The 44,947-nt window shown below is 39.6% G+C and carries 47 protein-coding genes, 1 pseudogene and 1 riboswitch; of the genes and pseudogenes, 18 read left to right on the top strand and 30 right to left on the bottom strand.

Features of this window, described 5'->3' with window-relative positions; all coding sequences use genetic code 11:
- Positions 1–435 precede the first annotated feature (435 nt).
- The 13 genes from HRT96_RS20510 to HRT96_RS20450 all read left to right on the top strand — a co-directional run bounded on the left by HRT96_RS20510 (position 436) and on the right by HRT96_RS20450 (position 17,429).
- Entirely contained in the window at positions 436–1,392 is a 957-nt protein-coding gene (locus HRT96_RS20510) for a lipid A deacylase LpxR family protein (RefSeq protein ID WP_293160311.1), read from the top strand.
- Positions 1,393–1,522: 130 nt separating this feature from the next.
- A complete protein-coding gene (locus HRT96_RS20505) occupies positions 1,523–2,566 on the top strand; it encodes a Preprotein translocase subunit SecY (RefSeq protein WP_293160309.1) in 1,044 nt (347 codons plus the stop codon).
- 241 nt (positions 2,567–2,807) lie between these two features.
- Positions 2,808–3,512 (top strand): proteobacterial dedicated sortase system response regulator, encoded by a 705-nt coding sequence (pdsR, locus tag HRT96_RS20500; RefSeq protein ID WP_293160307.1) that lies wholly within the window; start codon positions 2,808–2,810, stop codon positions 3,510–3,512.
- Positions 3,509–5,572, top strand: coding sequence for an ATP-binding protein (locus HRT96_RS20495; protein ID WP_293160305.1), 2,064 nt, complete (start codon positions 3,509–3,511; stop codon positions 5,570–5,572). The genes pdsR and HRT96_RS20495 overlap by 4 nt, the downstream gene beginning before the upstream one ends.
- 18 nt (positions 5,573–5,590) lie before the next feature.
- A complete protein-coding gene (locus HRT96_RS20490; RefSeq protein ID WP_293160303.1) occupies positions 5,591–6,256 on the top strand; it encodes a DUF2982 domain-containing protein in 666 nt (221 codons plus the stop codon).
- Between the two features lie 105 nt (positions 6,257–6,361).
- A complete protein-coding gene (locus HRT96_RS20485; protein WP_293160301.1) occupies positions 6,362–8,383 on the top strand; it encodes a hypothetical protein in 2,022 nt (673 codons plus the stop codon).
- 165 nt (positions 8,384–8,548) lie between these two features.
- Complete coding sequence (locus HRT96_RS20480) at positions 8,549–9,031, top strand: hypothetical protein (protein ID WP_293160299.1); 483 nt, start codon at positions 8,549–8,551, stop codon at positions 9,029–9,031.
- A gap of 4 nt (positions 9,032–9,035) precedes the next feature.
- Entirely contained in the window at positions 9,036–9,872 is an 837-nt protein-coding gene (locus HRT96_RS20475; RefSeq protein WP_293160297.1) for an FTR1 family protein, read from the top strand.
- Between the two features lie 145 nt (positions 9,873–10,017).
- A complete protein-coding gene (locus tag HRT96_RS20470; RefSeq protein ID WP_293160295.1) occupies positions 10,018–11,460 on the top strand; it encodes an FAD-dependent oxidoreductase in 1,443 nt (480 codons plus the stop codon).
- Positions 11,450–12,106 carry a hypothetical protein gene (locus tag HRT96_RS20465; protein ID WP_293160292.1) on the top strand — a complete coding sequence of 219 codons (657 nt, stop codon included), beginning with the start codon at positions 11,450–11,452 and terminating at the stop codon, positions 12,104–12,106. The genes HRT96_RS20470 and HRT96_RS20465 overlap by 11 nt, the downstream gene beginning before the upstream one ends.
- Positions 12,090–13,613: a hypothetical protein gene (locus HRT96_RS20460; RefSeq protein WP_293160290.1), complete on the top strand. Its 1,524-nt coding sequence runs from the start codon at positions 12,090–12,092 to the stop codon at positions 13,611–13,613. Before HRT96_RS20465 ends, HRT96_RS20460 begins: the two co-directional genes overlap by 17 nt.
- 3 nt (positions 13,614–13,616) lie before the next feature.
- The gene (locus tag HRT96_RS20455) at positions 13,617–16,553 is read left to right on the top strand and encodes a multiheme c-type cytochrome (RefSeq protein ID WP_293160288.1); all 2,937 of its coding nucleotides are present in this window, start codon (positions 13,617–13,619) and stop codon (positions 16,551–16,553) included.
- Between the two features lie 237 nt (positions 16,554–16,790).
- The gene (locus HRT96_RS20450; protein WP_293160286.1) at positions 16,791–17,429 is read left to right on the top strand and encodes an EAL domain-containing protein; all 639 of its coding nucleotides are present in this window, start codon (positions 16,791–16,793) and stop codon (positions 17,427–17,429) included.
- A 55-nt stretch (positions 17,430–17,484) separates the two neighbouring features.
- On the opposite strand, the gene HRT96_RS20445 is transcribed toward HRT96_RS20450, so the two are convergent.
- Both HRT96_RS20445 and HRT96_RS20440 read right to left on the bottom strand, forming a co-directional pair.
- Positions 17,485–18,066 carry a thymidine kinase gene (locus tag HRT96_RS20445; protein ID WP_293160284.1) on the bottom strand — a complete coding sequence of 194 codons (582 nt, stop codon included), beginning with the start codon at positions 18,064–18,066 and terminating at the stop codon, positions 17,485–17,487.
- A gap of 96 nt (positions 18,067–18,162) precedes the next feature.
- Positions 18,163–19,758 (bottom strand): Na+/H+ antiporter NhaC family protein, encoded by a 1,596-nt coding sequence (locus HRT96_RS20440; protein WP_293160282.1) that lies wholly within the window; start codon positions 19,756–19,758, stop codon positions 18,163–18,165.
- A 109-nt stretch (positions 19,759–19,867) separates the two neighbouring features.
- Positions 19,868–20,053: riboswitch (Lysine riboswitch) on the bottom strand.
- A gap of 400 nt (positions 20,054–20,453) precedes the next feature.
- Between HRT96_RS20440 and HRT96_RS20435 the strand changes: the two genes are divergently transcribed.
- A complete protein-coding gene (locus HRT96_RS20435) occupies positions 20,454–20,861 on the top strand; it encodes an H-NS family nucleoid-associated regulatory protein (protein WP_293160280.1) in 408 nt (135 codons plus the stop codon).
- Between the two features lie 9 nt (positions 20,862–20,870).
- Positions 20,871–21,302, top strand: a complete 432-nt coding sequence (locus HRT96_RS20430) for an HIT domain-containing protein (protein WP_293160278.1) — start codon at positions 20,871–20,873, stop codon at positions 21,300–21,302.
- A 75-nt stretch (positions 21,303–21,377) separates the two neighbouring features.
- On the opposite strand, the gene HRT96_RS20425 is transcribed toward HRT96_RS20430, so the two are convergent.
- Both HRT96_RS20425 and HRT96_RS20420 read right to left on the bottom strand, forming a co-directional pair.
- Positions 21,378–21,620 (bottom strand): DUF3820 family protein, encoded by a 243-nt coding sequence (locus HRT96_RS20425; RefSeq protein WP_293160276.1) that lies wholly within the window; start codon positions 21,618–21,620, stop codon positions 21,378–21,380.
- Positions 21,621–21,753: 133 nt separating this feature from the next.
- Positions 21,754–22,380 (bottom strand): tRNA-uridine aminocarboxypropyltransferase, encoded by a 627-nt coding sequence (locus HRT96_RS20420; RefSeq protein WP_293160274.1) that lies wholly within the window; start codon positions 22,378–22,380, stop codon positions 21,754–21,756.
- 118 nt (positions 22,381–22,498) lie between these two features.
- Here HRT96_RS20420 and rrtA point away from each other — a divergent pair, with 118 nt between their 5' ends.
- Entirely contained in the window at positions 22,499–22,990 is a 492-nt protein-coding gene (gene rrtA / locus HRT96_RS20415; protein ID WP_293160272.1) for a rhombosortase, read from the top strand.
- 37 nt (positions 22,991–23,027) lie between these two features.
- Here the strand turns inward: rrtA and pyrF are convergent, their stop codons facing one another.
- The 12 genes from pyrF to HRT96_RS20355 all read right to left on the bottom strand — a co-directional run bounded on the left by pyrF (position 23,028) and on the right by HRT96_RS20355 (position 34,951).
- Positions 23,028–23,729 (bottom strand): orotidine-5'-phosphate decarboxylase, encoded by a 702-nt coding sequence (gene pyrF, locus HRT96_RS20410; RefSeq protein WP_006034596.1) that lies wholly within the window; start codon positions 23,727–23,729, stop codon positions 23,028–23,030.
- A gap of 79 nt (positions 23,730–23,808) precedes the next feature.
- Positions 23,809–24,978 carry a lipopolysaccharide assembly protein LapB gene (gene lapB, locus HRT96_RS20405; RefSeq protein WP_293160270.1) on the bottom strand — a complete coding sequence of 390 codons (1,170 nt, stop codon included), beginning with the start codon at positions 24,976–24,978 and terminating at the stop codon, positions 23,809–23,811.
- An 8-nt stretch (positions 24,979–24,986) separates the two neighbouring features.
- Positions 24,987–25,274, bottom strand: coding sequence for a LapA family protein (locus tag HRT96_RS20400; protein ID WP_293160268.1), 288 nt, complete (start codon positions 25,272–25,274; stop codon positions 24,987–24,989).
- Between the two features lie 219 nt (positions 25,275–25,493).
- Entirely contained in the window at positions 25,494–25,778 is a 285-nt protein-coding gene (gene ihfB / locus HRT96_RS20395) for an integration host factor subunit beta (RefSeq protein ID WP_006034591.1), read from the bottom strand.
- 67 nt (positions 25,779–25,845) lie between these two features.
- Positions 25,846–27,513 (bottom strand): 30S ribosomal protein S1, encoded by a 1,668-nt coding sequence (gene rpsA, locus HRT96_RS20390; protein ID WP_293130095.1) that lies wholly within the window; start codon positions 27,511–27,513, stop codon positions 25,846–25,848.
- 122 nt (positions 27,514–27,635) lie between these two features.
- On the bottom strand, positions 27,636–28,310 hold the full coding sequence (gene cmk, locus HRT96_RS20385) for a (d)CMP kinase (protein ID WP_293160266.1): 675 nt from the start codon (positions 28,308–28,310) through the stop codon (positions 27,636–27,638).
- Between the two features lie 198 nt (positions 28,311–28,508).
- Positions 28,509–29,792: a 3-phosphoshikimate 1-carboxyvinyltransferase gene (gene aroA, locus HRT96_RS20380; protein WP_293160264.1), complete on the bottom strand. Its 1,284-nt coding sequence runs from the start codon at positions 29,790–29,792 to the stop codon at positions 28,509–28,511.
- Positions 29,793–29,847: 55 nt separating this feature from the next.
- A complete protein-coding gene (hisC, locus tag HRT96_RS20375; protein WP_293160262.1) occupies positions 29,848–30,960 on the bottom strand; it encodes a histidinol-phosphate transaminase in 1,113 nt (370 codons plus the stop codon).
- 139 nt (positions 30,961–31,099) lie between these two features.
- Complete coding sequence (gene serC, locus HRT96_RS20370; RefSeq protein ID WP_293160260.1) at positions 31,100–32,191, bottom strand: 3-phosphoserine/phosphohydroxythreonine transaminase; 1,092 nt, start codon at positions 32,189–32,191, stop codon at positions 31,100–31,102.
- A gap of 94 nt (positions 32,192–32,285) precedes the next feature.
- Entirely contained in the window at positions 32,286–32,564 is a 279-nt protein-coding gene (locus HRT96_RS20365; protein WP_293160258.1) for a hypothetical protein, read from the bottom strand.
- 76 nt (positions 32,565–32,640) lie between these two features.
- Positions 32,641–34,047 carry an NAD(P)H-hydrate dehydratase gene (locus HRT96_RS20360; protein WP_293160256.1) on the bottom strand — a complete coding sequence of 469 codons (1,407 nt, stop codon included), beginning with the start codon at positions 34,045–34,047 and terminating at the stop codon, positions 32,641–32,643.
- Positions 34,048–34,093: 46 nt separating this feature from the next.
- Positions 34,094–34,951: a DMT family transporter gene (locus tag HRT96_RS20355; RefSeq protein ID WP_293160254.1), complete on the bottom strand. Its 858-nt coding sequence runs from the start codon at positions 34,949–34,951 to the stop codon at positions 34,094–34,096.
- A gap of 212 nt (positions 34,952–35,163) precedes the next feature.
- Here HRT96_RS20355 and HRT96_RS20350 point away from each other — a divergent pair, with 212 nt between their 5' ends.
- The gene (locus tag HRT96_RS20350; protein ID WP_293160252.1) at positions 35,164–35,655 is read left to right on the top strand and encodes a peptidylprolyl isomerase; all 492 of its coding nucleotides are present in this window, start codon (positions 35,164–35,166) and stop codon (positions 35,653–35,655) included.
- Between the two features lie 75 nt (positions 35,656–35,730).
- Here the strand turns inward: HRT96_RS20350 and HRT96_RS20345 are convergent, their stop codons facing one another.
- The 9 genes from HRT96_RS20345 to HRT96_RS20305 form a co-directional block, all read right to left on the bottom strand.
- Entirely contained in the window at positions 35,731–36,129 is a 399-nt protein-coding gene (locus HRT96_RS20345) for a GFA family protein (RefSeq protein WP_293146609.1), read from the bottom strand.
- A 15-nt stretch (positions 36,130–36,144) separates the two neighbouring features.
- On the bottom strand, positions 36,145–36,945 hold the full coding sequence (locus HRT96_RS20340; protein WP_293160250.1) for a PhzF family phenazine biosynthesis protein: 801 nt from the start codon (positions 36,943–36,945) through the stop codon (positions 36,145–36,147).
- 14 nt (positions 36,946–36,959) lie between these two features.
- Entirely contained in the window at positions 36,960–37,238 is a 279-nt protein-coding gene (locus tag HRT96_RS20335; protein ID WP_293160249.1) for an HAD hydrolase-like protein, read from the bottom strand.
- Between the two features lie 45 nt (positions 37,239–37,283).
- Complete coding sequence (locus tag HRT96_RS20330) at positions 37,284–37,928, bottom strand: class I SAM-dependent methyltransferase (RefSeq protein WP_293160247.1); 645 nt, start codon at positions 37,926–37,928, stop codon at positions 37,284–37,286.
- Between the two features lie 32 nt (positions 37,929–37,960).
- Positions 37,961–38,557: a bifunctional 2-polyprenyl-6-hydroxyphenol methylase/3-demethylubiquinol 3-O-methyltransferase UbiG gene (locus HRT96_RS20325; protein ID WP_293160245.1), complete on the bottom strand. Its 597-nt coding sequence runs from the start codon at positions 38,555–38,557 to the stop codon at positions 37,961–37,963.
- 145 nt (positions 38,558–38,702) lie between these two features.
- Entirely contained in the window at positions 38,703–39,329 is a 627-nt protein-coding gene (locus HRT96_RS20320) for a LysE family translocator (protein WP_293160242.1), read from the bottom strand.
- A gap of 92 nt (positions 39,330–39,421) precedes the next feature.
- The gene (locus tag HRT96_RS20315; protein WP_293160240.1) at positions 39,422–39,901 is read right to left on the bottom strand and encodes an OsmC family protein; all 480 of its coding nucleotides are present in this window, start codon (positions 39,899–39,901) and stop codon (positions 39,422–39,424) included.
- 31 nt (positions 39,902–39,932) lie between these two features.
- Positions 39,933–40,667, bottom strand: coding sequence for a PhzF family phenazine biosynthesis protein (locus HRT96_RS20310; RefSeq protein ID WP_293160238.1), 735 nt, complete (start codon positions 40,665–40,667; stop codon positions 39,933–39,935).
- Between the two features lie 235 nt (positions 40,668–40,902).
- Complete coding sequence (locus tag HRT96_RS20305) at positions 40,903–41,502, bottom strand: short chain dehydrogenase (protein ID WP_293160236.1); 600 nt, start codon at positions 41,500–41,502, stop codon at positions 40,903–40,905.
- A gap of 99 nt (positions 41,503–41,601) precedes the next feature.
- Here HRT96_RS20305 and HRT96_RS20300 point away from each other — a divergent pair, with 99 nt between their 5' ends.
- Positions 41,602–42,486: a LysR family transcriptional regulator gene (locus tag HRT96_RS20300; protein WP_293160234.1), complete on the top strand. Its 885-nt coding sequence runs from the start codon at positions 41,602–41,604 to the stop codon at positions 42,484–42,486.
- 68 nt (positions 42,487–42,554) lie between these two features.
- Here the strand turns inward: HRT96_RS20300 and HRT96_RS20295 are convergent, their stop codons facing one another.
- From HRT96_RS20295 to HRT96_RS22015, 5 genes and pseudogenes are all read right to left on the bottom strand, one after another.
- A complete protein-coding gene (locus HRT96_RS20295; RefSeq protein ID WP_293160232.1) occupies positions 42,555–43,058 on the bottom strand; it encodes an NAD(P)H-dependent oxidoreductase in 504 nt (167 codons plus the stop codon).
- Between the two features lie 19 nt (positions 43,059–43,077).
- Positions 43,078–43,419 (bottom strand): SH3 domain-containing protein, encoded by a 342-nt coding sequence (locus HRT96_RS20290; protein WP_293160230.1) that lies wholly within the window; start codon positions 43,417–43,419, stop codon positions 43,078–43,080.
- Between the two features lie 50 nt (positions 43,420–43,469).
- Positions 43,470–43,958 (bottom strand): DUF6624 domain-containing protein, encoded by a 489-nt coding sequence (locus HRT96_RS20285; RefSeq protein ID WP_293160228.1) that lies wholly within the window; start codon positions 43,956–43,958, stop codon positions 43,470–43,472.
- 13 nt (positions 43,959–43,971) lie between these two features.
- Positions 43,972–44,454 carry a GNAT family N-acetyltransferase gene (locus HRT96_RS20280; protein WP_293160226.1) on the bottom strand — a complete coding sequence of 161 codons (483 nt, stop codon included), beginning with the start codon at positions 44,452–44,454 and terminating at the stop codon, positions 43,972–43,974.
- 43 nt (positions 44,455–44,497) lie between these two features.
- Positions 44,498–44,830: pseudogene (locus HRT96_RS22015) on the bottom strand (nucleotidyltransferase family protein); the annotation flags it as partial.
- Positions 44,831–44,947: the final 117 nt, after the last annotated feature.

Genomic DNA, 44,947 nt, shown 5'->3' with positions numbered 1-44,947 from the left:
CTTTACCTTTATTTCAGCGTTGACACTGGTCAAAACGCTTGACGTTATATAGCCTAAGGTAATTAACCCGCAGCATGTTATTAATGATTTCAATTTCATTCCCCATCAAAGAAACCAGTAACTAGGGCGAAGTAATAAACAACGATCCTTGTTGTCTCATTTATATCTACACCCAAGCTATATCAGCTTGAAATAACTTGGGTATACATTTCTCATTAGTATGTCTTTGTATGCTTATACGAAGCAATTATTTTATAAAAAACCATGCCTAGCAAGTATCGATATCTAACACTCCATAACTAATAAGTATGAGAGTAAGCCTAAACCAAGCATTAAATAACGACACCAGGCATAATCTTGGTATAATTAGTGCTTAAGATTATTTATTAATATATTTGACAGGTAACGACGTAAAAATGACACAAAGGAATACCCATGCGTTTTAAATTATGCAGCATTATATTGCTCGCTTTAACCCCAATGAGCAGTTTTGCAAACGGTTGGCTATTTGGCATGCATAATGACGTTATCTCAGATGAGGATGGTAACTATACCAATGCAGTTTTCATTAACTACACTGCAGAAGCACCAGCTTTAAATAATCAATTTTGGCAAGCATTAACGGCCTTTGATCCTAACGCACTTAAATATGCAGTGAATTATCAATTCGGTCAGCAAATGTGGACACCCAGTGATATATCAGCCATTACGCCCCAAACTGATGAGCGCCCATACGCTGGTCTGTTGTTTGGTGAAGCAAGTGTATTAGGTTACAGCGCCGTGAGTTCTTATCGTCTGTCATTGTTAGTGGGCGGTGTCGGTGAACAATCAAGAGCAGGTGACACCCAAAAATTCATTCATGATGCGATTGATGCCACCACACCACAAGGTTGGGACTATCAAATTGAAGATGAGATTGTTTACCAAGTCACAACAGAGGCAGATCAACTTGTCGGCCGACCTCTTATGCTCATTGGTGAATCGGATCTGTCAATTTATCAACGCTTAGCTGTCGGTAACTTTCAAAGTGAAGTGGCCTTTGGTTCGACGGTACGTTGGGGCGCTAATTTAGGGGTTAATTATAATAATCTCAGCTTACACCCACACCGATTGCAAGGCATGTTACTGGCGCCAAATAGCTCAGGTATCATGCTTTATGCGACAGCAGAAATTCGTTATCGTTTTAATGATATAACCATTGAAGGTAAGACCCCCGTTGAAGTGCCCGACATCACCTTAAAAAACATACAAGCGACGGCTGCCGCTGGCTTACTTGCTTACTATCAAAATGTAGGCATCAAGTTTAGCGTCGTTGCAATGAGTCCGGACTATGAAGAAGACCCACACAAAGAATATATAGTAGGCAGTCTGGGATTATTCTGGCAGTTTTAATAGATCCCCATCACAAAATGGTTGAAATATGCCCGTTTGTTAAAATAGCCAAAAGTAGTTATCCGTTACTAATTAGCCGTGTTAGTATGCCCGCAAATTAGTCACCTTTCTGCTTTAAGATACATTTAACATGCATGATTCTTCATTAACATATACTCGCCGCCCTAAAGGCACCCTTGCAATGTGCAGCTTGTATGCCTTTACTGGCGCAGCGATTACCGCATCAGTAATATTCTCACTGCTACTCTTTTTATCTATTCACGATAAATTACTTATGCAAATTTTGTTCGGAAGTTTAGCCGTCATTTTTGAACTGGGTAAATTCTTTGCTTGGTACGAATTTGGTGAGCGCATTGCACGTAAAGCATTCCATGCCGCAGTTGTAGCGCTAGGTTTCTACTGTATCCTTGCTATTATTTCGATAGGCGGCAGTATCGGTGGTATTAACAGTGCTACCAATGTAGCACAACAGTATGTTGATCAACGCGATAACAAGGTAAATGCCATTACTCTGCAAATATCAGCGCTCGACGATGAAATTGCGCTTAATAACAAAGCCGCAGATAAATACCTCGAATTAAAAATGATTTCACTTGGTGTGACTCGGATCCAAAAAGAAAATCAAATTCTCCGAGAAAAACAAACACAACTTAGAATTGAGCGTGATAGCGTTCCGGTCTCTGAAAAAGGTTCGGTTATCAGTTTGATCGCAAGCCTGGCGAAAATCCTTAATACCACAACAGAAAATGCACAATCATGGTTAGTGATCTTCTTATCGGTATTACTTGATATTTTTGCTGCTTTCTTTGTTGGTTTAATCGGTGAAGAACTGCGTTTCCGTCATTCAATTAGCCGTAAAAAAGAACAAGAAAAAGCGGATAAAGCTGAACATTTACGTCTTTTAGCAACACAGAGCTATATTGAAATTGAAGCGCCGGCTCAATTAGAAGATCAATCCTTATTAATTGAAAAGCAAATGTCAGCAAGGTCTTCAGCTATTTTACAAGCAACACAAGAACAAGACTTGAAATGCTCTAAAAAATACATCGCTGAAATACTAAAGTTGAGCATGGACGAAGTCGATCAGGCTTTCGAAGAATTTCTATACTTCGGTATTGTTGAGAGAAAACGTAATAATCATTTACGTTGGATAAGACAAGCAAACGTAGCTTAACGCCTCGACTTTGTTCGATAAAACCAACCCAGTGATGATAACAGCTGCTGTGTTGGTTTTATTTTTAGTCAAACATATACTTCAATATCAACACTTCCCGTCATACTACCCTGTTATTAAAAAGCTTAAGCGATATGAATCTCGACAGGCTTGCTAAAAGCTGTATTAATATTTTTATCCTTGATAACATAGCACGGCATAGAAGCGCACCTCCTTATTATCGATTTATGAGTTAGTCCGAATGATAAAACAACAATTACATATTGCCCTCGTTGAAGATGAAATCAATATCGCAGAAAATTATCGTGATGCCTTACAACGAATCGGCTACCGGGTTTCACTCTTTCATAATCGCCAGGACGCACTAGCGGCCTTTACCCTTGCATTGCCTGATATGGCTATTATTGATGTCGGTTTGCAGGGTGAATACGAAGGAGGCTTTGATCTATGCCGTACATTACGCCAACTTTCAGAAACCCTACCGATTATATTTTTAACCGCGCGCAACAGTGAACTAGACGAGATTTCAGCGTTACGTCTTGGCGCTGATGATTACTTAACAAAAGACGTCAGTATTCATCAAGTTTTAGCGCGTGTTGCGGCGCTTTTCCGCCGGGTCCGAGCGTTAAAAAAACCGCCGTCAGTAGACGAACAAGTCATTACTCATGGTTCATTGCGGATCAATATCGAGCGTATTGAGACTTACTGGCTAGATCAGCCCGTCATGCTCACGTTAACTGAGTTTTGGATTGTACATACCCTTGCTAAGTACCCTGGTCAGGTTAAAAGTCGAGACCAACTCATGGATGCCGCACATGTGGTACTCGATAACAATACCATCACCACACACATCAAACGCATACGTAAAAAATTCAGTTACATAGATGCCGATTTCAACGCTATTAAAACAGCTTACGGGATGGGTTATCGCTGGGTTATTGAGTGAAAATTCGCTTCAGCTTAAAGACACAACTCCTACTTGTTGCCAGTCTAATGTTATTACTGCCTTGGGCTGGTTGTCAGAGTGTCAGTATTTTAGAAACCAGTTTACGCCAAAGCCACAGCCAGTTACTTGATGTGCAAATGACCGCTGCAACACAACAGCTTAAACACACATTAAACCAGTCACCACATTCCATTTTTCATACTCACCAAGGTAACTATTACGCCCCGCTCACTGACAGTAAAATGTTATTGGACGGATTTGACGGTGAAGAAAGTGATTGGAAAAATATCACCACACCTTGGTTTCAACTTAACAACTATGATCACGTGGCCAATTTATCGGCAGAAGCAAAGCCAGCCACAACAGTCAAATTTAGGTTAGCTGCAAATAATAGATTACTCTATATCTTTATACAGACATCAGCGCTGACACCGCATTATTATAATCCAATGCAACCACAGCGAGCTGCAGATCAGCTTAATATCCGCAGTATCAATAATACTGGTCTGGTTTCACATTGGCAGATTAACCCCCAAGGCTCTGGTCGTGTAGAAATACGCAACACGAGTCAAACAATGACAACGCGTAGAGATGCTGGTACCTGGTTATGGCGCGATGGCCACTACAATATAGAAATTGCAATCCCAATTGACTTAGCAAGCAATGCGATTGGCTTTGATCTCATACTTAATGACAGCCAAATAAATCAACATTTTAAATCTAAGCCGACGACGACTTACGAACGCAGTCTAGTGCGTGAAGAATTGGATTTAAACCACCAACTCGCTAATTATTTACAACCCGGACTAAGTTTGTATTTGCTCAATAGTCAATATTGGCTGGTTGGGCAACAAAATGCAGATCAGCTGATGAATGACTCAGATGATAATAGTAATAGTGACCAAACAGGTCCATCCTGGCTCACCAATGCAATCTACAACAGATTATTTACCTCCAACTCATTACCTTATTGGCGAGAACCTACCAGCCTAGGCCGCTGGATATCTCCACCGCAATTAGAACAAACAACTTGGTACCAAGACTCGCCGATTAATAAACAACTGCATAGTAAAGTCATTATCGCTAATGGCCAACAATTCTATTTGGTTGCTGTACAAGATTCACGACAAAGTTTACTGTCTGCCAGCAAAGCGTTAAACCAATTATTAATATTACTGTTTACTATCATCGCCGTGATTGTGACCGGCTTATTTGCATTTGCATCGTCTTTGTCTTGGCGTATTGTTCGAATGAAGAAGAACTACCGCGCAGCAATCGATAGCGACGGTAAGATAATGGCGGTGCCAGCCGCCAGCAGACTGCCTGATGAATTGGGTGATTTATCCCGAGTGATGCAACAACTGACGATTAATCAAGGTAAGTACACTGACTATCTGGCTACTTTGGCTGATAAACTTTCTCACGAATTGAAAACACCAGTTGCCGTGATTCGTACATCGCTCGAAAACCTTGAATTATCGGACTTAGACCCGGAAGCAACAAAATACCTCACACGGGCAATGCAAGGTACAAATCGCCTAAGCCAAACATTAAACGCACTCAGTGAAGCCAATAAATTAGAACAAAGCTTTGAATATGCACAGTGGCAAGTGGTCCCGTTTGACGATATGTTAGAAGAGGTAACCGAAGCTTACCGACAAATTTACAGCCATCATCAATTTCAATTTGAATACGACCATAATGATGATTACACGATAAATTTAGCCCCAGAACTTATCGTCCAATTACTCGATAAGCTCATCAGTAATGCCGTTGATTATGCGCCAGTAGGTCAACCGATTCGTTTTAAGCTAAATAAGATCAACACGCAACTACAACTCTCGGTCGAAAACCAAGGACCGCACTTTAGCAGTGATAATATCCCCCAGCTGTTTGACTCTATGGTCTCCAATCGCCAACAATCAGATACTCCACATCTTGGCTTAGGTTTACATATCGTCAAGTTAATCAGTGATTTCCATCATGGAAACATAAAAGCAAGAAACTTGCCGGGTGATAAAGGGGTTATATTTGAACTATTATTACCAATAGACAAGTAATCTCAGAGGAGGTGTGCAATGTTGATACGGCCTATCGCAAAACGTAATGGCGTAACGGTGACTATTGTTGCTGCCCTGTTCATTTTCAGCAGTATCATATCGTTGTTAACAACATCTGCAGACTCAGACAATTCCCTTTATTTTCCTCTGTCAGCAGGGGCGCTTATGATCGGTATATGCTTGTTAATTGTTGGGATCGTGAAAATTAATGACGTATATTACCGTTTCTCACTGACCAAAGAAGGACTGCATTATTTCACCTCACGAGATGGTTTTACTATCCTCTGGCAAGATATACAACGCATCGATATACCAAAGATAAATGACGGATTAGCGTTAAAAGAATTACCTTACATCGGTATCCGCCTCAAACAGCGAGAGCACCTTATCAATAGCGCTTCGTTACCCACTTTATCTCATATGTTATTAGAGCAAAGAGCCCTTATCATGCTCACTGATCCAAGTTCGAGCCTGTACGGAAATGCCGATAATATGCTTTATCCAGACGTAAAAGTAACCCACAATTATCACGGACTACAGGCCATGTTTATTAACCGAATGCAGTATCTCCACAATACGCTTGGTTATGATATTTACTTCCCAAACGATGATCTCGATCGTGCACCAGCAGAATTTGTTCAACTATTACGCGAGTTTAAATCAAATTGTGCTAGATCATTATAAATAGTAATAATTATCAATTAGAGTTGCATTTAGCATAATTATATGGATAATACGAACTATTCTCATTAAGACATAGTCTATTATAAAAAATAAAAAGGATTTGTTGTGAAAAAATCTGCTCTCTGCTTTGCCATCTCTTCAGCATTACTTACTGCTTCGTTTGCATCACATGCTGTAAACGTAAAAGTGCTTGATAAAACACTTTCTCCTGCTGCAAACTTTCTTGCATATACAGAATTTGAATTATCAGGTGAACCTCTTGCTGAAGCTCTTGGTTTAGACCTTGATGTTTTAGATCCTAACCAAGTTGATCAACCGACTGCATTCGATTACGCAGCAGGTATTGAAAGCTACGAGTATTCTGAAGAAGCTATGTACGCGTTAAACTACCAATCAACTATGGGTCCTCACCTAGTTAATGGTCCAGTTAACCAAGCACGTGGTGGTTCTCTTGCTGACTTAGGTAAACGCTTCATCTCACTTGCAGGCGCAGTTGGCTTCCCAAGTGAAGAAATCCCATTAAACATGTACCCTATTTCTGTACCATACGTTTCAGGTAGCCCTGAATTTGCAGGTAAAGTAGATACAACGAAAGTTAATGGCGAAGAGTTAGAAGTATTATCTGCAACAGGTAAAGCAGCGGTACACAACACAGTAATTCCAGCTTACTTCCGTGACTACAAAACGTTAGCATGGGACAACGCAAGTTTTGATAAAGCCTTAAATCCAGGCGCAATCGGTAGCATCTTCCTTAAAGAAGTAATGTGGTCACAAGATTTCCTAGGTGGCATGCACGTTACAACGACAGATGAAGAAGTTGAAGCAACATCAAGCACAATGGATCAAGACGGTAAACACAGTCTTGGTGTATCTGCTGCCGATGGTTTCAATGGCATGATCTTAACTGAAATGTCAATAGACAAACTACTTATCCTGCAACAGCAACTGGGCTTTGACGGTAAGAACCTAGGTGTTAAATTCGGTCCTGACTACGATGCATCTAAAAACCCAATCTGGTTTGCACACAAAGTAGCAGTTAAAGAAACACAAAAGAACAACGTAAATAACATCGGTAAATTAACAGTTACAGATGGTTCATCATCACTACGTGATACGTGGATGTTATTATGGCCTGTAAGTGAATTCTATGCATTTACTGACCAACGCACAGCGAATACTGCACAAAATCCAGCGTTTAAAGCTGTATTTGATGGCAAACCATTTGCTGCCGCACCAAAACAAAATATCGATGGTAAAACAAACAACAATGTAGCTGCTGACGATGCATTCTCTCTTGCAAGCAACATTGCTAACCTATCGTTCCAAAATTTAGCAAATCTACACTTCAATAAGAAAGCTGGTACGTTTGTAACGAAATACGACGGCAAGCAAAATGCGCAAGTTGAAACGTTTGACGCGGCATACAGCATCGTAGCACTATCTATTTACCAACGTTCACAAGATGCACTACCTGTTGGTTATGCAGCAGCAGACGGTGGTGATGTTGACTTAGCAACACCTCAAGGTAAACAAGCTCTTGGTTTAATCAAAGCGCAAGCAGATTACATCGTTAATACACTAGTCGCTAAAAACGGTCTAGTATACGATGGCGCTACAGTTGGTAAATCAGTAGATAAAAACCAATCTCTTGATGCACAATTCGCTGCAATCCGTGGTTTAGTTTCTGCTTATCTTGCGACACAAGATGATACTTACAAGCAAGCAGCACGTTCTATCTTCCTCGCGGTAGAGAAAAACATGTTTGATGCAGAGCTAGGTACATGGGCACAAACACCAGGTAAAGCAACAATTCACACACCGTTAACGGCTGCAGCAATCTCTGGTGGTTTACGTGAAACTATGCTTCACCTTTCAAATGAAGAAGGCGAACATGTTCCTGCACTAGAACTACAACACTTAACAGAGCGTTACACTGCTTGGTTCAAGAAAGTAGTTAATGGTGGTCAACAATTATCAGAATGGGTTGGTGATTCAGGTGAAAACTTACTGAAAAACAATTCAACTACCGATTCAGATAATGATGGCGTACAACAAGTAACAGCTGCTGGCGGTAAATACGGTACAGCACAAACGATGGCAGCAAAAGTGTCGGTTAGTGCAAACTAGTCTCACTCTTTTGGCAATGAAAAGCCATCTCGTAGCACACTTGTTAATTAACGTGTATTGATTAATGAAAGTGTTGCGAAACTAAAATAAAAGTTGCAAAAAGGGATGAGGATTAACTCAGCCCTTTTTGCGTTTTCATTACGTCGATATGAATAAGGTTTTATCATGTCAGCTCAAATAGCAACCCCAACCGGTGATAACATCTGGTCACGTTTACAGTCTCATTTTAAACGTTTCGCTTTCCATCATAAGAAAGCCGAAGCGATATTATATTTGATGTTCCTGTCAGGACTTTTACTGTGGCCATTTATCACTATTCCATGGCAAGTGGAACGTACCGTACTACTCATGCATATGCTTGCAGGTATCAGTATCTTCCCTGTTTTTGTTGGTAGTTTCTGGCTGTCTCACCGAAATCTTATTCAAAATAGTAAAAAGAAATTCTTACGCCAAACCGGTACCATTATCGAATATTTGCTCATTGTTTGTACTCTTACCGGCGTCTACCTTACTTTTTGGGGTAACACGGGTAATAACTTCAGTATACTCATGCAAGATATCCACTTTTACAGCTCATGGCTGCTTGCCCCGCTTGTTCTTCGTCACGCTTGGCGCTGGACTGTAATCAAATTCTTTAGGAAGTCTTAATATTATGTTTGCCAGTTTTTTAATCACTTTTCGTGAAGGACTTGAAGCCTTCCTACTCGTTGGCATTATACTTTCTTATTTAGCAAAGCTTGGCCAATCAAAACACAACAAACTTATCTATCTGGGTGTTGCACTTGGTTTAATTGCCTCATTAATTGTCGCTTTCATTTTCCAGTTCGTGGTCGATCAGTTCGACTCGCATGAATACCGTAATTTATTAATGGCGGGTATTTTAGGCTTTGCGACCTTGGTACTCACCTACATGGCCATTTGGATGCAACGCCAAGCCAAAACCCAAGTCTCTAACATGCAACAGAACATTCGCGAAATATTAACGACAGGCAATGTCTTTGGTTTAATCTTTTTGGCTTTCCTTGCGGTCATGCGCGAAGGCTTTGAAACCGTGCTATTTTTCTCCGCGTTGATGTATTCAGGCCAAGGCGATTTCTCACTACAAGATGGGTTAATCGGTGCAGGCGCAGGTTTAATCGCATCGCTGATATTAGTTATCGTACTGATGCGTGGTACCCGTAAAGTACCACTACAAGCATTCTTTAAATGGACCAGCTTGCTGATTATCATTATTGCCGCAGGCCTATTGTCTTCGGCAAGTAACATGCTACAAAGCGCAGACGTGTTACCGGTATTCCAGACTGCCGTGTTTGATATTAGTCATGTCCTTGATGATCAAGGCGTATTCGGTACTTTCTTACGTGCTTTATTTGGTTATAATTCATCACCAAATTTATTACCGCTTGTTATTTGGTTCGTTTATTTAGCGATATTCACCGTGTTTTGGCACCGAGGATACCAAGTGCCAACTAAAACAGCCGCAACTTAGTATTAAAGCAAACGCTAAATAATATATACATAGTCGGTGGTATAAACAAAGACAGCTGTTGCAAGCATGAATGCCTGCGCAAGCCCACGATAAGTTTATTCTACCGACTTAAGAACACTAAAAAAATTAAAAAATTGAGTTGATAATGTCGAAACAAATTGTAATTTTAGGCGCTGGTCCTGCTGGGCTAATGGCCGCATGGGAATTTAATCAAGCTGGTTACCAAGTCACTATCCTAGAACGTGAAGAGTTTGTTGGTGGCATGTGCGCAACGCAAACCTTCCAAGGTGAAAAAGGTGAATACCGTTTTGATTATGGCGGCCATCGCTTTATTACTAAAAATCCGAAACTATTACAGTTTATCGATGACTTAATGACTGACGATCTGCTGTATGCAGAGCGTACTAGTGTGATCCGTTTTAAAGGGCGTACCTACAACTACCCGCTTGCGATTGGTAACTTATTACGTAATGCGCCGATAAGTTTATTAGCCGGAGCGGCCATTGATCTGGTTTTCAAATTACCCTTCCAAAAACGCCCAAGTGAACAAAGCACCAGTAACTTTGCCGAATGGATTGAAACCCGTTTTGGCACCACACTATACAAAAACTTCTTTGAAGGTTACACCGGTAAACTATGGGGTATCGACCCGCGTCAATTATCAGCCGACTGGGCATCACAACGTATTAGCTTATTAGATTTAAAAGATGTTGCTCGACGTTTAATCCCAACACGTGGCGCAACACCGCGTACTTACGCTAAAAAATACCGCTATCCAAAACTCGGCTTTGGCCAAATGTACACAAAACTTGCAGAAAGACTGCAAGAACAAGGTGTAACGATTGTTCGAGGCGCTAATATCACCGCTCTGAATCAAGGTAAGAATTGTATTGATGCCGTCACATATGAACTTAACGGTGAGACAAACTCAATTAGCTGTGATCACGTTGTCGGTACTATTCCTTTACCAGTGGTTTGTACTTTAACAGGATTTGATTCTGGCCTAACTTATCGCTCGCTACGCTTTTTCAACATGCCGATGGCCACAGAAAACGTGTCACAAAATACCTGGCAGTATCTGTCTGACCCAGAGTTAATTGGTACGCGTTTGCAAGAACCGCGTCGCCGTTCACCATTTATGGCACCCAAAGGACAAACATCAGTGATGATCGAAATCCCGTGTAACAAAGGTGATGACGTTTGGCACATGGACAACAACAAACTATTAAAACGCGTAAAACAAGATCTTAATCATCTCGGAGTGCCAGATGTAAGTACCGGTGAATTCTTTACCACTTACACCGAATACGCTTATCCAATGATGGACGTGAGTTATAACGCTAAACGTGAACGTGCAATCACTCATCTTAACCAATTTGGCAACTTGGTTATGACTGGTCGCCAAGGTACTTTCCGTTACATCTTCACCGATACCGCGATGGAAATGGGCCTGATGGCAGCAGAAGGTATCATTAAGGGTGAAGATAATCGTCGCCAGATCTTTGACCACCGTAACGAAAAAACCGTGATTGAAGTGCAAAGCATTATGGATGATAAGAAAACGCCAGAGGTAACAAATGTCGCTTAAACCTATTATACAATTGACCCAAATAGACACTAAAAAAGCAGCGAAGAAAACGGCTATTAACAGAAACTTAGCATCACTGTTATTCAGTTTTTTCGTATTATTATTTAGTGCGCAAAGCTTTGCTTATTCTTATGCCGCAGCAGGTAAAGAACCATTAATTGAAGGTCGAGAAGCCTTGTTAAAAGCATTATCGGCAAGTGATTATAGTGCAGTGCAAACTGCCTATGATTCGATGCAGAAAGAATTCGTGTATTTTAACGAGCACCATGGGCTCGCTGTCGATAAACAAATGCAAACCGCGATCACGAATAAAGATCAACAAGGTGTGGCCAGAGCACTAACCACCACGATAAAAGCAGAAGTCATGCGTCGTCTTGAAGGTGCAGAGCAAAACATCAATGAATATCAAGTAGCTAAAGTGCTGGTCGTCAAAAGTAAGTTATTCATTGATTTACTTGCTGCTGATTTAACTGCCGACAATCGCCAAAAAGCCGATATAGCCATTCGCGGCGCCCTTGCATCAATCGGTAACCCGGGGGTATTTGGTGTGGGTCAAAAACCTGCAGATTTAACGCGCTACATTGAATACCGCACTAACTTACAAGTTGCATTACAATTTACATTGCCTGATGCACCAACCAAATAATAAACCTTGGCGCGCTGGTTTAATAATTAGTATTGGCTTAATAGCCTGCATTGCAGGCTATTTTGGTTTACTCAATTATTATAGTTTTGATATTAGCAGTGATGATGCGCTTTATTTTCAGCGTGCCTTGAGCCATTTTTCAGTATTAGAATTTAGCCCTCACTTTCCTGGTTACCCTGGTTTTGTTTGGTTAGAACGACTTATCCACGTAATAAATTCACATCCCAACAGCAATGTAATACTCAGTTTCCTTTCGGCAATTACGCTTACAATAAGTGTTTTTATGTATTGCTACCAACGTATGAAAATAAAGTCATTTGCATTATTCGCAGTACTGCTGTTTTTACTGCAAGGCAACATTGCCGAATTGGCCTTAAACGGTTTATCAGACGCTTCCGCACTGTGGTTCTTTAGCTTATATTTATTATTAACCCGTTTTCATCTACCGCTTGGCTCAGGCCCTTTATTAAAGACTAAATTACACCGTGTATTACAGTCTCTTTTACCAAGACAAACATTCTCCGCGATTATTAGCGGGTTATTATTAGCGGCATGTTTAGCAACTCGACCTTCTTATTTACCCTTAGTCGCCTGTGCAATGTTGTTAGAACTATTTTATCACCGTCAACGTAGACAAGGTTATCAACGCCTTGGCTGGCAGATATTCAGCATTACCCTGGTAGGGGTCATATGTGCGTTCTACGTGTTCATGCAAGACGGCTGGGCCTATATTGAAGAAGGACAGCGATTCACCCAAGGTCACTTTACGATTTGGGGTAATACCACCAGTACCACAGATTCGCGATTGAGCCAGTGGTTGACTACATTAACCAATACCTATTCCACGCTCGGGGTTATATTATTAACCTCGATATTAGCCATTGGTTTATATCTACCAAGAACCCGTGGATTAAGTATTTTGGTGTGCTGTTGGTTTGCCTGGATCATCCGAGGCCAGAATCCAGAAAATATTCGTCACTTAGCCGTTTTCAGTTTATTGTTACCGATTATCTGCGCGCAACTCATTGAACACGTTTACCAAACTCAGCGTATGCGCCCTGCTCTATACATATTGAGTTGTATCTTACTCGTGACACTGGGTTATCACAGTATCAAACAATTCACCCAACAAAGAAATGCCCCTGTATTACAAGCGACTCAGTTCTTTAAAACAATGGACAAGCAGCAAATGATTATCAGTAATTATAACATTGATAATTTACGGAATAACCTGCCACAACATGTGATTTTAGACCGACATTATCAAAGCAGCAGTAATTACCAAGCGCAGCAACAAGGATATTGGCGACTGAGTAGTAATAGGTTAAATAACGAAAGCATAGTTAAGCAATTTAAAGGCCGATTTCTTGGCGAGCGAAGTTTATACTTATATTACTTTGATCCTAATCATTTAAACATAACCGCAAATATTGCACTATCACGTCAAACCGATATAATGATAACCATTCTTAATCGTAATGCCTATTTCCCTACCAAGATGCTGTAATCTATGAACATACATTTTCTGCCTAAATTAATATGCGCCTTGTTATTGTTAGCAAGCAACTCACTTTACGCCAGTACTGATTTTTCGAATACAAAAAGTAACAGTTTACTACTATCAACAGATGGAACTCAGTTTATTAGTGCCAATATGGATGCAGGCAGCGTCAGTATTATTAACGTTGAAACTGGTGAACTCTTAAAAGAGCAAGCATTGGGTAAAGACTTACGCCGTCTTGCATTAGACCCGATTAACAATCAGTTATTAGTCAGTGATTATCTTGCAGATCAACTTTACCTCATTGATGCTAAAAGCCTTAAACTAATTAAAACAATCAAAACAGGCTATCGCCCTTTTGGTATCGTTTATGATGAGCATAACAAACAATACTACGTCACATTGTTTGAAGCTAAACAGCTAATAACCGTTTCAACAGATGGTGAAATAACCGCAACAACACAAACAGCAGATACACCACGTGGTCTTGCATTAGCTGACGATGGTCGTTTGTTTGTGACCCATAGCATGACTGGCCAAGTATCCATTTATGATACCCGACAGCCAAAATTGAAATTAAACAAAATCATCCAACTTGTTGATACGCCAGTACATTCATCTCGTGCAACACCGCAAGGTAAACCACGGGTATTAGATAATATTGCGATTTCTCCCGATGGCACACAAGCTTGGCTACCCCATGTATTGTGGTCGTTTACACAAGACTTCCAGTTTCAATCAACCGTCTTCCCAACTATTTCGCTACTTGACCTCACCCCAGGTAAAGAAAAAGAAATGGTTGATAAACGTAAACAGTTATTTAAACAAATCAACATCATTGAGAACAACAATACCACGCGTATTGTGTCTAACCCGCATGACGTGACATTCCGTGAAGACGGTAAAAAAGTATTTATAACCCTATCAGGATCAGAAGATCTGCTCGTGTTTGATTTATCTCGTCAAGGTAAAATAGGTAAAAAATCAAAACGCCATCGCCGTACCAAATTACAAGGCGGCGTAAAAGCGACGCAAATTTACCGTCATATACCCGGTACGAATCCCCGTAGCATGATTGAGAAAGACGGTACACTCTATGTCCAAAATGCCATGTCTCACGACTTAGTGAGTTTTGATGTGAGTGGTCAAGGCCCTTTTGCTAAAGTTAAATTGGCTAACGCGCAATTCGCCAAATTAATTAGTCACGATCCAATCGCGCCTGAACTGCGTTTAGGTAAAACGCTCTTCAATCTTGCAAACAGCAATAAGTTTGAAAACTCAGCCATGGCTGGTGATTTCTGGATGAGCTGTAATTCTTGTCATGTTGACGGGTTTAACTTCACCAACAAATACTTGTTAGCTGACGGTACTAAAGACGTTAAAGTCAATGCAATGACAGGTCATATAGGCTTAGCAACCATGATCGCTGGCGATCCTATCGAAGCCTATATCGATATGATCCAAAAAACGCAAGGTGGTATGGGAACAGACCCTAAGAAACCAGAACTACCAACAGTTGATCCTAAAGCACCGTCTGCAGAGATCGTACGCTTAATGTCAGCATTAAATATGTACGTAACCACGAAAGAAAATTTACCCTATCTATCAACCTGGTTACGCTTTGATGACGAACGTAAGTTCACTCATAAATCAGAATGGTTAAATTCAGCCAGTTGTGAATCGTGCCATAGTACGCTCTATAAACAGTGGGCAGACTCTAACCATGGAATGCACATGGATAGCCCTTATTATCGCTTCCAAGAAAACTTAGCCGCAGAATCAGAAGGTGAACCATTTAGAAACTTATGCCGAGGCTGTCATGCCCCACAAACGATTCTAAATAACAATACCGCGCCATTGACTCATCTTAATAGCATGTATGAAAAAGAAGGGCAGAGCCTACGTGATGCACTAAGAGAAGGTCTCCCCGTTGATGAAACTGGCACCAGCTGTGTGTTCTGTCATCGAATCACCAAAGCGGAAGATGCAGGCGGTAATACCGACCTCACCGTAAACTTAAAAGACCGCGCTGAATACTTGTTTGAATTTTCGAGTAACCCCGCATTAAAATTCATTGCTGAAGCTCAAATAAATGCATCACCGCAACAGCACAAAGACAGCTATTCAAACCCTGAACTGTACAAAAGCTCTTTGTATTGCGCGACCTGTCATAATGAATTCACCCCTGGGCAAGGTGCCAATGTGAATAACAACTATGGCGAATGGCAAGCCTCTAAATTTAATTCACCAGACAACCCAGAGCAGAACAAAACCTGTATAGATTGTCACATGCGCTTAGACATGACAGATTTTGATAAAAAAGTACCGGGTCAAGCAACCGATAATGGGCCAATTAAACCAAACTTGATTGCACATAACTTTATTGGTGGTAACTACTACTTCTCTGATATGCGTTCGAAAGAACACGGTAAACTCAGTCGTGATATCTTACGTAACGCCCTACTACTCGACGTGGAAACCAGCGAAGATGGCCGCAGTATTGATGTCAAAGTCACCAACCATAATACCGGCCACAAAATGCCAGGTGGCGCACGTCGTCAAGTATGGATTGATCTTGTGGTAACGGATAGCAAAGGCGAAAAGCGTTTAGTGAGTGGTCAGTTAAACGATGGTTACTTACCAAAAGACAGCCGTGTGTTTGCTAAGAAATCCGGTTACATGCATGGTGAACCAGTTGGTCTTAAATTCTGGCGCGTAGAGAAGATTCTATCAGATACCCGTATATCTCCTGATGAAACTCGTGTTGAATCATTCGAACTACCAGCAGGGATAAGTTACCCAATCACTGTAGTCGCTAAAATAAACTACCGTTCATTCTCTAAGCCACTGACAAGTAAGGTTCAAGCAGCCTTCCCTGAGCAAAACATTCCTTTTGCTGATGTGATTGAGATAAATAAAATGACTAAAGTTTTCCAACAACAATAGACAATACACCTTCGTTCAGCCGTAATAGATGCTAAGTCTATTGCGGCATAAATCGATTCACCTATCATCTAATAAAAATACGATACGTTTCGTTCATAAAATGATAGTACTGAACAGCACAGTACCAATCAATTTCTCACGCATAGTAATGAACCGTTACCTATATTGACTAAATAGTTCGCCATTTTGATAATTACGCATAAGCTTATAGGTACCTTTGTTAATAAAGTACTTTTTATGCACTCATATATCGCTAAACAACCAATCCTAAATAGCACCCGTAACATCGTCGCCTATGAGCTGTTATATCGTGATAGTTTAGAGAATACCTTCCCAATCATAAATGCCGAAATCGCAACAGAACGGTTGGTTCACGAGCACTTATTGAGTTCTAATATTAATAAACTCGTTGATAACAAGCCCTACTTTATCAATTTTACAGAGCAAAGTATTCTCGATGGCTTGCCTCATAAACTCATCAATAAACCAATTGTGATTGAAGTACTCGAGGACGTACCGCCAACGGTGGCTATATTTAAAGCGTTAAAGCAATTAAAAAATATGGGATTTACCATTGCATTGGATGATTTTATTTATTCAGAAGATTGGCTACCGTTTTTTGACATTGTTGATATTATCAAATTCGATATTACCCTGACTTCATTTAAAGAAATTAAAACATTAAAACCATTATTAGCGAAACATGAGATAAGTATATTAATAGAAAAGATAGAAACTGAGAGCCAATTTGAACAAGCTAAGAATCTGCAAAGCACATATTTTCAAGGTTATTTATTCTCTGAACCAGAGATAGTATTAAATGAAATTAATACTATCCAAAGTATACAACCAACACAGATAATAAGCGCTACATAATACGCTCATCATCGAGGACGGTTAGCCATGCTAGAATAATAACGACAGAATAGAACTAAGCGCTTGCGTTGCCATTCATGAAATGCTTACGGCACAAGGATACGTAGAGCTCATTGCCACCAATCTCAACTTGCTCGCCTTCTCTTAATACCACCCCAGTTTCACTCACTCGTGCATTCATGTGCGCTTTATTACCACACCAGCAAATGGTTTTAAGTTCTTCAACTTTATCAGCCAGACACATCAAATGGTACGAGCCTTCAAACATCTCTAATTTAAAATCTGTTTTTAAGCCATAAACAATCACAGGGATGTGAAGTTGGTCAACAACATTGGCTAATTGATAAACCTGTTCTCGCGTTAGAAATTGACCTTCATCAATGATAAATACATCGATTTTTTTATTTTCTAATCGGATAGAAACAGTGGTAAATAAATTGGTATCTTTCTCAAACACTTCAACTTCTAGTTTTAAGCCAACACGCGCACCAATAACACCCTTGCCATAACGACTATCACACTCAGGTGTCATCGCTAATGGGTACATACCACGTTCAATATAATTAAAGTGAGCTTGGATTAATTGTGTTGATTTACCCGAATTCATAGCTGCAAATTTGAAATGCAAAGATGCCATTTTATACCCTCAAAAAAAAACGCCTGTATCAACAGGCGTATATAATTACTAATCATTAACACTGTTCATTATAAACAGCGTGTTTTTAATGTTTTATTAAACTTTACGACTTATTCGAGACATAATAGCAACCACCACTGTAAATGCAATTGCTGAAGCGATAAAGCCCGATAGTACAGAACTTGTTACACCTAGCACTAAATAACCAATCGCACTGACTAACGCAATCGATAATGCATATGGAAGTTGTGTCATTACGTGGTCCATATGGTGACAGTTAGCACCCGTTGACGATAAAATCGTAGTATCAGAGATAGGTGAACAATGATCGCCAAATACAGAACCGGCAAGCACAGATGCTAACATAGGTAACATCAACGATATTTCAGTACCCGCAGCCATATCGCCCGCGATTGGTAACATGATACCGAATGTGCCCCAACTTGTACCCGTTGCAAATGCCATAAAGCCAGCTAATGCAAACATGATAATTGGTAATAGACTCATTGGGATTGAATCACCCACTAATGCAGCCAGATATTTACCGGTTTCCATAGAGCCAATAGTCGAACCAATTGCCCACGCGAAGAATAAGATATAAACCGCTGGTAGCATTGATTTAGCACCGTGGAAACTTGCTTGTGCTAATAATGAAATAGACACACCAGAAATAAGGCTTAGCACGAGTGCCACAGCAAGGCCTGATAATGCACCAAACACTAAAGAACTACCTACATCTGTATTTTCAAATGCACCTAAAATATCAAATGCTTTACCATCCGCGACTAGTGCCGATGCACCAGAGTTGATCATAAAGAAGATAGTCGCAAAAATAAGCACTAAAATAGGCAGGATTAGGCCTGAAATATGACCACCTTCCGCTTCTTTTAACTCTACCGTTGAACCTGCTGGATTGCCTTTTTTAGCATCAAACAACTCACCATTTCTTGCCGCTTCTTCTTCTTTTGCCATTACGCCAAAATCAAGGTTGAAGCAAGCAACCGCAAATACCATTGCGATAGCAAAAATAGCGTAGAAATTCATTGGTATCATTTGTACGAATGCCGCCAGAGGGCTGATATCCGTAATAGCGTGAGAGGCTAAAATACCACCGATAACAGCAATGATATAAGCACCCCAACTTGATATCGGCATTAATACGCACATAGGTGCTGCGGTAGAATCAAGCAGATAAGCTAATTTAGCACGAGAAACTTTATAACGGTCTGTCAGCGGACGACTTACACTACCCACAGCAAGGCTATTAAAGTAATCATCAACAAAAATGAAAACACCTAAAAATGCTGTTAATAATATGCTACCACGACGTGTAGTGATTCTTTGTTTCGCCCAATCAGCAAACGCACTGGTTGCGCCACTTACCATCATAATACTCGTTAACATACCCAGTATGAGTAAGAATACGATGATTGATAGATTCCAAGTATTGAACGAACCTATTTCCCAGAACGAGCCCTTGCTCGCATCACCCGACTCCCAGACTAAGCTTAATGCCAAATCTGCAAGATGTTTAGCTGCATTAACAATATTAAAGTCTGTTAAAAATAGTGCGCCAAGTAAAATACCACAACCAAGTGATAACAATACTTTACGTGTAAAAATGGCTAATGTCAGTGCAACTAGAGGTACGACTAGCGATAACGCTGAGTCTGAATAATTAATGAGTTCCATGATCCCTTTGACCTAATAATTTTTACAGGGAACGACTAAACAAGACAGATGAGATGTGCAATAAGGATATTTACAATAGGATAGATGTAAAGATACCCATATACTCTTCTATTTCAGTAGCGCCCCATAGTTAATTTAAAATTGACTATGACAGTGATGTCTCTATTCGAACACATCCCCAGAATGAATACTTTTAGCTTAGAAATTCATTCTTCGGCGCAATTCCCTTTTGTGTCGTTATTATCGGAGCTACCTAAATAACACTACTGATGAGTTGCGCACCTCTACTTAGGAGGAAGCAAGATAATAGCAGATAATTTCACCACTTCAAGCAGTAATCAGCGTTAAAGTTCACAATGCGACCAACACATGACACAAAAACCTATTTCTATGCCCACTTGTTTTTTCAGCCTAAAGTATATCGTCGTCAAATAATAGACCATTAAATAGATTAAAAACAATCTCCACCCTAATTCCGTATTATAGTTTAAAGTTACATTGATACATGCATTGTTTACATAATTAATCCATACACGTTAATTTTATAAATAAATGTAAATACGTTTCTAATATTTATTTGGCTATAGTATATTAATTGTATTAAAGTATATTTTTATATTAGAATAAATAAGTTGTATTAGAGTATTAATCTTATTTAATGTTTACTCATCCCTGTCTACTTTTAGGTATTAATTATGAACGATTTTATTAAAATATTTTTAAATGCACGTAGCCTGCGCGCTGCGACAAAAGAATTAAGCGTTGAACAATTAGAAGAAGTTTTAATTAAATTCACTACAATTGTAGATGATAGAAAAGAAGCTGACGCCGTTGAATTAGAAAAACAGCAAGCAAAACAAGCTAAAATGAACGAAATCTTATTACAACTTAAAGAGAATGGCATTAGCCCTGAAGAATTAATGGGCTTAACTGATTCAACCGCTGAAAAAGCAAAAAATAAAACTAAACGAGGCCCTCGCCCTGCAAAATACGCATATGACTTCAATGGCGAATCTAAAACATGGACAGGCCAAGGCCGCATGCCTTTACCACTCCAAGAAGTAATGAATGAAAAAGGCTCGATTGAAGAATTCTTAATATAAAGGGATCTTGTGACGAAATTTATATTACATCCACAGCTTGCTGCGGATACCAGTTTTGTTGGTGAATTTCCATTATGTCAGGTCCTGCTGGCTAATGATGGTAATTTCCCATGGTTAATTTTAGTGCCTAAAATTAATAATATCAGCGAATTCCATGAATTAACAGATGAACAACAAGTTCAGTTTTTATCTGAATCTAACGCTGTCAGCAAACTATTAAAAGACGGATTAAGCGCCGATAAGATCAATATTGCAGCGTTAGGTAATATGGTGCCACAGTTACATATCCATCATGTTGCACGCTTTAAAAACGATGCTTGCTGGCCGAAACCGATTTGGGGTCAAATACCAGCAATCAGTAGAACAGCGCAACAGACCCTACAATTAGTCACCATGATTTCAAGTAAGCTTCAAGCTGGCTTTATCACTCATAAAGGTTAATACCGTTATGATTCATCGCTAGACATTATCAGCGTCAAGTATCTATTCCAATCTGATGCTTGACGTCATTGCGATTTATTTCCCTTCATTATTCAAATATACCGATGGTCGTTTCAATAATGGCACGAGCATTGTTTCCAGTCCATTCAGCTTTACTTCATACATAAGTGCAAGTTGTTGCCCTAGTTTAGAATCTGGAAAGCCATTACTGTGAAACCAAACTAAATAAGGTTCAGGCAACTCAAGTAATAAACGTCCTCGGTATTTACCAAATGGCATCATGGTATTAATTGCTTCAATCAATGCTTGTTGTGACATATTAAATCCAATATTAATTAATAACTTAGTAAAAATTTATATACCTTTCGATAAGGTAAGCTAACCATTATATAATTAAACTATGTAGCTTATTACGACTATATATTTATTCTATCATGAGATGATTACGTCGCTATTTGTAATTTTTATTAAACAAACCGGCTGGCATTTTCGCTATTTGAAAATTAATCATATATTCAAATGCAGTCAGCAAAGGCTGATATTTATCTTTATCTTTATCTAAGGTTGAAAGCAATAAAAAACCCGCTTCAACAGTCGATAAACCGCCTTCAATAGACGTTTGTCTTATTGTATATTGACTTTCTTGTTCTGCATTTAATCGAACAGCTGGCAGTTTTTGTAAATTTATTGATGATTGATACATTTTAAACGCTTTACGCCACGTACCATCAAGTAAAATAAATGTACGTTTAATATTCGTGTCTCGATTACTACTTTCATTACCAGCTAAATACTCAACAGCAATACTTTCTTCGCTCGGATAAAGCAAAAAACATTGTCTTGTTCGATCATTCAATATGTCGTTTAACTGGGTATTATCAGTGAAATCTTCACCAATTATAATTTGACATTGTGGTAATGAAAGGTTGAGAATACGAGCAGTACCAATCGCATTTTTAACTTCGCCTGGGTGTTGTAATATTATTAATTCAATATCAGAATCGATCTCTATTATGTGCTGACATATACACGCGGCTAATGCTTTATCACATACAGTACACTTTTTTCTTTTGCTCACAACAAACCTAAATATTATGGATTAATAAGATATGCTAATTCAACATCGGTGGTTAAATTGGTTTTTTCTCGGGTTATTATGCCTAATTATATATGCGATTTCAGCCGAGAATATAACCGTGTTAGATTATAACAGGGAATCGATTATTAATGGTGAATACTGGCGCTTGATCAGTGGTAATTTTAACCATACTAATATCTATCACCTGCTCTTAAACTTAGGGGCTTTAGCTGTTATAGGCGGATTACATTACCGCTATTATAATAGTGCGGCTTACACAAGCTTGATTTTACTGTTATCAATCGGCGTCGGTGTAGGCATACTGTGGTTATCCCCAAGTACGCATTTATACGTCGGCCTATCCGGTATTTTACATGGCATTATAATTGTTGGTGCAGTCATTGACGTGACAAAAAAATATTATTCAGGCTATGTTTTGATGATTGGTACTGTGATCAAAGTAATCAATGAACAACTTTTCAATAGCCCAGTAGAAATAAGTCAATTAATTGAAGCTAAAGTGCTCACAGAGGCGCACCTATATGGCCTGGTGACGGGATTAATCATTGCCCCACTGTATGTTTATCTAAACAAAAAAAAGAGCGCCTAAGCGCCCTTATCGATACCAACTAACATCGAAGCAGTGGTTAACTTGCTAAGCTGTCGTTGATTTCAGTTAATACTTGCATTGGTGACTCAGCTTGCGTGATTGGACGACCAATCACTAAATAGTCTGCACCCGCAGCTACCGCTTCAACAGGCGTCATTATACGGCGTTGATCACCCGCAGCACTACCTGCTGGACGAATGCCCGGAGTAATTAACTGGAATGACTTACCTAATGCTTCTTTAAGCATTGCTGCTTCTTGTGAAGAACAAACAACACCGTCTAAACCACTTTTTTGTGTTAACGTCGCTAAACGAATAACTTGTTCAGCTGGAGTAATATTAACGCCCATTTGTGCTAAATCTTCTTGCTCCATACTGGTTAGCACAGTCACTGCGATCAAGATTGGTGCTTTATCACCATAAGGTACTAATGCCGCTTTCGCAGCTTCCATCATACGCTGGCCACCGCACGCATGTACATTCACCATCCATACACCAAGCTCTGCAGCTGCGGCAACTGCTTTCGCCACCGTGTTAGGAATATCATGGAACTTAAGATCTAAGAACACATCAAAGTCACGCGCAACTAATTTACGCACAAATTCAGGCCCAAATAATGTGAACATTTCCTTGCCGACTTTCAGACGACATTGGCTAGGATTAATCTTATCAACAAAATTCAATGCACTTGCTTCATCAGCATAATCAAGTGCGACAACTACTTTACTATCTTGCAACATATCTCTTCCTAGGTCCCGTTACTCATTATCATATTCTTGTTATTACGTATAGCGATTAGGTTTGGCTTTTTAAGGAAAGTTACTCGCCATCTAATCCACGAATTGGTTTAACACTTCCCCAGCGCTTACACGATGGACAATGCCAGTAAATACTTTTAGTACTAAACCCACATTTACGACACCGGTAAATGGGTTTTAATTTAAGCTGCTCACCGACTAGATTCCGTAACATGGTTAAACTTTCTTTTGCTTTACCTTCTTCAGCAGCCTGTTCTTGATATTTCATCAGATGGTAAAAACCTTTCATCGTCGGGGTTCGAACAATTTGATTTAAAATCAATTTTTCTGCTGGCTCTAATCCAACACTGTTTACGGTAAAATCAGCTAATGCAATAGCGACACTGATACCCGCTTTATTATTTTGGGCATCGTTAAGAAAGTGGATAAAACCATCTTCATTATTAATTTCAACGTAGCATTCTTTTAATTTTTGGAGTATTTCGGTGACAAAATCAACATCTTGAATCAACACATGCTCAAGCCAAACAATCGCTTTTTTATGTTCACCTTGCTCAATATGCAAATCGGCAAGCATGATGCTCGCTCTCACGCAGTGTTTGTCATATTGTAGGGCCTTCTTAAGACTCGTTAAACGCTTCTTAGGATCATCAAGCATTGTTGATGTCGTCGCTAACGAACAATAAAAATGTGCAATTTTACGTTCAATTTTTGAATCACCCATTTTCTTCAGTTTATTGCCGATCGCTATCGCTTGTTCCCATTCTTTGGTTTGTTCATAAATAATGATGAGTTGCAATAACGCGACTTCACGATGATCAGGTTCATCAATCAATTTCAAAAATAATTCTTCTGCGCGATCCACTAAGCCCGCAGCAAGATAATCTCGCGCTAGTTGTAATAAAGCAAGATTACGCTGTTCATGAGTCAATGAAGGTCGAGCAATGAGATTCTGATGGATCTTAATTGCACGTTGTACTTCGCCACGTTGACGAAACAGATTGCCAAGCGCTAAATGCGTATCAATCGTTTCACTATCAACATCAAGTAAATCGATAAATAAATCAACCGCTTTATCAGGTTGGTCTGATAATAAAAAGTTAAGCCCGGTTACATACTCTCTAGAGATCGTATGCTGCTTATCTTGTTGCAAATAGCGACCATTTCTTCTACCCATATACCAGCCATATGCAGCGGCAACAGGAAGTAAAAGAAATAAAAGTTCGAACATACGGTAAATTAACCTTTAATTTCAGCAGCACGTAATCGCTCAAGTTCTGCAACTTGACGCTTTGATTTACGTTTAAATTTCGAAATAGATAATCTTAATTTCATCATGAATAAGCTCATGCATACACCAGCAACCACGACACCTGACACAAATGCACCAATAAGCAGAGACGATAACTTAAATGAATCTAAGGCAATGAGATAATTAAAATCCACTAACTGATCGTTACTCGCAGCAAATGCAGCTGCCAGCGCCAGTGTGCAAGCGATAATAATAAAAAAGATAAATGATTTCATCGACGTCCTCTGTGAGATAAATTGGTAATACAAGGGATTATCGCCAATAAATGGGTCAAGTGCTAGTAATATATGGTGTAATCCAAAACTACTATTCCCTGCTAGTATATAAACAACACAAAAACTATATTGAAGTAACTTGGGTATGGGTATCATGACGCAAAAAAAAGTAAAAAAAAACGACATACCTAAGTATGTCGTTTTTACAAGTATCAACGGCTATAAAGAAGCGTTAACACGATCTCGAAGTTCCTTACCAGGTTTGAAATGAGGAACATATTTCCCCTCTAATTCAACCTTTTCACCTGACTTAGGATTACGCCCAATTCTAGGTTCACGGTAATGCAGAGAAAAACTTCCAAAACCTCGAATTTCAATTCGATCACCAGTAGCTAAAGTATCTACCATCTGATCAAGTATAGCTTTCACAGATAATTCAACATCTTTAGTCGCCAGCTGCGAATTTGCAGTGCAAAGACGTTCGATTAGTTCTGATTTTGTCATATAATCTCCATTAAGAATATTGTCGACATCGTACTAATGAGGGATGAATAAACATCCCTCAGGCTAATTATTTGCCTTTAGCAGCTTTAAATGCTTCTTCCATAGCAGAAAGACCAGACTCTTGCGGTTGGCTGTTTACACTAGCCATTGCTTCTTTCTCGTCAGCTTCATCTTTAGCTTTGATTGAAAGACTAATTACGCGGTTTTTACGATCAACACCAACATATTTAGCTTCAAGTTTTTCGCCTACAGATAATACTAAGCTTGCATCTTCGATACGGTCGCGAGAGATATCGCCAACACGGATGTAACCTTCAACACCTTTAGCAAGTTCAATTGTCGCGCCTTTAGCGTCAACAGAAGAAACTGTACCATTAACAATAGCATTCTTCTTGTTATTAGCTAGGTATTCGTTGAACGGGTCTTCATCAATTTGCTTGATACCTAAAGAAATACGTTCACGCTCTGGGTCTACTTGTAGAACTACAGCTGTGATTTCGTCGCCTTTTTTGTATTCGCGAACTGCTTCTTCACCAGTAGCATCCCAAGAGATGTCAGATAGGTGAACTAGACCGTCGATGCCGCCGTCAAGACCGATAAAGATACCGAAATCTGTGATAGATTTGATCTTACCAGTAACTTGCTCGCCTTTCATGCGTGAAGTTGAGAAGTTTTCCCAAGGATTAGCGATACATTGCTTAAGACCTAGAGAGATACGACGACGTTCTTCGTCGATATCAAGAACCATAACTTCAACAGAGTCGCCAACATTAACCACTTTAGAAGGGTGAATGTTTTTGTTAGTCCAATCCATTTCAGAAACGTGAACTAGACCTTCAACGCCTTCTTCGATTTCAACGAAACAACCGTAGTCAGTTAGGTTCGTAACTTTACCTGTAAGCTTAGTGCTTTCAGGGTAACGTTTCGCGATAGCTACCCATGGATCTTCGCCAAGCTGTTTAAGGCCTAGTGATACACGTGTACGTTCACGATCGAATTTAAGAACTTTAACGCTGATTTCGTCACCAACATTAACGATTTCACTTGGGTGCTTAACGCGTTTCCAAGCCATATCAGTAATGTGTAGAAGACCATCAACACCACCAAGATCAACGAATGCGCCATAGTCCGTAAGGTTCTTAACGATACCTTTAACTTCTTGACCTTCTTGAAGGTTAGCAAGAAGTTCTTCACGTTCTGCACTGTTTTCAGTTTCGATAACTGCGCGACGAGAAACAACTACGTTGTTACGTTTTTGGTCAAGTTTGATTACTTTGAACTCTAACTCTTTGCCTTCAAGGTGAGTAGTGTCACGTACAGGACGAACGTCTACTAAAGAACCTGGTAAGAATGCGCGAATTGTGTTCACTTCAACCGTGAAACCACCTTTAACTTTACCGTTGATAACACCGATAACAGTTTCTTGATCTTCGTATGCTTTTTCAAGCTGAATCCAAGACTCATGACGTTTAGCTTTTTCACGAGAAAGTTGAGTTTCACCGAAACCGTCTTCAATTGATTCTAGTGCTACATCAACTTCTTGACCAACTTCAACTTCAAGTTCGCCAGCAGCGTTCTTGAATTCTTCAGCAGGAATAGAAGATTCTGATTTAAGACCAGCGTCAACTAAAACGTAACCGTTTTCGATTGCAACAACAGTTGCTTTGATGATGCTACCAGGAGCAGCAAGTTCTTGTAGTGACTCTTCAAAGAGTAAAGCGAAAGATTCATTCATAATGAGTTATATGTACTTATAAAACGTTCACATAAGCAATCCGGCTAATGTGGGTTGTTAATCAAAAGTCATCATCATCCTTGATGCTTGACCGCTAAGTAGTCGATAGAATACCGACTACCCTAAATTTTACCTTCTGCAAAAGCTAACACACTAGCAACTACGTCCTCAATCGACATAGATGTCGAATCGATAACAAGTGCATCATCTGCTGGCTTTAATGGTGCGACCAAGCGGTTGCGATCTTGATGATCACGTTTCTCGATCTCTCCCAGAAGGGCTGACATGCTAACATCGAAGCCTTTGTCTTGCAACTGATTAAAGCGGCGAATGGCTCTTTCTTCAGCAGATGCATCTAAAAATATTTTTACGTTGGCATCAGTGAATACAACAGTACCCATATCACGGCCGTCTGCAATTAAACCAGGTGCAACACGGAAATCTCGTTGACGTTGTAACAATGCCTCACGTACCGCAGGATAAACGGCTGTTCGAGAGGCTGCAAAGCCCGCTTCTTCTGTCCGAATTTCACGTGATACGTTCTCGCCTTCAAGGATCACTTGTAAGCCGTTATCAGTGGGCTCAAAACGTACATCCAAGTTTGCAGCAAGTATAGTTAAAGCCGGCTCGTTATCTAACTCAACATTATGGTGCAGCGCAGCTAATGCTAATACACGATAAATGGCGCCACTATCAAGTATATGCCAACCTAGCTTGGCCGCAAGTAATTGGCATAATGTGCCTTTACCTGAACCACTAGGTCCGTCAACCGTAATCATCGGTGCTATTGCTGTCATAAATTCTCCAAACTCAATATCTAACATACAACTTTAAATGGTGCTGTATGGATCTGGTCGCGATTATAACGGATCTTCATAAAGATGGTATGGAATAATAACCGTAAATAAAAAAAAGCGAGGTATCACCTTATCAGTAATACCTCGCTATTTAAGATTGATGCTATCGTCACGGCATCAAATATAATGTATTTTGACTTATGCTTGAACTAAACTGGTAAAGCGTTCGAAATAATCGGGGAAGGTTTTTGAGGTACAGCCAGGATCATTAATCGTTACCGGTGTATCACTTAATGCAACTAATGAGAAACACATTGCCATACGGTGATCATTATAAGTATCAATGGTAGCGTGAACTAACTGTGCAGGTGGAGTGATTTTAATGTAATCATTACCCTCTTCTACTTCAGCGCCGACTTTACGTAATTCAGTCGCCATCGCAGCTAAACGGTCAGTTTCTTTCACGCGCCAGTTGTATACATTACGAATAACCGTTGTACCTTTTGCAAACAATGCAGTTGTCGCGATTGTCATCGCCGCATCCGGAATATGGTTCATATCCATATCAACGGCAGTTAATTCCCCCACTTCAGCTTCGATATAACTATCGGCCCAAGTGATTTTACCGCCCATTGCTGCAATCACATCTGCAAACTGGATATCACCTTGGATTGATTTTTTACCAATACCCGTGACCCGGATCTTACCACCTTTAATTGCCGCAGCAGCAAGGAAATAAGACGCCGAAGACGCATCACCTTCAACTAAAAAGTCACCGGCAGCTTGATAGGTTTGCTTACCTTTAATGGTAAAGGTCTGATAATTATCATGCGTTACCGTCACACCAAACTGTTGCATAATGTGAAGCGTGATCTCAATATACGGTTTAGATACAAGCTCACCAACGATCTCAATCGTCGTATCATTGTCAGCCAAAGGTGCCGCCATTAAGAATGCAGTCAAGAACTGGCTAGATACACTACCATCAATCTTAATATTACCGCCTTTCAAGCCAGTACCTTTAATTAGCACTGGTGGGTAATCTTCATTTTTCAAGTAAGTAACATCCGCCCCCGCTTGGCGTAAGCTATCAACCAAGCTACCAATTGGACGCTCTTCCATACGCGGTTCGCCAGTCAATTCAAACTCACCTTCGCTCAGACATAATGCCGCACATAAAGGACGCATTGCCGTACCAGCATTACCTAAAAATAATTCCAGTTTTTCATTTACAGAAAATGCACGACCTAAACCAGTGACGGTACAAATGGTTTTACATGCAGACAGATCATACTGCACACCTAATTTTGTCAGTGCGTTTAACATATGACGAATATCATCACTGTCTAATAAATTCGTTAAACGTGTCGTGCCTTTAGCAAGTGCAGCAAGTAATAATGCACGATTTGAAACACTTTTAGAGCCAGGTAAGTTAATAGTGCCTGATACTTTACCAATTGGTTGTAATGTTAATTTTTCCATAAATTTATTCACTTAATTTTTAATTAATACAACGAATAGTCGCTAGCGTTACTTGCTATGCGTCTAACTCAGCCAGCACTGTCAGTAGCGCCTGCATAAACGTTTCATTTTCCAGCTCAGTTCCTATGCTCACACGTAGGTGTTTTGTTAAACCATAACCAGCAACAGGACGTACAATCACGCCTTTGTGCAATAAAGCTTGATACACAACGGCCGGATCTTGAGCTAGTTCCATGGTAATGAAATTACCTTTAGATGGAATATAACCTATACCTTGTTCACTGAAAAATGTTTCTAATACAGCGCGTTGCTCATTATTTAACGCCACACTCGCCGTTAAAAAATCATGATCAGACAATGCCGCTTGCGCAGCCGCTAATGCAAAACTATTACAATTAAAGGGTTGGCGAACGCGGTTTAAAATATCTGCAATATCAGGATGTGACATGCTATAACCAACACGTAAACCGGCAAGGCCATAGGCTTTAGAGAACGTACGGGTAATAATTAAGTTTGAAAACTCAGTTAACCACGTAATAGACGGCGCTTGTAACTCTTTGTCTACGTATTCAAAATACGCTTCATCTAATACCACAATCACATCTTCTGGCACTTTAGTTAAAAAGTCATACAAGGCTTCTGCGGTTAAAAACGTACCTGTCGGATTATTTGGATTGGCAATAAAGATAAGACGTGTACGTTCGGTAATTGCCGCCAGCATTGCAGGTAAATCATGTCCCCAGTCTTTGGCTGGTACAGCTATCCCCGTTGCACCAATCGCTTGTGTCACTAATGGATAAACCACAAACGCGTGCTGTGCAAAAATCACTTCATGCTCTGGCGTAACAAAGCTGCGAGCGATGAGTTCCAGTACGTCATTTGAACCATTACCTAAGGTAAATTGTGCTGGTGCAAGGTCGTATTTATCTGCTAGCGCTTGCTTTAGATAGAAGCCATTCGCATCTGGATAACGGGTGATACCCGCTAGTTCTTTCTCTAATGCTGCTTTAACTAATTCACCAACACCCAATGGATTCTCATTCGATGCCAATTTAACAATATCTGTTAGCCCTAGTTCACGCTCTAATTCATCAGTCGGTTTTCCCGCTTGATAAGGGTGTAAACCTTGTACCCCTGTATTTGCTAAAGCAAAAAAATCACAACTCATAATAAATCCTTGTAGACGGCACTCTTATTTAGCTGGCACGCTTGTCATCGACATTAATCATGCTCAACACATGTTTCCATTGCCTTTAAATACGTATTAATTGTTCTCTTGCTAAGAACGCTTTTTTATCTATTCGCGATTAACGCTGTTGACGTTCAAATTTTTCCATAAAGCCAATAAGTACTTTCACACCTTCGATTGGCATCGCGTTATAAATACTTGCGCGCATACCACCGACAATACGGTGGCCTTTTAATGCCATTAAATTCGCATCTTGAGATTGTTGTAAGAACGCCGCATCCAGATCACTTAATGCTAATGTAAACGGCACATTCATTTTTGAGCGGTTAACCGTCGCTACGTTATTACTGTAGAAATCGCTGCTATCAATATAGCCATAAAGTAGCTTGGCTTTTTCGGCATTAATTTCTTCGATAGCAGATAGACCACCTTGTGCTTTTAACCACTTGAACACAAGTCCTGCTAAATACCAAGAATAGGTCGGCGGCGTATTAAACATCGAGTCATTTTCAGCCATCAACTTATAGTTAAAGATTGATGGGGTTTCTTGTTTAGCTTTATCGAGCAGATCATCACGTACAATCACAACACCCAAACCAGATGGGCCGATGTTCTTTTGCGCACCCGCATAAATAATACCGAACTTGCTAATATCTAATGGTTTAGAAAGGATGTTTGATGACATATCAGCAACAAGCGGGATATCACCAGTGTCAGGGATATCATTAATCTCAATGCCTTCGATAGTTTCATTCGGGCAGTAGTGTACATAAGCCGTGTTGTTGCTGGATACTTGCCATTGTGATGCAGGTTTAACTGCAACAATACCATCGGTACTTGGCATTAGAATATTTGATTCATTAATTTGGCAGTATTTCTTACCTTCAACAACCGCTGATTTTGACCATTGACCCGTTAATAGGTAATCGGCTTGGGTTTTATCACCAAGGATATTCAGGGGCACTGCAGCAAACTGACCGCGACCACCACCTTGTGAAAAGATAACCTTGTAGTTGTCTGGGATCGCTAACAAATCACGCAGATCTTGTTCTGCTGCCGTCGCAACAGCCATGTAGTCTTTACTACGATGACTGAGTTCCATTACCGATACGCCAGTATTATTCCAATTAATAAATTCTTTTTGGGCTTGTTCCATCACTGCATGTGGCAACATTGCGGGACCAGCGCAAAAATTATAAGTCTGACTCATATCCATAATCCTTGTTAACAAAGCAGCTTAAACATTTTAAACCCTTATTGAATGACTATCTAATGTAAGCGATTAACGTTGTTTTTCAAAGTGTTTATTTAATTACCTTTATCGCCTTCTTAGGCAACGCTGAACTCGCGAAAAAGATGACTATTGTGCCGATAGCCATTGATAACATCGCCAATCCAAACTTAGCGTCACTCCCCATTCCCATAATGAGTAAAAACAGACCGACCACAATAAGTGATGAGCCAGCGAACATTGCGGCTCGAGGATGGGTACTGACAAAACCAATCTGTTTAACCGATTTATTTGAACCTTGATGTTTATGTGAATGCTTTGCTGCTTTACGTTTATGCTTTCTTGTTGACATAACACACTCCAAAATTGACGCATTTAATATGCTATTGATTACTTAAAATAATGATTATTCAAGATAGTAATGGCCTTCACAGTCCTTTTACTCCCTCGATGATATCCATTGGTGTTAAAGCGTAATTATTCTTAGTATAAGTTTTTGCTGACATAGCGTGAGCGAGACTTGCCGTAATTGTCGCATTTATTACACTGTACCCTTGCGCTAACAATGCCGAAATCAATCCAGTTAACACATCTCCAGATCCACCTTTACTCAGGACATTACTTCCCAAAGGATTGATGTAGATAATATTATTATAGGTGATAAGTGAGTTCGCGCCTTTTAACAACAGCACAGTTTTGGGATAATTTACAGCAAAGAGTCTTACATACTTGAATCTATTATTTTGCAGTTCTGCTACGGTGATTTCTGCTAGCTTGGTTAATTTCAACAGAGAGCAGAACTCTTTAGGGTGCGGCGTTAACACCACATTTTCATGATTTAAAACCGTTAGAATAATCTCGTCATGAAATAAATCTGCATCAACAACTTTTGGCATATCAAGATCTAAAATCTTTTTCATTTCCGCTTTTATAAATTGGCCAAGTCCCATACCAACTGCGATCGCAGTACATTTTTCTGGCAGCGTATGCTGCTGCATAATATGAAACGGTATATTTACATTTTCATCAGTAACCACAGTGACCAAACCTGCACCAAATGCAAAAGCGGCCTCTGCAGCAATGATCCCCGCTCCTGTTTTATTACCGACAATGACGCTCAAATGACCAAATGACCCTTTGTGCGAGTTTTGTTTCGCACGTAATGGCAGTTGCATATCAAAGGAGTCTAAAAGAAAGGTATTGGTTGCCGTTTCATAAATATTACGGTGTACGCCTAAGTCACTGACGATAATATTTCCCGTATAATCTTTCGCGACGTCACTGTAAAGTTGCGTTTTTAACGCGCCCATAGTGATGGTTATGTCAGCACAAAAACCGACGGTCGTTACTTGGCCCTGCTTGTTTATTCCCGACGGAATATCACAAGCAATTTTATGCCCACGCCGAGAATTTAGTCGAGTGAGCAGACGTTGTGACTCGTCATCCAGATCTCTGTTTAATCCGGAACCAAAAAGGCAATCAACAATGACATCGGGCCCGTGTTCAACTGATAACTCAGATAAGGTATCGATAATATTAACGCCTAGCAGGTTAGCTCTTTTATATTGTAATTTAGCCATCGCCGATTTCACGTGATACGGCACAAGTATGCTGACATCGTATTGTGAATATAAAAGTCTGGCAAGCGCGATGCCATCGGCGCCATTATTACCTGCGCCACAGACGATTAGTATCTTTTCATTATTTGAAAACTTACCGCCTATATATTGCATCATCGACGCAGCGGCATGCTCCATCAGTAAATCTTCACTTAGCCCGAACTGATCAACACATCGCTTATCTAAAGCGTTCACATCATCAAATACTTTTTGCATTCTATTACTCCATCACTGAGTATCTTTAGCCAAGTATGCTTTATGATCAGCCCGCTTGCTTGGGTTTTAATGATCTTAGATTAAGGCTACCAAATACGTTAATTAGCGCACCAAGAATAATTAAACTGCCTCCAATCCAAGTCCACAAAGAAGGGACTTCGCTAAACAATAACCAACCAAATATGATTGAGAAAACCACTTGCACATAAGAATATGCCGTCGCTTTACTCGCCACTTCCGTTTGCATGGCTTTGGTTAACCCCACCTGCCCTATTTGAGTGAAAATACCAATAAAGATCAACAATACAAACGCTTCTATATTAGGCATAACAAAATTATCACCGAGTAAGATTAATGACAGGGGTAATGCCACAAGTGGAAAATAAAATATAATCACAGAGCTATCTTCGGTACCACTAAGACGCTTAACAATCACATAAGCAATCGCACTCCCCAACGCGCCCAACAGTGCAACTACAACGCTAAATAAAGGTAACGCTGTCGACCCAGAAAATGTCAGGCTTGGGCTAACAATAAGTAATAGTCCAATGATGCAAAACAGAATGCAGATAATCGTCGAGCGTTGAATACGTTCTTTAAGAAAAATCAAGGCCAGTATTGCCGTAAATACCGGATGTAAATATTGTAAAATAGTGGCTTCGGCTAAAGGCAGAGTCGTCACCGCGAAGTACACACAGATGAGAGCTAATGAACCAACAGCACCGCGCGCCATCAGCAGTTTTTTATTATTTCCCCAAACGGATATGCGTTTTCGACGCACGTCCACATAGCTAATAATCAATGACACCATCGCTCTTGCGGCAACAATTTCAAAAACCGGAATACCATAAGTACTGACTAATTTAACCAAGCTCGTCATGATCGCAAAAGCCAATGCAGACATCAGCATAAACCTTACACTGACAGGGATATTATTTATAAATTGAATAGGCATAGAGAGTGATTAACTTCAGATGATTAGAGTCGTAATTCTATAAAAATAATCATCTAAATGAAAGTAGTTTTAAATATTCACTACTACAGTTTAGCGTTATATTTGCGTATACTGCAGCGATTAAATTAATACCAACACTAATACAAAGATGGTGCAACACAATGATTATTTTTACCACGAACTTAGGTGACATCGAAATTGAACTGAATATGGAGAAAGCGCCGGTCACATCGAAGAACTTTCTACGCTATTGCAAAGACGATTTTTATGAAGGTACTATTTTTCATCGTGTGATTAAAGACTTCATGATCCAAGGTGGTGGTTTTACTGAAAACATGCAAGAAAAATCGACTCGCCCAGCCATTGCTAACGAAGCTAATCGAGGCCTTAAAAATGTGATCGGTTCAATTGCAATGGCGCGTACAGATTCGCCACACTCAGCAACAGCGCAGTTCTTTATTAACTTAGATGACAATGAGTTTCTTGATCATACAGCGACGACAAATACTGGCTGGGGCTACACGGCCTTTGGTACTGTGACCGCTGGCATAGATGTAGTTAACATGATTGCATGTTCTAGAACAGCCACAGTAAAAGGCCATGAAGATGTACCAAGTGAAACAATTATAATTAAAAAAGTAGTCATCAAATAATGTATGCGGATGCCATAACTTAGCTATGGCATTCTCTCGTTATTACTTAGAACGACTACAGCCCGATCTCATGATTCAATCAAACTCTTGTTGCTGAGGTAAGTCATCAGTGATGTCATGCCACGCAGCCTTACTTCCCACATAAACATGTCGTGTTGCTTTGACTTGCGGATCGGTATCAAGCGTGCCAAAAGGGAAACCAAGTATGTCAGGACAAGCGTCAAACTTTGTAAACAGACTCGAACCACATTCAACACAAAAACCTTTATGTTCGCCGGGTGACGATTCGTAAAACTTAATGAATTTTTCACCTTGAAGAGTTTTCCAACTCTCAGTTTTTATCTTGGCTCTGGTTCTAAATGCCGACGCGTGTAATTTTCGGCACATACTACAATGACAATTGAGTACATCGTCAAATTCGCCATCAATTTCGTATTGCACTTTATTACACAAACAACTTCCTTTGTTTATCATACCTCTTCCTTAAATTTATACGTGTATAATACCTTCAATGACAGTTATCGCACTGCCAGTCAGTTTAACCTTTTTGTTTGGCATTAATTCAACACCAACAAAACCGCCGCGTTTAGATGCTTGAAAACCTTTTAGTGCCACTTTATTTAATTTTTCAGCCCAATATACAGCTAAAGCACAATGTGCCGAGCCCGTGACTGGATCTTCATTGATACCAACCCAAGGAGAAAAATGCCGAGACACAAAATCCACATGGCTGAAATCCGACTTGGCTGTAACAACGACACCACGCCCTTCCAATTCGTTCAAGCCATCAAAGTTAGGCGATAATGACCGCAATATTTCTTCATTTTTAATTTCGATTAGATACTTAGGTCCAAATTGCACATAAGAAACGACATCAGACAATTTAAGACCGAGTAATTCTAGCAGTACTGTATTAACCAGAGTATCAAACTCAAGTTCAGCCGTTGGAAATAACATGTCAATATCATGTTCACCAACAGTCACCTCTAACGGCCCTGATAATGTTTCAAAAACAATACTCTCACCAATAGCAACTAACCCTTTTTGCTTTAGGATATGTGCCATGGCAAGTGTCCCATGGCCACAAAGGTTAACCTCTACCTCAGGTGTAAACCACCTTAGATTAAAATCATTCAATGACAAAAATGCAGTTTCAGATACAGCCATTTCAGCGGAAATAGAAAACATCAATGATTCATCGAGTGGATGTTCCGTTATACATACGCCTGCAGGATTACCCGTGAAAGCTTCATTTGTAAATGAGTCAACTTGATATATGTCTAACTTCATCATTTCTCCTTAACTCATAAATCACACAATTCACTGAGGTGCTGGATTTGTTGATAATCTCCACTCACCTCTGCCAGTGAGGCATCGGGGGTATACCAAATCGCATTCAATCCGGCCTCAACAGCAGGCTCTATATCACGATGCAATATATCACCGACCATGGTAACTTCGCTTGCGTCAACACCAAGCGTTTCGATCACCGCTACATGTTCCCAATTACACATTTTTCCTTTCATATGCGCTGGATTAACCATTAAGGTATCACCCCAATCAAACAGATAAATCTTAGCCATTAGGCACTCCTTTGCGTTTAACCGTTCCATACGATAGAGGATATATTAAGCTTTACATACAATAACATGCACAACTTTATCGACACTCTCACCAGTATTACTTAAACCACGTTCAGTAAATTTATGGACACGTTCAATTTTAAAACCAACTTCGCGTAAAAGATGACAAGCACTAGCGTCATCATACAGTTCAAAACCATATTTCACGAAAGGAAGGTTTTTCATAAACTCTCGGTTTCCGAAAGCAATACAAAAAGTGCCAGAAGGCTTCAATACTCGTCGAATTTCAGAAAGATGTTCATAAGGTTTTTCCCAAAAATATATGGTGTGTACCGTAAACACCTTGTCAAAATAACCCGCTTCGAAAGGAAGTGCCCGTGAGTCACCACACTCAAATTTAGCAGTTCCTTTTCTAACCTGAGTGTCATTAAGCCTAGTAGCCTCGGCAACGAGCTCTGTTGAAATATCAATTCCCACATAATTAATGCCTTTGGCTTCTTGCAAAATTTCTTGTACGAATGCCCCATTACCAGGTCCAATTTCTAGCACCACGTTTTCGTCATTTAATTCTAATAGGTTTATACATTCTCGATTAAGATTATAGTTGGCTTTATTCATGCTAAGCCCAACTTCAAGCGCTTTATCACCGTTCGGGCATCGAAGTTGAGATGCCAAATGTTCGGGTTCCATATTAATCTCCTTTAAAAACCATCAGCCAACGTTTATGCTCGCTTTACCGCAATCACAGAGAAAGTATGCCAATGCTTGATTTTGCCTATGGCCGTTTGACCTTTCTCATCACGTTCGTGAAATCCTATAATTTCAAACTCGTCAAACAAATTCAAGACTTGTTGCTTGTTCATCGGGTTTGTTGCACTACGATACCCAGCAGCCCAACTGTCATTCGTTCCCATAAAATCACCAGCAAACACACCACCTTGGGCTAAACTGGATGATATTTTTATCCATGTGTTTTGAAACTCGCTAGGCTCGGCAAAATAAAGACTCGAATGAGCCAAAACCAGACCACTCTTTGGGTAGTCATAGTCTTCAAAACTATCACAAGATATGTCGACCAAAGCATTATCAGCAAAACGTTCATGACAAATTGCTACCGCATCTTCATTAATATCAAAACCAGAAACTTGATAACCTAAATCACTCAGATAATAAATATCACTTCCTGTCCCACAGCCACAATCCGTTGCTGTTTTATAATTAGATGTGTTTAGCTTAACCGCGGATTCAGTGCTTGGTTTATGTTTACGCGTTAACGCCTTTTCGTAATATTGACGCCAAATATCTGCATTTTTTTCCATGAAACCTGCTTATTTACTCTTGCTTAAGGCCATTACCATGATTAAAAGATCATAAAGTAATCGACTACTCAATGGACATCATAAATAGGGTTGAATCATTACTGCCTGATCTGTAATTCAAAGTTTGTCCTTATGATACTTACTGTTATTTTTGTGTCAGGATCATTGAACTGAAATATATCATCGCAGTGCCCGAGAGCCTTTGAACCCAATTGCCCATTTTGGTATTTTTAGCCGATGATTTTATTTTATCTATTGCTAAGGTTACGCCGACAAACCACATAAATATGATGCTGGCATGAATTAATACTAACGAAAATGCACTGAAATACGAGAAGTTGTCAGGCGATATGAATTGAGGAAAGGCCGCCAAGTAAAACATCGATACCTTGGGATTTAGGATTTGTGTTATGAATCCTTCATTAAAATAGCCAATGCCTTTCTTTTGTGACGGTATTGTTTTATTCGTTTTAGTATCGCCATTGGTTGTTTTGTAAGAACTAATAATTGCCTTTACGCCAATATAAAACAGGTACCCAGCACCGAGTATTTTAATGATGAAAAATAACTCTGCTGATTGCATCAATAATGCAGAAAATCCGAAAATAGACAGGGCCCCATGAAAGAAGGTTGCGGTCGTTAATCCAAAAATATTCAGGATTGAGGCTCGCAGCCCTTGTGACGATGCGGTTTTTAAAATCAACACGCCATTTGGGCCTGGTGATACAACTAAAAGTAACGCGATTAAGCTAAAAGCTAATATGTCATTCACTATTATTTACTCCTTTTTAGTGATTATTAAAATATTCCTTCACATTCAGTGAGTTACAAGCCTAGATGTTGCGGATCTATAGATAATAAGCGTTATGAATTTTTATCTGTAATAATCTCTGTCACAATTTCGGTTTTGACCGAATTGGCGATGAAGCATTGTTGATGCGATTGATGATGCATTTTTTCAAGTTGCGCTATCGTCGGTCTTTTAGTTCCCGAAAACTCAACATAAGGTCGAAGTGTTACCTTTGTCATTGACATATTACCATCACCGTCTTTTTCCATTATTCCAACAGCATCATCTATATATGAATCAACTACATATTTTCGTTTAGCTGCAATAGATAAAAAGAACAACATATGACAACTAGAAAGGGATGCAACAAACGCTTCTTCTGGATCTACATTTGCTTCGACAGAATAAGGTAAAGGTACAACGTGAGGAGAAGATGAGGCTTGAACAATTACACCGCCATCAAAAATCCATTCATGCCCTCGGCTATATTTGTTATCAACATAGCTTTCATTGCTATCTCTAACCCAATTGATTTTGGCAAAATACTCTGACATTTTAATTCCCTGTAAATAGTCCTATACGACTTTAAACCTTTCTTTTCGTTACTTGAGCAGATAAACGTATCGTGCTTTCATCTTTCAAACTTACTTCAAAGACGCCACCAGCAGAAGACAATTGACGCACGTTCAAGTTATTAGCGCCAAGTTTACTAAACCAATACGGTGCGAGAGAGCACTGAGCAGAACCCGTTGCTAAGTCTTCAGGTATGCCGATACGAGGCGCAAAATATCTTAGCACATACTCATAAGTATCACTTTGAGCCGTTACGATTAATGCGTGGTAATCGGCAAACTTTTCAAACCATGCATGATTTGGGATAAAGTCACGGACTGCTTGCTCTGACTCTACAACTAAAACCAAATCTCTTGTCGCATAAACCTCAATTGGATCGATATTTAGCGCTTGGTAATCTATCCCGTGATGAATGAACTCAGGAGTCCACGCAGGAAGTTCCATTTGATAAAAACTGTCCTGTTGGGTTATTTCAATATCACCATACTTACTTTGTAATAAAACCCTTTCCTCACCTGTCCTTTCTAAAATGGCAGCCGCAGCACCCAGACTTCCGTGACCACATAGGTTTATTTCAGCTGTATTGGAAAACCATCGGATTGAATAACCAAGAATGTTTTTAACGATAAAAGACGTGACAGGTTGAGATAGGCTTTGCGTAATATCGAGCAGCTTTGAGCTATCTAACCACTCATCGAGAAAAACGACACCACATGGGTTACCTAAAGCTTGCTCACCGCAGAACACATCGTAAATATATGTCTTGATATGAAGTCTCCTAAAGACAGGTTAGTGTATAAAACAGATGTACGTACTAGACGCTATCCACCAAGATAATGGAGGCTAGCGCAAGTAAAAATACCATAACATTAATTAGTGTAAATAAATATAAGTCATTTATTTTATACACTTACATTAAAAAACCAAAGCACAAACTAATTTCGATGGTTCAGAATACACTCATTATCTTATGGCACAATGACTACCATACTTTAAATAGGGTTCCATTCAGCGGGCCTTCGACGCTACGCTGATAAGCCTTCGCAACACTTGCGACAGATACCGATTCATAACCAGGGAAAAATGGTCCATATGTCTCTAACGACTCAGTTACAACGCTTGGGCATACTGCATTAATCCGCTGATTATTCTTTAACTCGATTGATGCCCCCAAAATAAACCCTTCTATAGCGGCATTCACGCAGGTTGCGTTTGCCCCACCAATTATTGGCTGCGCGCTAACAATACCAGAGCTTAATGTAATTGAACCACCGTCATTCAGGTAATGCTGACCAATTAAAGCAAGATTCACCTGACCTAACAATTTATCCTGTAGGCCAATATTGAAATTCTCCGAAGTCATGTCTACCAGCGGACCAAAGTGTAAATTACCACAAGCTGATATAATGGCATCGACTTTACCAACAACGTCAAATAACGCCTGTATACTCTGCGAAGATCTAATATCTACCTGAAAATCCCCTTTCGTATTTCCCACTTTAACCACATTATGACGATCTTCCATATTATTGACGATTGCATTTCCTATAGTGCCAGTCGCCCCAATTACTAGAACTTTCATTATTTATTCTCCAGTTATGATTGATTTGATTTATTATATTGACAACCAACAATCATTAAATAGACAATCAGTTTAGTGTTTATAAACCCAGAGTTTAGAATGGATAGATTGAAGAGTATTGAGGTCTTTGTTGAGGTCGTTGAAGCTGGAAGTTTCACAAAAGCGTCTGATAAATTTGGTATCACTCCCGCGATGGTTGGGAAGCACATCAAACACCTAGAACATCATGCGGGAGCGCCTTTACTAAACAGAAATACACGCAGACAAACACTAACCGAAATCGGTGATGCCTATTTGTTGAGATGTCATAAAATACTTAATGAGTATATAGCGCTTGAACAAGAAACGTCTGTAATAAGGGATGCACCAAGTGGCACATTGCGTGTTAATGCCCCTATCACTTTTGGCTCATTACTTTTATCTCCAATCATCTGTGAATTCTTGGACCAATATCCGAATATGGACATTGACCTAGATCTAACAGACAAGTTGATAGACGCAACTCACGATGGGTACGATCTGATTTTTCGGATAGGTGAACTTGAAGATGCATCTTATGTAGCAAAAAAAGTAGCCGAGTATGAACTCGTATTCTGCGCCTCACCTCAATATCTAAATACTTTTGGTATCCCGTCGTCAATCAAAGAACTCAACAAACATAGATGCTTAGGGTTCTCTTATTGGAAAAAGCAATCAAAGACATTATCAGCGTTAGATACAAACGCATTTGACATTACTCGTAGTCGATTTAGATCTAACAATGGTATGGCGTTAAAAATGGCGTCTCTCAATCACGAAGGGATTTTGCTTCAACCACGACTTTTAATCGAAGAAGAACTTAAAGCAGGTAAATTAGTAGAGATTCTTTCTACTCATAAGCCAAGCCCAAGTCCTGTTCATCTGCTTTATAAGTCGCGAACTGATATTCCGTTTAAAGTTAGACTGTTCATCGAATTTGTCGTGAAAACACTGCGCTATCAATAATAACGCAAAACCAACAGGTTAATTTATGCTTAGGTTGAACGTACTGACTATCAGTACGGTACAATGCATTACCCAATATTTAAGCCAATATGATTTAATAACTTATCGGAATGTTCTTGTTCAATAAAATCACCTGCACACGAGCAGTAAAGCATTTGTTGATAGGTCATGCCGAGGTATGTAGCTGTTAATTTAAAAGGTTGTTCAAAGCATTCTAGTGGTTGTTTATCTACGCCCGTGGCTAATACAGAACATGTTTTCCCTCTCAAGCTCCGACCTAACTCTTTTTCTATTGTTAGCAGGTCAGACAATCGGTCTAAAAACACTTTCATTTGACCACTCATTGCATACCAATACATAGGCGTTGCAAAAATAAGATGCTCATAATCAAGAAGCTGCTTGGCTAACGCTAGAAAATCATCGTGTTTATTATTGTGGTCATAATCAAAGGTAGAGATCGATAAATCGCTTAAATTAAATACATCTGCAGTTTCATACTGTTGATACAAGTTGACTAACTTGTGAGTATTACCATTAGGTCTAGATGTCCCTAATACGATTGCCGTTGCCATAAATTCTTCATGTTACTCGTTATAAAACACCAACTGTTCTCATTGGAACCCAGCCCTTTATAGCCTTATCATTTTCGACAAAAAACCATTCATTTAACTCATCAAGCACAGCTAAATACTCACCGATAGAAGTATCAAGTTCAAACGCATTATAATCACATTTGGCTATACCAATTGTTTTACACTTACTCATGTCAATATAATCGATTGGTGCCCTGCCCTGGTTACCATTTTTAGTGGTCGTACGGATCCAACCGGCAAACTCTGTATCCAAATGACCAAGGAGTAACTCTTCTCCTAAGCAAAAACAGACAGGATTTGGGTAGTTTGATTTATGAGCATCTTTCACCACAACTCTCATGCGCATTTCCTTATTACGTACAATTAAAGTCGATACCGATCTTGAATTCGTTAGGTTGCATCAACAAGCGAATCCAAGCCTAGTTCTTTACGGAGTTCATCTACAATATCAATTTTTTCAATCGGAAATGGTACAACTTTTCCGTTTTCCATATCAAATTGCGTACCGTATATTTGTGGCTTACCTTTCATTGTTAGTGTTCTATCTTTCAGGTAGGCAAAGCACCAACGTTCTGCATCATTATTGTTAATAGCATCTTGCAACAACTCTAAACATCTATTCATGAATTGTTCATCTAATATGGCATGCTGAACAATAAGCCAAGCAGCCTTTGAGGCTTCCTCACCGACCAAACTTATCGTAGGCCAACCGAATTTATCAATAATATGTTTAATACAGAGATTATTTTTATCGTGAAGTGTTTTCATCTTAGGATGATATATATCGTCTTTCAATTCACCACTATCAATCAGCTTTTGTAATAACGTCTGCTCTTCTTTTAACATTGAAAGTAATGACTCTTGTAACCCTAAAACCATAGATGAATGATCCCTATTCTGATATCTTATCTCGAGTCACAAAAGCCATTTCTATTTCATCATTTTGGCTATTCACTATGTTGAACCCAGCGTTTTGGTATGTTTTTATAGCACTTAAATTTGCTTGATACACAGTTAAAATAAGCGAATTACTATTAAAGTGTTTGAGATAACTTTTTGCTAAATCAAGTAATTTAAAAGCAATCCCTCGGCCTCTGTGCTTGTTTACTACATACATTTGGATGATTTCGACCTGTGTCGATGTGGCAGGCATTAATCCACATAAACCAATCAATTCACGATCAATGAATGCACCTAACATAATGCTATTTTTACTTTCTTCTTCAATGCGTTTTTCAAAGTACAATTGAGGTAACTTAGCTTGTTTTTCGTATCCCGAACCGAAACATTCAGGATGCAATTTCAAACTTTCTAATCTCAACTCACGATATGCACGGCTATCCTCAGCCTCCAAAACTCTACAATATATTTCCATGTAACCTCGTTAAATATACGCTGCAAAAAACTCACAATCCTACCTACGTCCAAGGTTCGACGGTTATTGATGGCCATCGGCCCTTAAAGCTCTTGCTCATTTTAATATAACTGGTTTCTGTCATTGCTATTTTGTTTGGCTTTACATACATATTGAAGGCGTCCTCTAATCCGTACGGCGCATAAATAGATAAGCAGCCCGCTCTATCCAAAGTAAAACCAATAGCAAATGCAGATAGCCAAGAATCGATACCTTGCTCAACTCTATCGTAAGATTTAATTTTTAGTCCACACTTAACTGGATACCATTTATGCGCATTAGCTTGATTTTTAATGTCGATCTTAACGGTATGGCTTAACTGACTACTGATATCTTTTTCATAGCACTCTTGTGTGTAAGTCTCGACATAATCAAAGGGCGTTGTTGACTAAATCAGGGAACCTTTCGTAAACTTTGTGATCAGATCATTATCACGGATTTTAAAAGGTTCACT

Origin of the sequence: Moritella sp. (genome assembly GCF_013215705.1) — a bacterium.
Classification (GTDB): Bacteria; Pseudomonadota; Gammaproteobacteria; order Enterobacterales; family Moritellaceae; genus Moritella.
Note: the sequence above shows the minus strand (reverse complement) of the source record. Positions and strands in the feature narration are given on the sequence as shown.

Excerpts from the sequence above, each read along its gene's own strand:
- HRT96_RS20510 (WP_293160311.1), top strand. The coding sequence starts at position 436 with ATGCGTTTTAAATTATGCAGCATTATATTGCTCGCTTTAACCCCAATG.
- HRT96_RS20505 (WP_293160309.1), top strand. The coding sequence starts at position 1,523 with ATGCATGATTCTTCATTAACATATACTCGCCGCCCTAAAGGCACCCTT.
- pdsR (WP_293160307.1), top strand. The coding sequence starts at position 2,808 with ATGATAAAACAACAATTACATATTGCCCTCGTTGAAGATGAAATCAAT.
- HRT96_RS20490 (WP_293160303.1), top strand. The coding sequence starts at position 5,591 with ATGTTGATACGGCCTATCGCAAAACGTAATGGCGTAACGGTGACTATT.
- HRT96_RS20480 (WP_293160299.1), top strand. The coding sequence starts at position 8,549 with ATGTCAGCTCAAATAGCAACCCCAACCGGTGATAACATCTGGTCACGT.
- HRT96_RS20475 (WP_293160297.1), top strand. The coding sequence starts at position 9,036 with ATGTTTGCCAGTTTTTTAATCACTTTTCGTGAAGGACTTGAAGCCTTC.
- HRT96_RS20470 (WP_293160295.1), top strand. The coding sequence starts at position 10,018 with ATGTCGAAACAAATTGTAATTTTAGGCGCTGGTCCTGCTGGGCTAATG.
- HRT96_RS20465 (WP_293160292.1), top strand. The coding sequence starts at position 11,450 with ATGTCGCTTAAACCTATTATACAATTGACCCAAATAGACACTAAAAAA.
- HRT96_RS20460 (WP_293160290.1), top strand. The coding sequence starts at position 12,090 with ATGCACCAACCAAATAATAAACCTTGGCGCGCTGGTTTAATAATTAGT.
- HRT96_RS20455 (WP_293160288.1), top strand. The coding sequence starts at position 13,617 with ATGAACATACATTTTCTGCCTAAATTAATATGCGCCTTGTTATTGTTA.
- HRT96_RS20450 (WP_293160286.1), top strand. The coding sequence starts at position 16,791 with ATGCACTCATATATCGCTAAACAACCAATCCTAAATAGCACCCGTAAC.
- HRT96_RS20445 (WP_293160284.1), bottom strand. The coding sequence starts at position 18,066 with ATGGCATCTTTGCATTTCAAATTTGCAGCTATGAATTCGGGTAAATCA.
- HRT96_RS20440 (WP_293160282.1), bottom strand. The coding sequence starts at position 19,758 with ATGGAACTCATTAATTATTCAGACTCAGCGTTATCGCTAGTCGTACCT.
- HRT96_RS20435 (WP_293160280.1), top strand. The coding sequence starts at position 20,454 with ATGAACGATTTTATTAAAATATTTTTAAATGCACGTAGCCTGCGCGCT.
- HRT96_RS20425 (WP_293160276.1), bottom strand. The coding sequence starts at position 21,620 with ATGTCACAACAAGCATTGATTGAAGCAATTAATACCATGATGCCATTT.
- pyrF (WP_006034596.1), bottom strand. The coding sequence starts at position 23,729 with ATGTTGCAAGATAGTAAAGTAGTTGTCGCACTTGATTATGCTGATGAA.
- lapB (WP_293160270.1), bottom strand. The coding sequence starts at position 24,978 with ATGTTCGAACTTTTATTTCTTTTACTTCCTGTTGCCGCTGCATATGGC.
- HRT96_RS20400 (WP_293160268.1), bottom strand. The coding sequence starts at position 25,274 with ATGAAATCATTTATCTTTTTTATTATTATCGCTTGCACACTGGCGCTG.
- ihfB (WP_006034591.1), bottom strand. The coding sequence starts at position 25,778 with ATGACAAAATCAGAACTAATCGAACGTCTTTGCACTGCAAATTCGCAG.
- rpsA (WP_293130095.1), bottom strand. The coding sequence starts at position 27,513 with ATGAATGAATCTTTCGCTTTACTCTTTGAAGAGTCACTACAAGAACTT.
- cmk (WP_293160266.1), bottom strand. The coding sequence starts at position 28,310 with ATGACAGCAATAGCACCGATGATTACGGTTGACGGACCTAGTGGTTCA.
- aroA (WP_293160264.1), bottom strand. The coding sequence starts at position 29,792 with ATGGAAAAATTAACATTACAACCAATTGGTAAAGTATCAGGCACTATT.
- hisC (WP_293160262.1), bottom strand. The coding sequence starts at position 30,960 with ATGAGTTGTGATTTTTTTGCTTTAGCAAATACAGGGGTACAAGGTTTA.
- serC (WP_293160260.1), bottom strand. The coding sequence starts at position 32,191 with ATGAGTCAGACTTATAATTTTTGCGCTGGTCCCGCAATGTTGCCACAT.
- HRT96_RS20365 (WP_293160258.1), bottom strand. The coding sequence starts at position 32,564 with ATGTCAACAAGAAAGCATAAACGTAAAGCAGCAAAGCATTCACATAAA.
- HRT96_RS20360 (WP_293160256.1), bottom strand. The coding sequence starts at position 34,047 with ATGCAAAAAGTATTTGATGATGTGAACGCTTTAGATAAGCGATGTGTT.
- HRT96_RS20355 (WP_293160254.1), bottom strand. The coding sequence starts at position 34,951 with ATGTCTGCATTGGCTTTTGCGATCATGACGAGCTTGGTTAAATTAGTC.
- HRT96_RS20350 (WP_293160252.1), top strand. The coding sequence starts at position 35,164 with ATGATTATTTTTACCACGAACTTAGGTGACATCGAAATTGAACTGAAT.
- HRT96_RS20345 (WP_293146609.1), bottom strand. The coding sequence starts at position 36,129 with ATGATAAACAAAGGAAGTTGTTTGTGTAATAAAGTGCAATACGAAATT.
- HRT96_RS20340 (WP_293160250.1), bottom strand. The coding sequence starts at position 36,945 with ATGAAGTTAGACATATATCAAGTTGACTCATTTACAAATGAAGCTTTC.
- HRT96_RS20335 (WP_293160249.1), bottom strand. The coding sequence starts at position 37,238 with ATGGCTAAGATTTATCTGTTTGATTGGGGTGATACCTTAATGGTTAAT.
- HRT96_RS20330 (WP_293160247.1), bottom strand. The coding sequence starts at position 37,928 with ATGGAACCCGAACATTTGGCATCTCAACTTCGATGCCCGAACGGTGAT.
- HRT96_RS20325 (WP_293160245.1), bottom strand. The coding sequence starts at position 38,557 with ATGGAAAAAAATGCAGATATTTGGCGTCAATATTACGAAAAGGCGTTA.
- HRT96_RS20315 (WP_293160240.1), bottom strand. The coding sequence starts at position 39,901 with ATGTCAGAGTATTTTGCCAAAATCAATTGGGTTAGAGATAGCAATGAA.
- HRT96_RS20305 (WP_293160236.1), bottom strand. The coding sequence starts at position 41,502 with ATGAAAGTTCTAGTAATTGGGGCGACTGGCACTATAGGAAATGCAATC.
- HRT96_RS20300 (WP_293160234.1), top strand. The coding sequence starts at position 41,602 with ATGGATAGATTGAAGAGTATTGAGGTCTTTGTTGAGGTCGTTGAAGCT.
- HRT96_RS20295 (WP_293160232.1), bottom strand. The coding sequence starts at position 43,058 with ATGGCAACGGCAATCGTATTAGGGACATCTAGACCTAATGGTAATACT.
- HRT96_RS20290 (WP_293160230.1), bottom strand. The coding sequence starts at position 43,419 with ATGAGAGTTGTGGTGAAAGATGCTCATAAATCAAACTACCCAAATCCT.
- HRT96_RS20285 (WP_293160228.1), bottom strand. The coding sequence starts at position 43,958 with ATGGTTTTAGGGTTACAAGAGTCATTACTTTCAATGTTAAAAGAAGAG.
- HRT96_RS20280 (WP_293160226.1), bottom strand. The coding sequence starts at position 44,454 with ATGGAAATATATTGTAGAGTTTTGGAGGCTGAGGATAGCCGTGCATAT.